This is a genomic window from Halomonas garicola, assembly GCF_031935715.1.
In the GTDB taxonomy this organism is placed as follows: Bacteria; Pseudomonadota; Gammaproteobacteria; order Pseudomonadales; family Halomonadaceae; genus Vreelandella; species Vreelandella garicola.
Map to the genome: position 1 here is coordinate 1 of NZ_JASSZF010000025.1, position 45,496 is coordinate 45,496.

43 protein-coding genes and 1 other RNA gene are annotated in these 45,496 nt (G+C 62.3%); 24 read left to right on the plus strand and 20 right to left on the minus strand.

Annotation, left to right across the window (positions count from 1 at the left end):
* Positions 1–433 precede the first annotated feature (433 nt).
* The gene (gene pyrB / locus RS027_RS09750; protein WP_311956462.1) at positions 434–1,459 is read left to right on the plus strand and encodes an aspartate carbamoyltransferase; all 1,026 of its coding nucleotides are present in this window, start codon (positions 434–436) and stop codon (positions 1,457–1,459) included.
* A gap of 17 nt (positions 1,460–1,476) precedes the next feature.
* On the opposite strand, the gene ruvX is transcribed toward pyrB, so the two are convergent.
* From ruvX to RS027_RS09785, 7 genes are all read right to left on the minus strand, one after another.
* Positions 1,477–1,932 (minus strand): Holliday junction resolvase RuvX, encoded by a 456-nt coding sequence (ruvX, locus tag RS027_RS09755; RefSeq protein ID WP_311956463.1) that lies wholly within the window; start codon positions 1,930–1,932, stop codon positions 1,477–1,479.
* On the minus strand, positions 1,932–2,489 hold the full coding sequence (locus tag RS027_RS09760; protein ID WP_311956464.1) for a YqgE/AlgH family protein: 558 nt from the start codon (positions 2,487–2,489) through the stop codon (positions 1,932–1,934). Before RS027_RS09760 ends, ruvX begins: the two co-directional genes overlap by 1 nt.
* A gap of 63 nt (positions 2,490–2,552) precedes the next feature.
* Positions 2,553–3,518, minus strand: coding sequence for a glutathione synthase (gshB, locus tag RS027_RS09765; RefSeq protein WP_311956465.1), 966 nt, complete (start codon positions 3,516–3,518; stop codon positions 2,553–2,555).
* A gap of 105 nt (positions 3,519–3,623) precedes the next feature.
* Entirely contained in the window at positions 3,624–4,313 is a 690-nt protein-coding gene (locus RS027_RS09770; RefSeq protein WP_311956466.1) for a CvfB family protein, read from the minus strand.
* A gap of 16 nt (positions 4,314–4,329) precedes the next feature.
* Positions 4,330–5,049: a 16S rRNA (uracil(1498)-N(3))-methyltransferase gene (locus tag RS027_RS09775; protein ID WP_311956503.1), complete on the minus strand. Its 720-nt coding sequence runs from the start codon at positions 5,047–5,049 to the stop codon at positions 4,330–4,332.
* Between the two features lie 39 nt (positions 5,050–5,088).
* Entirely contained in the window at positions 5,089–5,583 is a 495-nt protein-coding gene (gene secB, locus RS027_RS09780) for a protein-export chaperone SecB (RefSeq protein WP_311956467.1), read from the minus strand.
* Positions 5,584–5,644: 61 nt separating this feature from the next.
* The gene (locus tag RS027_RS09785) at positions 5,645–6,067 is read right to left on the minus strand and encodes a rhodanese-like domain-containing protein (protein WP_311956504.1); all 423 of its coding nucleotides are present in this window, start codon (positions 6,065–6,067) and stop codon (positions 5,645–5,647) included.
* Between the two features lie 231 nt (positions 6,068–6,298).
* Between RS027_RS09785 and gpmI the strand changes: the two genes are divergently transcribed.
* The 3 genes from gpmI (at position 6,299) to RS027_RS09800 (ending at position 10,401) form a co-directional block, all read left to right on the plus strand.
* Positions 6,299–7,864 carry a 2,3-bisphosphoglycerate-independent phosphoglycerate mutase gene (gene gpmI / locus RS027_RS09790; protein WP_311956468.1) on the plus strand — a complete coding sequence of 522 codons (1,566 nt, stop codon included), beginning with the start codon at positions 6,299–6,301 and terminating at the stop codon, positions 7,862–7,864.
* Positions 7,865–9,019, plus strand: a complete 1,155-nt coding sequence (locus RS027_RS09795; RefSeq protein WP_311956469.1) for a murein hydrolase activator EnvC family protein — start codon at positions 7,865–7,867, stop codon at positions 9,017–9,019.
* A gap of 68 nt (positions 9,020–9,087) precedes the next feature.
* Positions 9,088–10,401 (plus strand): S41 family peptidase, encoded by a 1,314-nt coding sequence (locus tag RS027_RS09800; protein ID WP_311956470.1) that lies wholly within the window; start codon positions 9,088–9,090, stop codon positions 10,399–10,401.
* On the opposite strand, the gene RS027_RS09805 is transcribed toward RS027_RS09800, so the two are convergent.
* The 4 genes from RS027_RS09805 to RS027_RS09820 all read right to left on the minus strand — a co-directional run bounded on the left by RS027_RS09805 (position 10,398) and on the right by RS027_RS09820 (position 15,004).
* Complete coding sequence (locus RS027_RS09805) at positions 10,398–11,657, minus strand: UbiH/UbiF/VisC/COQ6 family ubiquinone biosynthesis hydroxylase (RefSeq protein ID WP_311956471.1); 1,260 nt, start codon at positions 11,655–11,657, stop codon at positions 10,398–10,400. The two genes, RS027_RS09800 and RS027_RS09805, sit on opposite strands and share 4 nt — an antisense overlap.
* A gap of 48 nt (positions 11,658–11,705) precedes the next feature.
* Positions 11,706–12,923, minus strand: a complete 1,218-nt coding sequence (gene ubiH, locus RS027_RS09810; RefSeq protein WP_311956472.1) for a 2-octaprenyl-6-methoxyphenyl hydroxylase — start codon at positions 12,921–12,923, stop codon at positions 11,706–11,708.
* A 117-nt stretch (positions 12,924–13,040) separates the two neighbouring features.
* Positions 13,041–14,381 carry a Xaa-Pro aminopeptidase gene (pepP, locus tag RS027_RS09815; protein WP_311956473.1) on the minus strand — a complete coding sequence of 447 codons (1,341 nt, stop codon included), beginning with the start codon at positions 14,379–14,381 and terminating at the stop codon, positions 13,041–13,043.
* A gap of 44 nt (positions 14,382–14,425) precedes the next feature.
* Positions 14,426–15,004, minus strand: a complete 579-nt coding sequence (locus RS027_RS09820; protein ID WP_311956474.1) for a UPF0149 family protein — start codon at positions 15,002–15,004, stop codon at positions 14,426–14,428.
* Positions 15,005–15,243: 239 nt separating this feature from the next.
* On the opposite strand from RS027_RS09820, the gene RS027_RS09825 reads away from it, so the two are divergent.
* The 5 genes from RS027_RS09825 to RS027_RS09845 all read left to right on the plus strand — a co-directional run bounded on the left by RS027_RS09825 (position 15,244) and on the right by RS027_RS09845 (position 18,418).
* A complete protein-coding gene (locus tag RS027_RS09825) occupies positions 15,244–15,540 on the plus strand; it encodes a cell division protein ZapA (RefSeq protein WP_311956475.1) in 297 nt (98 codons plus the stop codon).
* A gap of 237 nt (positions 15,541–15,777) precedes the next feature.
* A non-coding RNA gene (gene ssrS / locus RS027_RS09830) (6S RNA) lies at positions 15,778–15,961 on the plus strand.
* 70 nt (positions 15,962–16,031) lie between these two features.
* Entirely contained in the window at positions 16,032–16,661 is a 630-nt protein-coding gene (locus RS027_RS09835; RefSeq protein ID WP_311956476.1) for a 5-formyltetrahydrofolate cyclo-ligase, read from the plus strand.
* A 202-nt stretch (positions 16,662–16,863) separates the two neighbouring features.
* Positions 16,864–17,940: a helix-turn-helix domain-containing protein gene (locus RS027_RS09840; RefSeq protein ID WP_311956477.1), complete on the plus strand. Its 1,077-nt coding sequence runs from the start codon at positions 16,864–16,866 to the stop codon at positions 17,938–17,940.
* Positions 17,921–18,418 carry a PIN domain-containing protein gene (locus RS027_RS09845; protein ID WP_311956478.1) on the plus strand — a complete coding sequence of 166 codons (498 nt, stop codon included), beginning with the start codon at positions 17,921–17,923 and terminating at the stop codon, positions 18,416–18,418. Before RS027_RS09840 ends, RS027_RS09845 begins: the two co-directional genes overlap by 20 nt.
* A 413-nt stretch (positions 18,419–18,831) precedes the next feature.
* Here the strand turns inward: RS027_RS09845 and ilvA are convergent, their stop codons facing one another.
* Positions 18,832–20,346, minus strand: a complete 1,515-nt coding sequence (gene ilvA / locus RS027_RS09850) for a threonine ammonia-lyase, biosynthetic (protein ID WP_311956479.1) — start codon at positions 20,344–20,346, stop codon at positions 18,832–18,834.
* 209 nt (positions 20,347–20,555) lie between these two features.
* Between ilvA and RS027_RS09855 the strand changes: the two genes are divergently transcribed.
* The 3 genes from RS027_RS09855 (at position 20,556) to rpiA (ending at position 22,901) form a co-directional block, all read left to right on the plus strand.
* Entirely contained in the window at positions 20,556–21,434 is an 879-nt protein-coding gene (locus RS027_RS09855; protein ID WP_311956480.1) for an AEC family transporter, read from the plus strand.
* A 56-nt stretch (positions 21,435–21,490) separates the two neighbouring features.
* A complete protein-coding gene (locus RS027_RS09860; protein ID WP_311956481.1) occupies positions 21,491–22,150 on the plus strand; it encodes a PQQ-dependent sugar dehydrogenase in 660 nt (219 codons plus the stop codon).
* A 76-nt stretch (positions 22,151–22,226) separates the two neighbouring features.
* Complete coding sequence (gene rpiA / locus RS027_RS09865) at positions 22,227–22,901, plus strand: ribose-5-phosphate isomerase RpiA (protein ID WP_311956482.1); 675 nt, start codon at positions 22,227–22,229, stop codon at positions 22,899–22,901.
* Between the two features lie 4 nt (positions 22,902–22,905).
* On the opposite strand, the gene RS027_RS09870 is transcribed toward rpiA, so the two are convergent.
* From RS027_RS09870 to RS027_RS09885, 4 genes are read right to left on the minus strand one after another with little or no spacing between them, the layout of a single operon-like run.
* Positions 22,906–23,106: a hypothetical protein gene (locus RS027_RS09870; protein WP_311956483.1), complete on the minus strand. Its 201-nt coding sequence runs from the start codon at positions 23,104–23,106 to the stop codon at positions 22,906–22,908.
* A 5-nt stretch (positions 23,107–23,111) separates the two neighbouring features.
* On the minus strand, positions 23,112–24,434 hold the full coding sequence (gene waaA / locus RS027_RS09875) for a lipid IV(A) 3-deoxy-D-manno-octulosonic acid transferase (protein ID WP_311956484.1): 1,323 nt from the start codon (positions 24,432–24,434) through the stop codon (positions 23,112–23,114).
* On the minus strand, positions 24,435–25,865 hold the full coding sequence (hldE, locus tag RS027_RS09880) for a bifunctional D-glycero-beta-D-manno-heptose-7-phosphate kinase/D-glycero-beta-D-manno-heptose 1-phosphate adenylyltransferase HldE (RefSeq protein WP_311956485.1): 1,431 nt from the start codon (positions 25,863–25,865) through the stop codon (positions 24,435–24,437).
* Positions 25,855–26,943, minus strand: coding sequence for a glycosyltransferase family 9 protein (locus RS027_RS09885; protein WP_311956486.1), 1,089 nt, complete (start codon positions 26,941–26,943; stop codon positions 25,855–25,857). The genes hldE and RS027_RS09885 overlap by 11 nt, the downstream gene beginning before the upstream one ends.
* On the opposite strand from RS027_RS09885, the gene RS027_RS09890 reads away from it, so the two are divergent.
* Positions 26,942–27,697 (plus strand): 3-deoxy-D-manno-octulosonic acid kinase, encoded by a 756-nt coding sequence (locus tag RS027_RS09890; protein ID WP_311956487.1) that lies wholly within the window; start codon positions 26,942–26,944, stop codon positions 27,695–27,697. The two genes, RS027_RS09885 and RS027_RS09890, sit on opposite strands and share 2 nt — an antisense overlap.
* Here the strand turns inward: RS027_RS09890 and RS027_RS09895 are convergent.
* From RS027_RS09895 to RS027_RS09910, 4 genes are read right to left on the minus strand one after another with little or no spacing between them, the layout of a single operon-like run.
* The gene (locus RS027_RS09895; RefSeq protein WP_311956488.1) at positions 27,685–28,296 is read right to left on the minus strand and encodes a YrbL family protein; all 612 of its coding nucleotides are present in this window, start codon (positions 28,294–28,296) and stop codon (positions 27,685–27,687) included. The two genes, RS027_RS09890 and RS027_RS09895, sit on opposite strands and share 13 nt — an antisense overlap.
* On the minus strand, positions 28,290–29,411 hold the full coding sequence (locus RS027_RS09900; RefSeq protein WP_311956489.1) for a glycosyltransferase family 4 protein: 1,122 nt from the start codon (positions 29,409–29,411) through the stop codon (positions 28,290–28,292). Before RS027_RS09900 ends, RS027_RS09895 begins: the two co-directional genes overlap by 7 nt.
* Positions 29,408–30,688: an O-antigen ligase family protein gene (locus RS027_RS09905; RefSeq protein ID WP_311956490.1), complete on the minus strand. Its 1,281-nt coding sequence runs from the start codon at positions 30,686–30,688 to the stop codon at positions 29,408–29,410. Before RS027_RS09905 ends, RS027_RS09900 begins: the two co-directional genes overlap by 4 nt.
* A 24-nt stretch (positions 30,689–30,712) precedes the next feature.
* Complete coding sequence (locus tag RS027_RS09910; RefSeq protein ID WP_311956491.1) at positions 30,713–31,462, minus strand: glycosyltransferase family 2 protein; 750 nt, start codon at positions 31,460–31,462, stop codon at positions 30,713–30,715.
* A gap of 60 nt (positions 31,463–31,522) precedes the next feature.
* Here RS027_RS09910 and RS027_RS09915 point away from each other — a divergent pair, with 60 nt between their 5' ends.
* The 11 genes from RS027_RS09915 to RS027_RS09965 all read left to right on the plus strand — a co-directional run bounded on the left by RS027_RS09915 (position 31,523) and on the right by RS027_RS09965 (position 45,313).
* The gene (locus RS027_RS09915; RefSeq protein ID WP_311956492.1) at positions 31,523–32,614 is read left to right on the plus strand and encodes a glycosyltransferase family 4 protein; all 1,092 of its coding nucleotides are present in this window, start codon (positions 31,523–31,525) and stop codon (positions 32,612–32,614) included.
* A gap of 11 nt (positions 32,615–32,625) precedes the next feature.
* Complete coding sequence (locus RS027_RS09920) at positions 32,626–33,630, plus strand: glycosyl transferase family 90 (RefSeq protein ID WP_311956493.1); 1,005 nt, start codon at positions 32,626–32,628, stop codon at positions 33,628–33,630.
* A 946-nt stretch (positions 33,631–34,576) separates the two neighbouring features.
* The gene (locus RS027_RS09925; RefSeq protein WP_311956494.1) at positions 34,577–35,938 is read left to right on the plus strand and encodes an O-antigen ligase family protein; all 1,362 of its coding nucleotides are present in this window, start codon (positions 34,577–34,579) and stop codon (positions 35,936–35,938) included.
* A complete protein-coding gene (locus RS027_RS09930; RefSeq protein WP_311956495.1) occupies positions 35,935–37,068 on the plus strand; it encodes a glycosyltransferase in 1,134 nt (377 codons plus the stop codon). Before RS027_RS09925 ends, RS027_RS09930 begins: the two co-directional genes overlap by 4 nt.
* Positions 37,065–38,258: a glycosyltransferase family 4 protein gene (locus RS027_RS09935; RefSeq protein WP_311956496.1), complete on the plus strand. Its 1,194-nt coding sequence runs from the start codon at positions 37,065–37,067 to the stop codon at positions 38,256–38,258. Before RS027_RS09930 ends, RS027_RS09935 begins: the two co-directional genes overlap by 4 nt.
* Before the next feature lie 70 nt (positions 38,259–38,328).
* Positions 38,329–39,816, plus strand: coding sequence for a murein biosynthesis integral membrane protein MurJ (murJ, locus tag RS027_RS09940; RefSeq protein ID WP_311956497.1), 1,488 nt, complete (start codon positions 38,329–38,331; stop codon positions 39,814–39,816).
* Positions 39,813–40,982 carry a glycosyltransferase gene (locus tag RS027_RS09945; RefSeq protein ID WP_311956498.1) on the plus strand — a complete coding sequence of 390 codons (1,170 nt, stop codon included), beginning with the start codon at positions 39,813–39,815 and terminating at the stop codon, positions 40,980–40,982. Before murJ ends, RS027_RS09945 begins: the two co-directional genes overlap by 4 nt.
* A complete protein-coding gene (locus RS027_RS09950) occupies positions 40,979–42,100 on the plus strand; it encodes a glycosyltransferase family 4 protein (RefSeq protein WP_311956499.1) in 1,122 nt (373 codons plus the stop codon). Before RS027_RS09945 ends, RS027_RS09950 begins: the two co-directional genes overlap by 4 nt.
* 3 nt (positions 42,101–42,103) lie before the next feature.
* Positions 42,104–43,516, plus strand: a complete 1,413-nt coding sequence (locus RS027_RS09955; protein ID WP_311956500.1) for a mannose-1-phosphate guanylyltransferase/mannose-6-phosphate isomerase — start codon at positions 42,104–42,106, stop codon at positions 43,514–43,516.
* 30 nt (positions 43,517–43,546) lie between these two features.
* Positions 43,547–44,941 carry an undecaprenyl-phosphate glucose phosphotransferase gene (locus RS027_RS09960; RefSeq protein WP_311956501.1) on the plus strand — a complete coding sequence of 465 codons (1,395 nt, stop codon included), beginning with the start codon at positions 43,547–43,549 and terminating at the stop codon, positions 44,939–44,941.
* Between the two features lie 159 nt (positions 44,942–45,100).
* Positions 45,101–45,313 carry an adenylyltransferase/cytidyltransferase family protein gene (locus tag RS027_RS09965; protein ID WP_311956502.1) on the plus strand — a complete coding sequence of 71 codons (213 nt, stop codon included), beginning with the start codon at positions 45,101–45,103 and terminating at the stop codon, positions 45,311–45,313.
* Positions 45,314–45,496 lie beyond the last annotated feature (183 nt).

Genomic DNA, 45,496 nt, shown 5'->3' on the forward strand with positions numbered 1-45,496 from the left:
GGTGATTTGTCACCCACCCAGGCAAGCGCCCACATGAATTACCTGATCAACTTGTTAAAGAGCGTCTCGCTAACACCACTCGCCGGCGATGACCTGCCGCGGCGGCTGCGAGGAAGGCGTATTTTACACGCCTTGAAGCGCTTGTCAACGGCTTGAATTAAACCGCGTAACTGACTGACAAACAAGGCCTTTTTTGGGCCCTATCACCGCCGGTGACGCTTGGCGTCGCCGGCAGCGGATGCGTACTGTACGGCCTGAGGAGAGCTTACGCAAGGGGGTGCCAAAAAGAAATCAAAAAGCCGCCATCGGCGAGGCGCGAAAAAGCATATCGGCTTGGGGAGCGCTTGCGAGTAAACTGGGCCCACCGTTATTCATACACTGCGCTAGCTTAACCCAGGCTACCGCTTGCCTGCCTTACTTAGGGAGCCCCTTGATGAACCCGCACCTGCTTTCCATTGACTCGCTGGACCGCGGCCGCGTCGACCATCTGCTGCAGGTGGCCGGCCGCATGGAGCCCATCGCCAGCCGCCGCCAGGTCACCCGGATACTGGAAGGGGCGGTGCTGGGCAACCTCTTTTTCGAGGCCAGCACCCGCACCCGCGTCAGCTTCAACGCCGCGTTCTGCCGCCTGGGCGGCAGCGTCTGCGACACCACCGGCTTTACCTTCTCGTCCATGGCCAAGGGCGAGTCGCTGTACGACACCAGTCGGGTCATGAGCGGCTACTGCGACGCTATCGTGATGCGCCACCCCGAGCAGGGCTCGGTGGCCGAGTTTGCCAACGCCACCAACGTGCCCGTAGTCAACGGCGGCGACGGGCCGGGGGAGCACCCCAGCCAGGCGCTTCTCGATCTTTACACCATCGACAAGGAGTTTACCCGGCGGGGGAAATCGCTTTCGGGCGCGCATATCCTACTCACCGGGGACCTGCTCCACGGCCGCACGGTGCATTCGCTGATCAAGCTTTTGTCGCTGTACCCGCCGATGCGTATCACCCTGGTCGCCCCGCCCGGGCTTGCCATGCCCCCGGCACTAGTGGAACTGGTGGCCTCCCGCGGGCATCAGGTGGAGCAGCGCGACAGCCTGGCCAGCGACTTTGGCGACCTGGACGTGGTGTACACCACGCGCATTCAAAAGGAGCGTTTTACCAGCGAGCTGAGCGAGGCCTTCGACGGCGTGTCCGCCGACTTCGTGGTCAACAAGGGCTTCATGGATCAGCGCTGCACCGCGGATACTATCGTCATGCACCCGCTGCCTCGGGACAGCCGCCCCGATGCCAACGACCTGGACGTGGACCTGAACGGCGACCCCAGGCTTGCCATTTTTCGCCAGACCGACAACGGCATCCCCATGCGCATGGCAATTTTTGCCACGCTGCTGCAGGTAGAAGACTTGATTGAAAAGGACATGCGCCCGGTGCGCTGGTTTGTGCCCGAGCGGCTGGGCACCCGGGACGACTGAACCGCCTGGGGCGAGGGTTAGTCGGACACGCGCCCGCCGGGCAACCCTTCCCGGTGGGCAAACCAGCCTTCCAGAATCAGCACGGCGGCAATGCCATCGACGCTGTCGTGACGATAGTCGCCCTTGTGGCCGGCCTCCCGGGCAATCTGCTTGGCCTCCCGGGTTGAGCCGCGCTCGTCCACCATCCGGCAGGGCTTGCCGTAGCGGCCGTGAAGCCGGTTGCCAAACTTGCGCGCGCGTGCGCTCATCTCGGACTCGCTGCCGTCCATGTGCAGCGGTAGGCCAACCACCAGAAGGTCGGGCTGCCATTCGTCCAGCAGACGGGATACCCGGTTCCAGTCGGGAATCCCGTCCCGGGCGACAAGCGGCTCAAGCTCCCGGGCGCTTTGCAGCATTTCGTTGCCGACCGCTACGCCAATCCGCCGGGCGCCAAAATCAAACGCCAGCACCAGCCGCTGGCCTTCAGCGGCCATCAGGCGTGCCCGGCATCGGGGGTCATCAGGTTAAGATCGACGCCGAGGATGCCGGCGGCGGCGCCCAGGCGTTCGGCCGGCGGCGTTTCGAACAGCACGCTGGACTCCCCCTCGACGATCAGCCAGGCATTATCCTTGATCTCGTCTTCCAGCTGGCCCACGTCCCAGCCGGAGCAGCCCAGGCAGACAATGAAGCGCTCGGGGCCTTCGTTATTGGCCAGCGCCTGCAGCATGTCCATGGAGGTCGTCAGCGCCAGCTCGTCGGTCACCTGAACGCTCGAGTCCCAGTCATCGCTTTTGCCGCGGTGAAGGATGAAACCGCGGTCCTTGTGCATGGGGCCGCCGTAGTACACCGGCGCGCTGCGATGCAGGCTCTGGCCGCCGCCCAGCTCCAGCTGCTCGAACAGCGCGTCGAGGGTGATATCCAGCGGCCGGTTGGCGATGACCCCCATGCTGCCGTTGTCGTCGTGGTCGCAGAGATACACCAGACTGCCGGCGAAGTGGGACTCGTCCATATGCGGCATGGCCAACAGGAAATGATTCTTCAGGCTTTGCATGGATCTCCTAGTGCCGCCGGGGGCGCCGGCGGCTAAACGTTTGTCGATGACCGGGCGGTGGTCTCAGCGCATCGCGTCCAGACGCCGGGCTACCGCATCCAGCAGCTGATCGGCGATGCGGGTGCCGCGCTGATTGTCGATTTCGCGCACGCAGGTGGGGCTGGTGACGTTGATTTCGGTGATGTAGTCGCCGATGACGTCGAGGCCGACAAACAGCAGCCCCAGCTTTTTAATCGCGGGCTTGACCTGATCGACCAGCCAGCGGTCGCGGTCGGTCAGCTCACGGCTTTCGCCGCGCCCGCCGGCGGCCAGGTTGCCCCGGGTTTCCCCCGCCAGAGGCAGGCGCGCCAGGCCGTAGGGCACCGGCTCGCCGTCGATCAATAGAATGCGCGTGTCGCCGTCCTTGATCGCAGACAGGTAACGCTGGGCCATGACCTGGCGCGTGCCGTCCAGGGTCAGCTGCTCGATCACCGAGCCCAGATTACGGCCGTCCGGCGCGATGTGGAAAATCCCGCTGCCGCCCATGCCGTCGAGCGGCTTGAAGATGACGTCGCCGTGCTCGGCGTGAAACGCCCGCAGGACGTTGTCCCGGGCGGAAACCAGCGTCGGCGCGCAGCACTGGGGAAACTGCTGGGCAAACAGCTTCTCGTTGCAGGTCAAAATCGCCTGGGTGGGATTGACGATCAGCACGCCTTCGCGCTCGGCAAAGCCCAGCAAATGCACCGCGTGGGTGAAGTCGGCGTCGACCGGGGGATCCTTGCGCATGAAAATGACGTCGAGCTCGGCCAGCGGCCGGGAATCGGCTTCGCCCAGATCAAACCAGTGGTCGGGGTCGCGATGCACCGTCAGCGGCCGCATCCGCGCGTAGGCCTGCCCGGCGTTGAGAAACAGGTCTTCCTGCTCCATGTAGTGCAGCTGATAACCACGGTCCTGGGCGGCCCACAGAATGGCCATGGTGGTATCTTTCTTGTAGGCAACGTCGATGATGGGATCCATCACCACACCCAGATGCAGGTTTGACTGGCTCATCGCAACAACCATTCGGGATAGAGCGCGCCGGGCCGGCGCGCCCGTGGGTAAATGACAGGCCTGCAGTATGCCTGACGCCGCGCGCGGCACCAAGCGGCGGCCGGATCAGTCCAGCGCGCCGGGCACCAGACGCACGGCATGGGGCTCAAGGGTGATCAGCTGGCGTTTGTACAGCCGCCCGATGGCCTGCTTGTAGGCGCTTTTGCTCACCCCCAGCCGCGCCTTGATGTCCGCCGCGGCGCTTTTATCGCCCAGCGGCAGATAGCCCCCGCTTTCGCGCAGCGCCTTGAGCACCCTGTCGCCGACCACGTCCAGCCGCGCGCTGCCCGGGGGCAGCAGGGAAATATCCACACGGCCGTCGTCCCGGCGCTGCTTGACGAAGCCGGGCAGCGTTTGACCCCGGCGCAGGGGCTGGCTGACGTCGTCGGCGTAGATCAGGCCCCAGTAGCGGTGGTTGACCACCACCTTCATCCCCAGGTCGGTGCGCTCGGCCACCACCAGGGTCACCGCCTCGCCGCTCTGAAGCGCCCAGGCGTCGTCGCTCAGAAAGCGCTCGAGGCGCATGGACGCCACCGGCCGCCCCTGATCATCCTCATACAGCATGACCAGCACGCGCTTGCCCGGGTCAGGGCGGAACAGCTGCTCGCTAAACGGCAGCAGCACGTCCTTGGGCTGCCCCCAGCGCAAAAACGCGCCGACGTGGGTGACCGCCGTCACCGGCAGATACGCCACCTCGCCAATGCGGGCGGCGGTATCCGTCGCGCTATAAGCGGGGCCAGGAGTCTCGTTGGGCATAGCAAAAACGTCCTTCTCAAAGGTCGCCGAAGCGGTACTGCAACAGCGTAAGCGCGGCCACGGGGGCGGTTTCGGTACGCAGAATGCGCGGTCCAAGCGTCAGCGGGGCAAACTTCGCCGCCTCTGCCGCCGCGACGTCCTCGGCCGAAAGCCCGCCCTCGGGGCCGATCAGCAGCGCCGCCGTCGCGGGGGCAACAGCGGCCTCAAGCGCGCTGTCCGTTGCCGGGTGCAGCATCAGCCGCAGCGGCTCGTCGCGCGCCTTAAGCCAGTCGCCCAGGCGCTGGGGCGGGTGTACCGGCGGCAGCGTCGCCCGCCCGCACTGCTCGCAGGCGCTGGCGGCCACGGCCTGCCAGTGGGCGAGCTTTTTGGCTTCGCGCTCGCCCTTCAGGCGCACGTCGCCCCGGGGGGTATAAAGCGGGGTAATCGCCGCGACGCCAAGCTCGACGGCTTTCTGGATCGCGTAGTCCATGCGGTCGCCCTTGGAGATCGCCTGGCCCAGATGCACGGCCAGCGGCGACTCGCCCGCCCCCGGCCACACGGCCTCCACGCGCACCCGGGCCTGCTTGCGCGTAACCTCGATCAGCCGCACGCCGGCTTCCACCCCCGCACCGTCGAACAGCACCAGCGGCGCATCCAGGCCCAGGCGCAGCACCCGGGTCAGATGGCGCGCCGGGCCCTCGGGCAGCGTGACGTCAGCCCCGGGCTCAAGCACCGCCGGCACGTAAAGGCGCGGCATCCGGCCGTTGGCGGCGTACCAGTCGGCAGCCTGCACGGCCTACTCGGCGCTTTGTGCCTGGGCCTCGCGCTGCTTGCGCTGGGCGTACATGGCGTCAAAGTTGACCGGGGCAAGCATCAGCGGAGGGAACCCGCCGCGATTGACGAGGTTGTCCACGCACTCACGAGCATAGGGGAAGAGAAGGTTGGGGCAAAAGGCGCCCAGGGTCTGGTCCAGCTGCTCGCCTTCAATGCCGGCAATGCGGAACAGCCCGGCCTGCTCGATCTCGGCCAGAAACGAGGTGGTGCCGGTTTCGCTGTCGTTGACCTGGGCGGTCACCTTGATGGTGACCTCGTACTGGTCGTCGGCAGTCTGCGCGCTGGTGGTATTCAGGTCCAGATTGACCTTGGGCTTGAACGGCTGCTTGAACACCTCGGGCGAGTTGGGCGCCTCGAAGGAAATGTCCTTGACGTAAATGCGCTGCAGCGAAAACGTAAGCTTCTGCTTGTTGTCGTCCGCCGCGCCGGCCTGTTGGGGGTTGGTGTCTTCCGCCATGTGAAACTCCTGAAAGGGTCGTTCTACGAAGGTCGTGCCGGCCACGCCGGCGCCGATGCGCTTATTTTTTCACTACCGGGAGGCCGTCGGCCTGCCACTGCCCTATGCCGCCGTTGAGCTTCAACGCTCGCTCGAAGCCGGCCTTGGCAAGCTTGGCCTGAGCCACGCCCGAGCTCTGGCCGTGCTTGCAAACGATGATCACCGGCTTGTTCTTGGCCTTGCCCAGTTCGTTCATACGGTCATCCAGCTTGCTCTGGGGAATATGCTGGGCCCCGGCAATATGGCCGGCCTTGAATTCCTTGTCTTCGCGAATATCCAGCACTACGGCATCTTCGCGATTGATCAGCTGCGTGGCCTCGCTGGAGGTCACGCCGTTGCCGGCGGCGCGGCGCGTTTCGTAAAAAACCCAGGCCAGCAACACCAGTAAAAAGGCCCCCACCAGCAGCAAGTGGTTTTGGGAAAACTCCAGTAGCCGTTCGATTATCTCCGACATCGCGCGCTCAATCTCTAGGTCAATAGTGGGTCAACAAACAGTAAAAAAATCACCGCCGGCAGCGACCTTGCTGCCGACAAGCGCCCCAGTATACACACCCCGAAGCAACACGAGCAGGCCCCGCCATGACGACAGCGACCCCCCTGCGTTATGATGCGAACAACTTGCATCCGCCGCGACGTTGAGCCACGCCTGCGCTCGGCCTAATGACGAGAGGTCTTCATGGACACTACCCCCACGCCGCGCCCGGTGGCGCTGATCATCCTCGACGGCTACGGCCACAACCCGGACAGCCGGCACAACGCCATTGCCGGCGCGCACACGCCGAACATGGACCGCCTCTGGGCCGATCGCCCCCGGGCCTTCGTTCACACCGACGGCCACCACGTCGGGCTTCCCGACGGCCAGATGGGCAACTCCGAGGTCGGCCACATGAACCTCGGCGCCGGGCGCATCGTGTTTCAGGATTTTACCCGGATCACCCAGGCCGTGGAAAACGGCGACCTTGACCTCAACACGGCGCTGACCACCCCCATCGACGACGCCGTCGAGCACGGCCGGGCCGTTCACCTCATGGGGCTACTCTCTCCCGGCGGCGTGCACAGCCACGAAGACCACATCATCGCGCTTGCCGAGCTTGCCGCCCGCCGCGGCGCTCAGCGCATTTATCTTCACGCTTTCCTCGACGGCCGCGACATGCCGCCGCAAAGCGCCATGGCCTCGCTCGAGCGGGCCAACGCCCGGCTTTCCGAGCTGGTCGGCCCCGACAACGGCTTTATCGCCTCTGTCATCGGGCGCTTTTACGCGCTTGACCGCGACAACCGCTGGGAGCGCGTGGCCCAGGCCTACGAGCTGCTCACCGAGGGCAAGGCCGACTTTACCGCCATCGGCGCCGAAACCGCCCTGCGCGAGGCCTACGCCCGGGGCGAAACCGACGAGTTCGTCGCCGCCACCAGCATGCGGGTCCACGGCGCTCCGGTAGTGATCGAGGACGGCGACGCGGCGATCTTTGCCAACTTTCGCGCCGACCGCGCCCGGGAGCTCGCGCGAGCCTTTGCCGACCCCGACTTTGACGGCTTTGCGCGCACCTCGCGCCCGGTGCTCGCCGGCGAAGGCCTGGTGATGATGACCGAATACGCCGACGACATCCCCGCCCCGATCGCCTTCCCCCCGGACCACCTGGCCGACACCCTGGGCGAAGTGGTCTCCCGGCGCGGCCTCAGGCAGCTGCGCATCGCCGAGACGGAAAAATACCCCCACGTAACGTTTTTCTTCTCCGGCGGCCGCGAAGAGGAGTTCGACGGCGAAACCCGCATTCTAAAGCCCTCGCCCCAGGACGTGCGCACCTACGACGAAAAGCCGGAAATGAGCGCCTTTGAGGTCACCGACAGCCTGATCGGCGCCATCGACGACGACAGCTATGACCTGATCATCTGCAACTACGCCAACGGCGACATGGTGGGCCACACCGGCGACTACCAGGCCGCCGTCCAGGCCATCGAAACCGTCGACCGCTGCGTGGGTCGCGTGGTCGAGGCCATCGAGCGTGCCGGCGGCGCCTGCCTGGTCACCGCCGACCACGGCAACGCCGAGCAGATGGTGCACCCGGTCACCGGCGCGCCCCAGACCGCCCACACTACCTTCCCCGTGCCGCTGGTGTACGTAGGCAAGCGCCAGGGCGAGCTGGAAGACGGCCGGCTATGCGACCTGGCGCCGACCCTGCTGACCCTGATGAATCAGGAGATTCCCCCGGCGATGACCGGTAAATCGCTGATTCGGCTAAGCTGAGTGCCCTTTCGGCCGACCCGGCGGCGCTACGCCATCGGCGCGCTGGCGCTGCTGTTAGCGCTCGCCCTGCCGGCTCACGGGCGCCCCGACGAAGCCGCCGCCCGGGAAAAGCTCGACGCCCTGGGCGAGGAAATCCAGACGGCATCAAAGCGCCTTGGCGCGACCGGCGAGGCGCGCAGCGACGCCGAAGACAAGCTGCGCGAAGTAGAAGAAGCGCTTGCCGATATCCACGAACGGCTGGATGACGTCCAGGCCAAACGGCGCCGCCTGACCGAGGAAAACCGGGCGCTGAAAAAACGGCGTCAACGCCTGGAAACCACCCGCCAGGCCCAGGTGGAGGCGCTTGGCGAGCAGCTGGCCGCGCTATACCGCCTGGGCGACGCGCCGCAGCTAAAGCTGCTGCTCAACCAGGGCGACCCGGCCAAGGTTGACCGCATGCAGGCCTACCTCAACCGCCTGAGCCAGGCGAGAAAAAAGCGCCTCGCCGACATCGCCCGGCTGGACGAGGCGCTGAGCGAAAACGCCGCCGAGCTTGACCAGCGCCAACGGCGCCTGGAGGCGGTCAACGCCGACCTGAAAGAAGAAAGCGCGACCCTTGCCAAGCGCACCGCCAAACGCCGCGAGCTTCTGGCCGACATCGGCCGGCGCGAAGAAAGCCAGAGCCACCATCTGGCCAAGCTCAAGGGCGACCGCGAAGAGGCCGAAGCGCGCCTGCGCGAGATCCGCGAGCAGATGGCCAGGTTATCGAGCCCCACGCCCAGCACCCAGATGACCGAGACCCGGGGCGATCTCCCCTGGCCCGTTCAGGGCACGCTGCGTACGGGCTTCAAGCGCCGGGACGGCGTGCACCACAACGGCATCATCATCGGCGCGGCAGCCGGCAAGGAGGTCAAGGCCGTCCACGCCGGCCGGGTGGTATTCGCCGACTGGATGCGCGGCTTTGGCAACCTGCTGATCATCGACCACGGCGATCACATCATGACGCTTTACGCCCACCTTCAGCGGTTTGACCGACAGCCCGGCGCCCGGGTGGAAAGCGGCCAGACCATCGGCCGAGTGGGCAATACCGGCGGCCAGCCCCGGGCCGCGCTATACTTTGAAGTCCGCCGCAGCGGCAAGCCCATCGACCCCGGGCGTTGGATTGCACGTCGCTGAGGGGATAAGCTTGCGCCACTGACGTTTTTCCGGCGGCGCCCCGCCGCCTTTCGCCCTGCGGAGCCACCATGACGCCATTTGCCTTCCCGCTACTGCTCACTTCCCGGCGCTTTCTGGCCGCCGTGCTGCCTGCCGCCATGCTGGCCCTGCCGCCGGCAGCCGCCGCCACGCCGGAGGCGGATCCCGGGAGCGATGCGCTGCCGCTGGAAGACATCCAGACCTTTGCCGAAGTGTTCGAGCACATCAAGCGCGCCTACGTCAAAGACATCGACGATCGCACCCTGTTGCGCAACGCCATGCGCGGCATGCTCAACGAGCTGGATCCGCACTCCACCTACCTCGACGAAGAGCAGTACAAAAGCCTGCGCGAAACCACCGAGGGCGAATTTGGCGGTATCGGCATCGAAGTCGGCATGGAGGACGACCGGCTCACGGTGATCACGCCCATCGACGACACCCCGGCCTCCCGGGCGGGGCTTGAGTCCCGGGACGTGATCATGCGCATCGACGGCACCTCTACCGACGGCCTTTCCCTGCACGAGGCGGTTAATCTGATGCGCGGCGAACCCGATACCGAGCTCGAGATTACCGTGCTGCGCGAGGGCGAAGACAGCCCGCGCCAGCTCACCCTGACTCGGGAAAATATCCGCACGGAAAGCGTCAAGCACGAGCTGCTGGCGTCGGGCTACGGCTACCTGCGCATCAGCCAATTCCAAACGCGCACCGCCGAACAGGCGCTCCAGGCCATCGACGACATGCAGGAGCAAAGCGACGGCCGTACCCTGGACGGCCTGGTGCTGGACCTGCGCAACAACCCCGGCGGCGTGCTGCAAAGCGCGGTCGACGTCGCCGACCTGTTTCTCAATCACGGCCGGGTGGTGTACACCGAGGGCCGCCTGGACAATAGCGAGATGTCGTTCTCCGCCAACCCGAGCACGCCCGCCGGCGACGTCTCGCTGGTGGTGCTGATCAACGGCGGCAGCGCCTCGGCCGCGGAAATCGTCGCCGGCGCCCTTCAGGACCAGCGCCGCGGCGTGATCATGGGCACCGAAAGCTTCGGCAAGGGCTCAGTGCAACAGGTCATGCCGCTTGGCGAGAACGAAGGCCTCAAGCTCACCACCGCGCTTTACTACACGCCCAACGGCCGCTCGATCCAGGCCCAGGGCATCGAGCCCGACGTCAAGGTGGTGCGCGGGCGGCTGGAAATCGCCGACAGCACCTTCGAGCTGCGCGAAGCCGATCTCGAAGGCCACCTGGACGCCCCGGGCGGCGCCGGCGGAGCCGACGCCGCCAGCTCGTCGCGCCTGCGCGACGACTACCAGCTGAGCGAGGCGCTCAACCTGCTCAAGGCGCTCAACGTCGTCGACCGCCGGGGGCGCTAACGGCAGCTCGCGGGCAGGCGGCCACGCTCGCCGGTCGCCTGGCGCATGATTGTCCGCTTCAGCGGCACCAGCCGATCAAGGCTGCTCATGCCGACGTTGCGCGCCAGCAGCACGCCGGGGTGGCGCGTGTCGAACAGGGTCTTGAAGCCCTTCATCAGCTTAAGCATCGCGGCGTTATCCGCCCGGCGGCGGCGCTCGAAGCGCTTGAGCAGCCGGGCGTCTCCCCAGGGCGCGCCGCGCTTGAAGGCGGCGACCACCTCTTCGGCGAGCACGGCGGCGTCCATCAGCCCCAGGTTGACCCCCTGCCCCGCCAGCGGGTGGATGCTGTGCGCGGCGTCGCCCACCAGGGCAAAGTTGGGCGCCGTATAGCGCCGGGCATGGCGCTGCACCAGCGGCAGCCGATACGCCCTGTCGCAAACCTCGACCTCGCCCAGGCGATGCTCAAGCGCTGCCCCCAGCGTCTCGCCCAGCGCTTCGGGCGTCATCGCTTCAAGCTCCCGGGCCCGCTCGGGCGCCACCGACCAGACAATCGAGCAGTAGCGCTCGTCGCCCGCCACCGTCAGCGGCAAAAACGCCAGCGGCTGGCCGTTGACGAACGCCTGCCGCGCCGTTGCCCCGTGGGGGCGCTCGCAGCGCACCGTGGTGACCACCGCGTGCTGGTGCATGTCGTCTTCGACGACGTCGATTTCCGCCATGTCGCGCAGCGCCGAGCGCGCGCCGTCGGCGGCAATCACCAGCGGGGCGCCAAGCGTGCGCCCGTCGTCAAGCTTTAGCCAGCGCCCGGTCGCGGAGGTCTGCAGCGCGGCGACGCGCTTGCCGTAAAACGTCGTGACGCCGAGGTGGTCGAGCACCCGGGCGTTCAACGCCGCCGTGGTCAGGTTGTTTTCGACAATGTAGCCAAGCGCGGCCACGCCGGCCTCGTCGGCGCTGAAGGCGATTTCCCCGCTACCGTCGGCGTCCCAGACGCGCATGTGGCGATAGGGCGTCACCCGTCTCTGGGCCATCGCCGGCCAGGCGCCCAAGTGCTCCAGCAGCCGCACGGAGACCGGCGACAGCGCACTGACCCGAGGCGCCGGCGCCTCGCCGAGCGTATCCAGAATCAGAGGCCGGGGCTGCGCCTCGACCAGCCCGACGCGCATGCCGGCGTCCGCCAGCAGCGCACACAGCGCCGTTCCCACCATGCCGTTGCCCACGATCAAAGCATCGAACGTCGTCGCCGGCGGCCCGTTTGCCGTAGTTGTTTCCGTTGTCGTCACTTGCGTTGCCTCGTCATCAGGGCGCCCGCCTCCGGGCGCGGAGGAAAATCAGCGCTCAAGCCCCATGGCCCGGCGGGCCATATCGCGCCGCAGCGGCCCGGCCAGGTTGAGGCCGATGAGCCCTGCCGCCCGGGCCTGGGGCAGCAGCGGAAACCGCGCGCCAAACAGGCGGATCAGCCCGTCGCTGAAGCGCACCACGTCGCGCCGGTCCCGGGCGCGCTTACGATCAAAGGCGCCAAGGGTCGCCATGTCGCCTATCGCGGCCCCCGCCGCCAGGCTGTCGGTCAGGGTTTCCACCAGGTCCACCACCCCCCGCAGCGCCAGGTTGAAGCCCTGGCCGGCCACCGGGTGCAGCGCGTGGGCGGCGTTGCCCAGCACCGCAAGCCCCGGGCGCACGGTTTCTTCCGCGGTCACCAGGGACAGCGGGTAGACATAGCGCTTGCCCACCCGGGTAAAACGCCCGGCGCGGTCGCCGAACGCCCGCTGCAGCGCGGCGAGAAAGTCGCCGTCAGGCAGCGTCATGCGCGCCTTTTCCTCACCGGCCGGGTGCGTCCACACCAGCTCCATGGCGTTGCCCGGCAGCGGCAGCAGCGCCATCGGCCCCTCGGCGGTAAAGCGCTCGTAGGCCACGCCGCGGTGGGGCTCGCTTATCGCCACGTTGGCAATCAAAGCCGTTTGATCATAGTCCGCCGCGCGGCTGGGAATACCCAGCTGCTCCTTCAGCCCCGAGCGCCCGCCGTCGGCCAGCACCGTCAGCCCGGCAGTCAGCGTGCTGCCGTCCGACAGCGCCAGCCGGTGGCCCGCGGACGTCGGCGCTATGTGCTCCACCGTCGCCGGGCAGTGCCAGTCAAGCTCGATCCCGGCAAGCTTGTGATGCAGCACCCGCCCCATCCAGGCGTTGGGGATGACATGGCCCAGCGCCTCGACGCTGACGTCTTCGGCATCGAGTCGCGTCACCCCCAGCCGCCCGCGCTCGCTGATGTGGATACGGCGGATCGGCTCGGCCTCGCGCCGCATGGCCCGCCACACTCCCAGACGATGAAAGCGCTCCGCCGAGCCTTCGGCAATAGCGCTGGCCCGGGCATCGAAGCTGGGCTGCCACTCGGTTGGCTGCGGCGCGGCCGGCAGCGGCGCGGCCTCGATGATCGCCACCCTGAGGCCGTAGCGCTCGATCAGCGGGGCCAGCGCACAACCCAGGCTGGCCCCCACCAGGCCGCCGCCCACGATGACCATATCGTGGGTGAGCGGCTGCGCGGGTGTCTCCATAGCAGACTCCTAAACGGCTGTTTTATCTCTATATTTCCTGCCAAAGCGCACGACGGGAAGAAGGAAATTAGCCGTAACGTAAATTACGTAATTAAAATAACGTCAAAACCAAAACGGTTACTTATTGGCCATTAGCGCCTCAATATCCGCCATCTGCTTGGGCACGCCGGCGGTGAGCACCTCGTGGCCCTCAGCGGTGACCGCGACGTCGTCCTCGATGCGGATGCCCATTCCCCGGTAGGCCTCGGGAATATCCGCGTCGTCGGGAATATAAAGACCGGGCTCCACGGTGAGCACCATGCCGGCTGCAAGCGGCAGCGGCGTGCCGTCGGCCTGGCGGTAGTCGCCCACGTCGTGGACGTCGAGCCCCAGCCAGTGCGAGGTCGAATGCAGGTAAAAGCGCCGGTAGCTATCGTCAGCAATGCGCTCATCGACGCTTCCGTCAAGCAGCCCCAGCTCGATCAGCCCCGCAGTCATGTCGCGCACCACGCCCCGGTGGATGTCGATCAGCGTAGCACCGGGGCGAATCGCCGCCACGGCGTTTTCCTGGGCGGTGAGCACGGCCTGGTAGAGCCTGCGCTGGGCGGCGCTGAAGGTGCCGCTAACGGGAAAGGTGCGGGTAATATCGCCGGCGTAGAGGTCAAACTCGGCGCCGGCGTCGATCAGCACCAGATCGCCGTCATTGAGCGAGGCGCTGTTTTCCACGTAGTGCAAAACGCAGGCGTTGGCGCCGCCGCCGACAATGGTGCTGTAGGCCGGAGCGCTTCCGCCCTGCCAGACGAATTCGTGCTCCAGCTCGGCCTGGAGCTGGTATTCAAAAAGCCCCGGCCGGCTGGCGCGCATGGCGCGGCAGTGGGCCCGGGCGGATATCTCGGCGGCATGACGCATCAGGTCAAGCTCCTGGGCCGTCTTGACCTGGCGCATGGCGTGAATCAGCGGGCTGACGTCGTGAAAGCCGCTCACCGGCGCGACGCCCCGGCGGCGGCCGGCGGCGGCCTCGGCGTAGGCCTGCTCGGCCAGCGCCATGGCCTCGGGGTCCTCAAAGGGCAGGTAAAGCTGCTCGCGGCCGGACAGCAGCGCGTCGAGCTGTTCGTCGCGCTCGGCGTTTTCGAACGCCTCGTCCACCCCGTGCTCGGCGACCATGCCGGCTGCGCCCAGCCGCCGCCCCGTCCAGGCCTCAAGCGTCGGGTCGCGGTCCTGGCAGAACACCACCGCCTCGCCGGCGTCGCGGCCGGGCAGCAACAGCAGCAGCGCGTCGGGCTCGACGATGCCGGTGAGATAGTAAAAGTCGCTGTTCTGGCGAAAGGCGAACTCGCTGTCCCGGGAGCGGGTGACAAGGCCCGCGCCGGGCACCAGCACGGCCGCATTAGCGGGCAGCTCAGCCATCAGCGCGGCGCAGCGCGCGGCGTAGACATCGGGGGAAATCGCCGCCGGGCGCGGCATGGACTCGGGTAGCATGAAGACTCCTGGTTGGTGAGGGGAAGGTGTTCGAGCGAAAGGCGCTAGTGCAGCGTCGCGTCGCTTTGCTCCACCTGGGGCTGGCCGGGATGCTGCTCGGTATACAGCATCATGGCGGCCATCCGCGCGTGTTCGGTGAGCGCGAAAAGGTCGTTTTCGTTTTCCGGGCTGTCGTCGATAGCGGTTTCCATCTGGGTAAGCGCCGGCAGGTCGTCGAGCGCCTCGCGCAGGGCGGCAGACCACTGCTTGCGCAGGGCGTCATCGACGGTTTCATCGAGCGCTTCGATAAAGCCAAGCGTCCATTCCTGCAGGCCCTGGGCCTGCTCGGCCAGGGAAAACAGCTCGTCGGGCAGCAGCGGCTCGTAGTTCATTTCGCTGGCGCCCAGGGCCTCGACGGTCTGTCGGCGCCAGCCCAACAGCCGCTCGGCGCTGGCCGCGTCCCGGGGCTGCTCGATCCCCAGGCTCGAGCACACCTCGTCCAGCCAGGCCTCGGCGCTAACGTCCTTGAGCGCCAGCAGCGCACACAGCCGGCCGTCGAGAAAAGCCGGCGACTGCATGCTGCCATGCAGCAGAAACACGTCGGCAATAGCGGAAAAATCCTGGCGTTCGTCGATCAGGGACATAAAAAAGCGATCCGTTGAAACAGAAGTTGAAACAGAAGTTGAAACAGAGTAAGAAAAGGCGACACGGCAAGCGCGATGGTCAGGGTTGCGCGTTGACCCCGGCGCGCAGGCTCTCTTATAGTTAAGCGGCTTGTAGCGTCCGGCACCGGCTCGCGCCGGCCCGGACCAAGCCTCGCTTTACTTGCCCATACGGGCATGTTAACGCATAGATCCCTCGATGGCCTGCGCTGGAGCAACGGATGAGTGACGCCAAGCGTCCAACCACAGAAATCACCCTGCTGGGGCGGTATTACACCATCGCCTGCGACCCGGGGACAGAAGACAAGCTGGAACGCGCCGCGCGCTATCTGGACCGCGCCATGCACGGCATCCAGTCGCAAAGCGCTGCCCTGAGCAACGACCGGGTCACGGTCATGGCCGCGCTCAACATTACCCACGAGCTGCTTGAAACCCTGGACGAGCAGCGCGACCGCGAGGCCGAGCTTACCCGCCTGGGCGAGCGCCTGGACGAGGCGCTGAAAAAAGACCGGGAATGATCCCCCGGCTCTCCATAGCAAAGCGACATTATGGCTGGATATGCCCACGGGATCCGGGGACAGGTCGTAAAGGGGGTTCTACGCCAGGGATGGCGTAGGTAGCGTCCAGGGATGGATTCACAGCGCCCCCTTGTAGGCCTGTCGCCGGATCCGATTAAAAGCCCCGATCAACGATGATCGCCTGCTCGCTTGAGCCCCGCTCTTTGGCCTGAGGGCGGGCCTCTGGTAAGATGGAGGCGTTCTCTGGGGTGTGCGCCAGTCGTTATAGTCCCTCGAGCCTATGCGTAATACCCAGGGAGGCCAAAAGCTAGCCGAGCCCGTGTGCATGTCCGTGCGACGGAAAGCCTGACGGCTCGGCTGCGGCCACCCACCTGAACCTCAAGGTTCAGGGCCAGAACGACAGCGGCACTCTGGAGAACCCTTTTTAACAAGCCTTTTTTGGCACGCTTTGTTTGAAAAGCCCTTTTCTTCCCGTTAACCACCTTCAGACCATGCCGACAGCGCCGCCTGCCCAGGCGAAAAACACCCTGCGCCGAGAGCTGAGACGCCGCCGCCGGGCCCTCACCGCCCGCGAACAGCGCGCTGCCGCTTCTGCCCTGTGTCGCCGGCTGAAAACCCTGCCCGAACTGCTCCGCGCCCGCCGCGTTAGCCTGTACCTGCCCGTGGGCGGCGAAATCGACCCATTACCCCTGCTCCCCTGGCTATACCGTCGCGGGGTCAACGTCTATCTGCCCGTGCTGCGCCCGTTCTCCGCCAACTCGCTGTGGTTCGTGGCCTACCGGCCGGGCACGCCCATGGTGAAAAACCGCTTCGGCATCCGCGAACCCGCCATCGCCTTTGGCGCCCGCCGCGCCAATCGCCTGCCGGCCTGGGCGCTGGATACCCTGATCGTCCCGCTGGTGGGCTTCGATACCGACGCCAACCGCATGGGCATGGGCGGCGGCTTTTACGACCGCACGCTCGCCTTCATGCGCCACCGGCGCCCGGCGCCGGCGCTGATCGGCGTCGCCCACGCCTGCCAGCAGGCCGAAGCGCTTCCCGTGGAGCCCTGGGACATCCCGCTGACCGCCATCGCCACCGACACCGCCGTGGTGCGACCGCGCAAACGCGTGAGACGGTAACTTGCCCTTCCACAATTTCACAGCGGCTCAGCACCCGATTCCCTCAGCTTATCGGGCCTCTCTTGACCTTCAACAGGCCCTTTTCGACCCCAAATGCCTCGTCAAAAACCCAAATTGAAATTTTTTCTGGAAATCGTTAATGTCCCGCTAGTTTACTTTTGGTGTATTCTTGTGGTGTAAGTAAACCGAAAGAGGGTGCACCATGCTCGGACAACGTATTCGACAGGCCCGCCTTGCCGCTGACCTGACGCTTGAAGCGTTGGGCAACGAGCTGGGTGTGACCAAGGCAGCCATACAAAAATATGAGCGAGGTTCATCGACTCCGGACTCCTCGAAACTGCTCGCCCTTGCCAAGACATGTGGTATTCGCACAGAGTATTTTTTCCGTCAGTCCACGGTAGAGCTATCGGGGATTGAGTTCCGCAAGAACGTTGATTTTGGCAAGCGGCGTTCAGAAGCTGCAAGGATTCGCATTGCGGAGATGGCTGAAAAGCGTGTCGAAATTCTCGACGCGTTTCCTGAATCGCCCATCCCCGACTTCGCAGTGCCTGATGGCATACCCGAGCGCATAGAAGCACTGGAAGACATCGAGGCAATGGCAGAGCGTGTGCGTCGTGCCTGGCATTTGGGGATGAACCCCATTGCTGACCTGACGGCTGAGCTGGAATCCTTCGGCTTGCTAGTCATGGCGATTGACGTCGAACATCCGGGATTTTCGGGTATGACGGCTACCGCACTGGCCGCCGACAAGTCATACCATGTCATTGCTGTGTCATCTCGCTGGCCCGGAGATCGCCAGCGGTTCACGCTGGCCCACGAACTAGCCCATATCGTTTTGGCTGGCCGTCTGGCTAACGGAGTAGATGAGGAAAAGGCCTGCGACCGCTTCGCGGGGGCTTTCCTGGCCCCTAAAGAAGCAGTAATCAAGGAGCTCGGGGCGCAGCGCAAACGCCTTGAGCCGCTTGAGCTATACCGTCTTAAGCATGAATACGGGCTTTCCATGATGGGCTGGCTGATACGGGCTTTTCAGTGTGGTGTGATTGGCGAAGATACACGGCTTCGGACAATGAAGGCTTTTTCCCGGCGCGGATGGCGAACCCGGGAACCCTGGGATGCGTTACCAGCGGAAACACCCCGTCAGTTTGAACAGCTGGTATATCGGGCGTTGGCCGAGGACCACATTACAGAGACAAAAGCAGCGGGGCTACTGGACATCTCACGCATGCGCTTTTACCAGGAGCGTTTTATGGAGCCGGTAGATGCTGCTGCTCATCAGTGACGCCAACGTCATCATTGATCTCGATGCGGGAAATATTCTCCCCACCCTTTTCAGGCTCCCTTACCGTTTCGCCATGCCCGACATCCTTTACTTCGACGAGATTGAGGAGGGGAGTCCGGGTTTGACTGACCTGGGTCTAAAGATACTCACGGTAGAATCGAAATACGTCGAATATGCTAGCGAGCTGGGGATAATGTATGGCGACGAACCCGGGTTCTACGACCGCTTGGCTCTGGCGTTGGCCAAGCAGGAGGCCTGCCCACTGGTCACGGGCGATCTAAGGCTACGAGCCGTAGCCAGCAAGGAGGGAGCCGAGATCAGAGGGACACTTTGGGTGCTAACCGAGATGATTGAGTGTGGTTTTTTGACCAAAGAAGAAACCCGCGGCGCAGTGGAGCGAATGAAAAACAAAAAGCGCCGGCTGCCCTGGGACGATGTAGAAAAGCATATCGATAAAGCGACGTACAGCGCCAAATAAAGCCACTGGCCTTAACCGTTTGCCATTCATGCTGAGTGTCCGCCCGGTTTCATTAACCATCGCCGCTTAGCCGAGCGGAGCTTCTCGGGAACAACTCGATGAGGTTAAAAACCCACCTAGCCCCCGGCTAACGCCTGGGCGTAGCCCGTGACGAGAACGCCCAGGGCAAATACGAGGGTGAGGGCCGTGATCATGTCCGGCTTTTTACGACGCATACCGCTTCTCCCAAAAGACACAAGCGCCCGAGAAACTCCCGCTCGGGCGGTACAGCGTCGGGAACTAAAAACGCCGCATCAGCGTTTTTAGTGACGCTTTTCATTATCAACTCGAGACTATAAGGCGCGACGCCGTCCCTTGACAACAGGGCAGGCGGCCTTCCCCCGCCCCGTTTCCGACAAAAGGAGCAAAGCCGCTCAGGCCATGAACAGCCGGTAAGCCGGATTATCGCTTTCCTCCCAGTAGCGATAGCCGATGGCATCCAGGTGCTCTTCCACGTGGTCGCTGTCGCCGTTGGGCACCTGGATGCCCACCAGCACCCGGCCGTAGGCGGCGCCGTGGTTTCGGTAGTGGAACAGCGAAATGTTCCAGTCGTGGGGCAGCTGGGTCAGGAAGTTCATCAGCGCACCCGGGCGTTCGGGAAACTCAAAGCGATACAGCGCCTCGGCCACGTTGGCGCTGGGGCGCCCGCCGCTCAGATGGCGGATATGCACCTTGGCCAGCTCGTTGTCGGTCAGGTCCTCTACCTGGTAGCCGGCCTCCCGCAGCTTGTCGATCACCGCCTGGCGGTCGCCGCCGCCGGGCTTGACCTGCACGCCGACAAAGATGTGCGCGTTGCTGTCGTCGGCGTAGCGGTAGCTGAACTCGGTCACCATGCGCTTGCCCAGGGTGCGGCAGAACTTCTTGAAGCTGCCGGGCTTTTCGGCAATGGTCACCGCCAGGATGGCCTCGCGCTGCTCGCCAAGAGAAGTGCGCTCGGCGATGTGCTGGAGGCGGTCAAAGTTGGTGTTGGCGCCGGAGTTGATGCACATCAGCGTCTCGCCCTCGGCGCCGGTCTGCTGGATATACTTTTTCAGCCCGGCAAGCGACAGCGCCCCGGAGGTTTCGGAGACTGCCCGGGTATCCTCGAAGATATCCTTCACCGCGGCGCACATTTCATCGGCGGTGACGGTAATCACCTCGTCCACCAGCCCCTGCATCAGCTTGAACGGCACTTCGCCGGTGCACGCCACGGCCACGCCCTCGGCAAATACGCCGACCTGGTCCAGCGTCACCCGCTCGCCGGCGGCGAGCGCCGCCTTGAGGCTGGCGCTGTCTTCGGACTCCACGCCGATCACCTTGATGTCCGGGCGCAGGTACTTGACGTAGGCCGCCACGCCGGCGATCAGCCCGCCGCCGCCCACGGGCACAAAGATCGCGTCCAGCGGCCCGCTGTGCTGGCGCAGCATTTCCACCGCCACGGTGCCCTGGCCGGCGATGACGTCGATGTCGTCGAAGGGGGGAATATAGGTGTAGCCGTGCTCCTCCACCAGCGTCTGGGCGTGCTCCGCTGCTTCGCTGAAGGCGTCGCCCCTGAGCACTACCCTGGCACCCCGGGCGCGCACCGCGGCGACCTTGATTTCCGGGGTGATGCGCGGCATCACAATGGTCGCCTTCACGCCCATTTGCTTCGCCGCCATGGCCAACCCCTGGGCATGGTTACCCGCCGAGGCGGCGATCACGCCCTTGGCCTTCTGCTCGTCGTCAAGCTGCGCCATCTTGTTGTAGGCGCCGCGAATCTTGAAGGAATACACCGGCTGCAGATCTTCCCGCTTAATCAGAATGGTGTTGTTGAAGCGGCGTGAAAGAAACGGGGCGGGGGAAATCGGGGTCTCGCAGGCGGCGTCGTAAACACGGGCCTGGAGGATCTTCTTCACGGTAGCTTCGAGCATTCTGGTATCTCACGGGAAAGGGCCGCACGCCGGCGGATGAAAAGAGGATGACTCGCTTGTCGTACAAAAAGCAGGCAACCCGCTATTGTTAGCAGATCGACACCCGGCGCGTCCAGACATTGGTATAAGCGTGGAGCCACGAGCGCCTTGCCAGGCATTGCGCTAATCCAGGACAATAACGGGTTCTCCTTTTCTCCTGAGGCGCCTGCATGCTTGCCGAACTCTTCGCGGTGATGGCCCCGGTACTCGCCGGGGCGGGTCTGGGCTTTTTCTGGGTGCGCCTGGGGCAGCCCTATCCGGTCGAGTTCGTCACCCGCCTGGTCTTCAATATCGGGACGCCGGCGCTGGTCATCGCCTCGCTTTCCAGCGCCGAGATCGAGGCCGGCAGCTTTGGCCGCACCATGCTCGCCACGGCGCTGGTGATCTGCACCATGGCGGCGATGACCTGGCCGCTGGCACGCCTGCTGCGCCAGGACTGGCGGGTGCTGCTGGCGCCGGCCATGTACCCCAACACCGGCAACATGGGCCTGCCGGTGGTGCTCTATGCCTTCGGCAGCGCCGGCTTCGCCTACGGCATCACGGTGATGGTCACCGTCTCGCTGTTCCAGTTCACCCTGGGCTCGGTGATGGCCAGCAACGGCGGCAACCCGCTGCGCACCCTGGTGCGCACGCCAACCGTCTACGCCATCCTGCTGTCGCTGGTCCTGCTGCTTACCGACACCGCCCTGCCCTTGTGGCTCGCCAATAGCGTCGAGCTGATCTCGGGGTTTACCGTGCCGCTGATGCTGATCACCCTGGGCGTGTCGCTGGCCAGCATTCAGGTCAAAAGCCTGCGATCCGGCATCGGCTTCAGCCTGCTGCGCATCCCGGTGGCTGCGGCGCTGGCCTGGAGCATCGGCGCCCTGCTCGGCTTACCGCCGCTGGCCCACAGCATTGTGGTGCTGCAAATGAGCATGCCGGTGGCGGTGTTCAACTACCTGTTCGCCCAGAAGGCACGCCGCGAGCCGGAGTATGTCGCCAGCCTGGTGTTCTGCTCGACCCTGCTCTCGCTTCTCTATCTGCCGCTGCTGCTGGCCTGGCTGATGTAGGCCCACCCAGCATCTGGAGGAGACACGATATGCCCACCATGCGACGCAGGCTGACTATGCTACGCAGGCTAACCATCACCCTGTTGCTGAGCGGCCTGACCCTCGGCGCTCAGGCCCAGGCAGCCGAGACCCTGATCGAGCGCCTGGAGAGCGATCATCACACCCTGCGTCTGGAACGCATCGCCTCGGGCCTCGAGCACCCCTGGTCGCTGGTCTTTCTGCCCGGCGGCGACCTGCTGGTCAGCGAGCGCCCGGGACACCTGGCACGCATCGACCAGACGGGGCAGATTACCCGCCTGGACGGCGTTCCCGAGGTGAGCACCCGCGGCCAGGATGGCGGCGACAACTATGGCTGGCCGGTGGTCAGCCGCGGCAACGACTACGCCACCAATCAGCCCATCGGTCGTGACAGCGCGCCGGGCATGCGTGATCCGCTGCATGACTTCGACGGGCGCTTCGCCCCCTCGGGGCTGGCCGAGGTCACCGGCGACACCTTCTCCGCCTGGCAGGGTCACTTTCTGGCCGGCGGCCTGGCCAGCGAGCGCCTGGTCCGCTTGGCCCTGGAAGGTGATGACGTGGTGGAACATGAAATGGTGCTGGAGGGCGAGATCGGACGCATCCGGGACGTCCGTCAGGGTCCCGCCGGCGCCATCTATCTGCTTAAGGACGCCGCCGATGGAGCACTCTACCGACTGACGCCGGCGCTTCAGCCATAAGCCCATATCGGCAGCGCGGCATCGCGGCGCTATACTGTGCGCTTCACATCCGATGATTTTTCGACCCAGAGGCTTTATGACCCAGGACGCACTCAAGGCCGCCGTGGCCGACGCCGCCATCAAGGAAATCGAACCCTGGCTGGACAAGAACACCGTGCTTGGCATCGGTACCGGCTCCACCGTCAACCTTTTCATCGACCGGCTCCGGCCGCTGCGCGACAGCTTTCAGGGCGCGGTGGCAAGCTCCGAGGCCAGCGCCGAACGCTTGAAAGCGCTGGGCATCGATGTGCTGGATCTCAACAGCGCCGGCACCCTGCCGTTCTACATCGACGGCGCCGACGAAGTGAACGCTCACCTGCAGATGATCAAGGGCGGCGGCGCGGCCCTTACCCGGGAAAAAATCGTCGCCGCCTGCGCCACGCGCTTTATCTGCATCGCCGACGCGTCCAAGTACGTCGCCCAGCTGGGAGACTTTCCGCTGCCCGTCGAGGTCATCCCCATGGCGCGCTCCCACGTCGGCCGGGAGCTGGTCAAACTGGGCGCCGAGCCGGTCTACCGCCAGGGCGTCACCACGGATAACGGCAACCAGATCATCGACTGCTACGACTTCATGATCGACGACCCAATCGAAATGGAAGCCCGGCTCAACGCCATCGCAGGCGTGGTCACCAACGGCCTCTTCGCCGCCCGGGGCGCCGACGTGCTGCTTCTGGGCAAGGGCACCGGCGTTGAGCGTACGGCGCGGAGTTAAAGGCTCAGGTGGAGCTTTCCAGCTTCCTCAGGTTGGCGATGCGGCTGGCATACAGGCCAACTTTCGGGTGCCCGGGATACTCTTCCTTCAACGCGTCCAGCGCGTCGCTTGCCACTTGCAAGGCGGCGCTGAACTCCGGCCCCGTCCCCGCCTTGGCCGCCACGGCGGCACGCTTGATACGGCCTTCCACCGCCTTGGGCGTCATGGCAACTAACCTCCCCTTTGATGGATGGGAGTCAGCAGCCGGCCAAGGCCGTCGAGCGTGCGCTCCAGCGCCCCGCGCTGCTCGGCTACCACGGCCTTGCCGGCGCGACCTCTTGCCCGGGTCCTGGGCGGGTCATCAAACGCACCAACCAGCGCTTCCGCCAGGGCGTCAGCGTCGGCCACGGTGGCCAGCGCCCCGGCGGCTTTCAGCGGCTCGGCCACGTCATCGAAGTTGTCAAGCGAGGGGCCGGTGAGCACCGGCCGCCCGAGGCTTGCCGGCTCGACCACGTTCTGCCCGCCCAATGGCACCAGGCTGCCGCCGACAAAGGCCAGGTCGCCGGCGGCGTAGAGCGCGCCGAGCTCGCCCAGGGTATCGCCCAGGTACACCGCCGTCTCCCGGGTGACCGATTCGCCCCGGCTGCGCCGAGCTAGCGCAAAGCCGCCGGCGCGGCAGTCGTCGGCCACGGCGTCGAAGCGCTGGGGGTGGCGGGGCACCAGCACCAGCAGCGCGTCGGGGTAGCGCGTGCGCAGGGTTTTGTGCGCTTCCAGCAGCGCGGCTTCCTCGCCGTCCCGGGTGGAGCCGGCCACCCATATCGGCCGCTCGCCGCCATCTTTTTCGAGCTCGGTGCGTAAGCGCTCACCTACCTCAAGAGTCTGTTTCTCAGGGGCTACTTCGAACTTGAGCGAGCCGACGACGTCGGTGCGTTCGGGCGCCATGCCCAGCGCGGCAAAGCGTTCGGCGTCGGCGGCGGACTTGGCCGCCAGCCAAGCGACGTTACCCAGCGCCTGGCGCATCAGCGGTTTGATACGCCGGTAGCGGGCAAAGGCGCGCGGCGAGAGCCGGCCGTTGACCACCGCCACCGGCACGCCGGCGCGGCGGCAGGCGTGCAGCAGGTTGGGCCACAGCTCGGTTTCGAACATCACCGCGAGCACCGGGCGCACCCGGGTCACAAAGCGCCGGGCGCTGCCCGGCCAGTCCAGCGGCACAAAGCGGTGCTCGAGCCGCGCCGCCGGCTCGGCGGCCAGCCGGTTAGCAAGCGCTTGCACCTGCTCGGCGCCGGTGGCCGTCATGGTCGTCACCAGCAGCCGGTGGCCGGGATAGCGCCCGAGCAGGGCCTCGATCAGCGGGCGAGCGGCGCGCACCTCGCCCATTGATGCGCAGTGCAGCCACAGCGCAGGCTCGTGGACTTCGGCACCCAGCCCCAGCCGCTGGCGGCGCGGGCCGGTAGTAACGCAGGTGGGCACTTGCTCGCGCCACACCCGAGCGATGATCAGCGGGGAAAGCGCATAGAGTGCGGCGCAGTAGACGAGGCGCGGCCAGGGTGCCATTTAACGCCCGCGGCCGCGGATGGCGGCAATCATCGCCGAGGTCGACACCCCGTCCTCAAACCCCAGCACCTTGACCTCGCCGCCGTGGGCGCGAACGGCCTCGCCGCCGACGATGTCCTCGGGGCGGTAGTCGCCGCCCTTGACCAGCACGTCGGGAAGCACGGTTTCAATCAGCGCCTGGGGGGTGTCGTCGGCAAAGGGCGCGACCCAGTCCACCGCGCCCAGCCCGGCGAGCACCTGCATGCGCCGCCTGAGCGGGTTGATCGGGCGGTCGTCGCCTTTCAGCCGGGCGATGGAAGCGTCGTCGTTGACCGCGACCACCAGCCGGTCGCCCAGCGTGCGCGCCTGCTCCAGGTAGGCCACGTGGCCGGCGTGGAGAATATCGAAGCAGCCGTTGGTCATCACCACGCGCTCGCCCCGGGCCTGGGCGGCGCGCACGGCGTTGACCAGCGCACTCTGCCCCACCACGCCAAACTCGCCCAGGGCATCGCCGTGCAGCGCGGTGTACAGCTCGCCAAGCGAGAGCGTCGCAGTGCCGGGCTTGGCCACCACCAGGCCGGCGGCCAGGTTGGCCAGGGTCATCGCCTCGGCAAAGCCGTGCCCGGCGGCAAGCGAAAGCCCCATCATGCCGATGACGGTATCGCCGGCGCCGGTGACGTCGAACACCTCCCGGGCGCGGGTGGGCAGGTGCAAAGGCGACTCGCCTTCGCGGATCAGCGTCATGCCCTTTTCGCTGCGGGTAATGAGCAGCGCCTCGAGCTCCAGCTCGGCGCGCAGCGCCTCGCCCCGGGCGGCGAGCTCGGCGTCGGTGTCGCAGCGGCCGACGATGGCCTCGAACTCGCCGAGGTTGGGGGTGATCAGGCTGGCGCCGCGGTATTTGCTGAAATCGGTACCCTTGGGGTCCACCAGCACGCGCTTGCCCGCCCGGCGCGCGATGCCGATCAGCTCGCCCACGCGGTTGAGCGTGCCCTTGCCGTAGTCGGACAGCACCAGCACGTCGTGCCCTTCCAGGGCGGCTTCCACCCGAGCCACCAGCTCGGCGGTATCGACGTTATCCAGGCGCTGCTCAAAGTCCAGGCGCAGCAACTGCTGGTTGCGGCTCATTATCCGCAGCTTGGTGATCGTCGGCACAAAGGCGCTGTGCTGAAAGTGGGTGCTCACTTCGGCAGTCGAAAGCTGGCCGGCGAGCAGCCGGGCGTTGTCGTCGTCGCCTACCACCCCGGCCAGGGCCGCACTGGCGCCCAGCGCGGCTACGTTAAGCGCGACGTTGGCGGCACCGCCGGGGCGGTCGTCGGCGTCTTCCACCCGCACCACGGGCACCGGCGCCTCGGGAGAAATCCGCGAGGTAGCGCCGTGCCAGTAGCGGTCGAGCATGGCGTCGCCGGCGACGAGCACCCGGGCGCGCTCCAGGGCAGAAAGGTCAATGTTCATCGAGGGTTCCTTGAGCAGCGGTGTCTTCGAGCAGCGCGTCGAGCCGGGCGATAACCTCATCGGCCTGGATCAGCCCCATGGCGTCGGCGTGGCGCACCCTTTGGCCCCAGGCCACGTCGTCGACACCCTTGTTCAGGTAGGTGCGCAGCGCCCGGGGGTAGGCGTTCACCACGAATTCACGCCACAGATAGGGCGCCGCCCGGTCCGGATTGGTCGTGGCGTAAAGCCCAAGCGTTGGCGTGCTCAGGGCGTTGGCCATATGCACCGGGCCGGTATCCGGGGCGATGGCCGCACGCGCCCCATCGATCAGCGCCAGCAGGCCCTTGAGCGAGGTGGCGCCCACGGCGTTGATCACGCTGGCCGGCTGGCACAGCGCCTGTATCTGCCCGGCCGTTTCGTTCTCGAGCGCCGAGGGGCCACCGGTCAGCACGCTTTTCAGCCCGTGCTGCACCCAGGCGTGCTCGATGACGCTTGCGTAGCCCTCCACCGACCAGTTGCGAAAATTGCGCAGCCGCACATTGCTGCACGGGTTGATGACCAGATACGGCGCCTCGCCGCTAAGCTGGCGCGCCTCCTCGTAGGCCCCCGGCGGCACCGGCAGGTGCCATTCCGGACGGTCGTCTTCCACGCCCAGCGCCCGGGCAAAGTCCATGAACGACTCGAGCACGTGGGCCCGGGGGTGGGGGGCGAGCTGGTAGCCGGTAAACCAGTGCTGGCAGTCCTTGGCCCGGGCCTTGTCAAAGCCCAGCCGGGCATCCACCTTGAGCCCCAGCGAGAGCACGCTGGCGCGCAGGGCCTGCTGCATGTGCAGCAGCACGTCAAAGCGGGTGTCGGCCAGTTCGCGCCATAGCTTGCGCATGCCGGCAAGGCCGCTGGCCTTGTCGTAAACCACGAACTCGACGCCGGAAAGCCCCGCCAGTAAGCTGTGCTCGCCCTTGCCGATGATCCAGGTAATGCGCGCCTCAGGAAAATGGCGCTGCAGCGCGCGAATCGTCGGCACAAGGTTACAGGCGTCGCCCAGCGCGGAAAGGCGTAGCACGGCAATATGGCGGGGATTGGCAGGCAAAGGGGGCTTCATGCGCTTAGCAACACTCCGGCAGAAAAAGAGTTTGATACTACACGATGCGGACAGTTTATGTGACGCGCCGGGGTTGCGCCAAAAGCAGCGTCAGCCGTCTTCCTCTGCCCCCTTCGCCCCGGACGATTTCTCGCCGGACGTCTGGCGCGCGCGCGGGCTGGTGACCGGCGAGGCCCCGGGCCGCGGCAGCAGCCTGTTCATCAGCCCCGAAGAAGGGAGCAACGAGCAATGGGTACTGCGCCCCTACCGCCGCGGCGGCATGGTCGCCCGGCTGAGCGAGGCCCGCTATCTGTGGACCGGCGCCGAGCGCACCCGGGCCTTTCGCGAAATGCGCCTGACCGCCCGGCTGTTCAATCAGGGCCTGCCGGTCCCCCGCCCGGTGGCTGCCTGCGTCACCCGCCACGGGCTTGCCTACGAGGCCGCGCTGATCACCCGGCGCATCCCCGGCGCCGCTGCCCTGGCCGCACGGCTGGAACACGGCACTGCGGGCCCTGCGCTCCTCCAGGGCGTCGGCGCCATGATCCGCCGCTTTCACGACGCGGGGCTCGACCACGTCGACCTCAACGCGCGCAATATCCTGATCGATCCCGACGACACGCCCTGGCTGATCGACCTTGACCGCTGCCGGCTGCGCGCCCCGGGCAAGTGGCAACACACCAACCTTGCCCGACTTACGCGCTCGCTGGGCAAGTTCGCCGCCCCGGAAGAAGCCCTGCGCGCCGGCGAGCATATTGCCGCCGGCTACGCCGGCTGACGCCCCTGGGTGGCCTCAAAGCGCGGCATGACCGTCTTTCTCATGAACCTGGCCCATTTGCGCCGTATCTTGCGCCGCCCCAGCCAGGGGATGTATTCCGCCAGCGGCACAAGCTCGGACGCCCCCAGCCCGTCGATCAGCATGACCGTGGTGGCGTCCGCCCGCTCGAGCACCAGCAGATTGCTCATCACCAGGTCGCAGGGGATGACGTTATAGGCCAGCAGATAGGCCCTGAGCGCGTCCAGCCCGACCCAGAAACGGCGGATCTGCGCCGGCGTCAGCGGCCCGGCCAGGTACTCCCCGGCGTTGGGCGGCAGCTCGCCCCGATCGTCGAGCACCAGCTCCTGCTCAATGCCGATCATCTCGGCATCCTCCACCGCGCCGAAGAACTCGGGGATCAGCGTAAACGGCACCCCCCGGCGCTTGAGGCGACGAAAGTAGCGCAGCTCGCGTCGAGTCTGCTTGGCCTTCTCCCGCCGGCTGAGCTTGACGCAGCGGCCGGGGTCGTCCGGGTGCTGATAGCAGATCCGCTCGTCGCCCCGGCCGATAACGCGCCATTCGTCCGTGTTCAGCCTTGTTTTCTGCCCCCTGCTCAACATTGCCCCGCCTGCTTTTGCCGGGCCACGTCCAGCAGGCAGCGGTAGTTCTGCGCCATGATTTCCTCGACGTCCAGCGCCAGCGCCAGCGCCCGGCAGCGCTCGCGCAGCGCCGCCTCGCCCTTGCGCCCGGCCCAGTACGCCATGGCCTGGGCCAGCGCCTCGCGGTTGTCGGCCCGGTCGATCACCGTTGCCACCTCGGGGGTAACCACCTCCTTGGCGCCGCAGCTTTGGGTGGTAATCACCGGCGTGCCGCAGGCCAGCGCCTCGAGCACGGTAAAGCCGAACGGCTCGTAGTGCGCCGGCAGCAGGTAGCAGTCGGCCAGGGCGAAATAGCGCTCGGGCGAGGGCTGCTCGCCGAGAAAGCGGCATTTGTCGGCAATGCCCAGCTGCCGGGCGCGGGCCTGGTATTCCGCCTGGCGGGAGTCGCGGCCGACCACCAGCAGGGTGGCGTCAGCGTCGAGCCGGGCGAAGGCCTCAAGCGTCGGCGCGAGGCCCTTGCGCTGGTAGCCGGTGCCCAAAAATAAAAACACCGGCCGATGCGTATCAAGCGCCAGCTCCTGGGCAAGCGCCCGGGCGTCATCGCCCAGCCGGGCGCGGTCAAAGCGGCGGGTATCGACAAAGTTGTGGATCACCGAGCGCCTGCTTTCCGGCACGCCGTAGGCCTCGGCGATTTCCTCGTCGCTTTGCCGGGAGTTCGATACCACATGGCAGTAGGCACCGGGCGCCATGGCCTTCGCCTCGATACGCGCCGCTATCCGGTCCTTGCGCCGCCGCTGGCGTTCGGGCTTCGAGGCCAGGTGGTGGTGAACGGTGCCGCCGCCGATGCGCAGCAGATCGTGGGTCCAGGTTTTGCCCAGCCCGTAGACAAGGTCGTAGTCGGCCGCCCTGACGTGGCGCTCCACGGCCCGGGCAAAGCGCCACATACGCTGCGCCTTGCCCACGCTGAACGGGCGCAGGCGAACAAAGCGGATGGCCGGATGCGACGGTGCCACGTGGGAGCGGCAGACGATGGTGACGTCCTCGCCGCGCTCGGCCAGGTAGCGCGACAGCTCGTTGAGAAAGCGCTCGGTGCCGCCCGAGGCGGCGTGGCGCATGTGGACCAGCGCTATTTTCATTGAGTCGTCTCCCGAGCCGGGGCCGCGTCCTGCCGGCGGCGATAGCCAGACAGAAGCCCCCACCAGACCACCAGCCAGAACGCGTAAACCATGACGCCGCTATTATGGTTGAAGCCCGCCTGGGTCAGGCCGTAATCCACGTGGGCGACGCACAGCAGCGCGCCGGCGGTGGCCAGCGCGCGCACGGTTAAATCGTCATCGCGCAAATAGACGCCGAACAGCCGCAGGGGCAACAGCAGCAGTAGCAGCAGAGCCGCAAAGCCGGGCACCCCCTGTTTGGCCAGGGTATCCAGAAACTGGTTGTGCGCGTGGCCGTAGTTAGCCACTCTCGGGTGAACCACGCCGCGCTTGGCCAGATCAGTCACGCCTTCCCGATAGCCGCGATCCCCCCAGCCCACAAGCGGCTTTTCCGCTATCAGATGGGCGGCGCCCTGCCACATCTCGAAGCGCAGGCCGACCGAGGTATCGCGCTTTTCGCCGCTGACGTACAGGGCAATATCATCCACCGCCTGGCCGACGCGCTGCTGGACCCCGGTCTGCGGCAGGCCGTAAGCCGCAAGCCCCGCGGCCAGCACCAGCACCAGCGCCAGCAGCCGGGTTTTGAGCGGCGTGCCCCGGCCGTAGGCGCGGTACAGCACCCAGAACACCAGCGGCAGGCCGACCCAGCCGCCCCGGCTGCCGGATAAAAGCGAGGCCAGAATACCGCTCGCCGCCCCCAGCCCCAGCAGCGCAAGCCAGGCGCGGCGGCGTGGCTGTTGCCATGCCCAGCCCAGCCCCGCCAGGCAAAATATCCCCAGCAGCAGGCTGATGTTGCCAAACTGAATAGGGTGCATATAGCCGTACGCCCGGGAGGCGCCCTGGCCGTGCTGGTAAAGGGCAAACCCGGCCGCCCCCATGGCGCCGAGCGCCAGCCCCGACCAGACCGCACCAAGCCTTGGCGGGTAGGCCATGACCCAGAACAGCACCGGCAGCGCCAGCCAGAAGCGCAGCGGCCGGTCCACGCTGCTCAGGCCCTGGCCGTGCCACAGCGCCCCCGCCATCACCACGGCGGTATAGGCGCAAAGCGCCAGCATCAGCCAATAGTCGTCGCGCTGCAGCCCAAGGCTCGGGCGCCGCACCGCAAGCGTTGCGCTTGCCAACAGCAGGATCAGGGGGCCCAGCGAGTAGCCCGTGGGGACCACCAGGGAGAGCGCGGCGAAGAGGAAAACGGCGGCGCCGGTCAGCATGCGCCGCGACGCGTCAGCGGAGGCAGAGAACGGTAAAGCGGCGTGAGTCATCGGTGTGGGGTTTCCAGAGCGCGGTTAGAGATCGCGGACGCGACGTTTCATGTATTTCCAGAATACACCGTTGGCGTTGGCCACGGCGATCACCAGCCCGCGCCAGCCATCGAGAAACCCACGCCGCAGCAGGTAGGTCCGCAGGAAGGCAAACGCCGCCTTGAGTACGATCACCGCCACGGGATACACCCGTAGCGCATCCGAGCCCGCGCGAATTCCCGAATAGCGGTTGATCTTGTCCAGAAACTGGCCAAGCTCGGTAACGGCCAGATGCTCGAGGCAGCCGTCCAGACGCACCACCTGCGCGGTAGCGGGCACCACCACCGACTCGTGCACCATGGCGTCGTTGAAGTTGTGCCGGTCGCGGTGAAACACGCGCACCAGCCAATCGTTGCCCCAGCCGGCATGGCGCACGGGCCGGCCCAGCAGCCAGTTTTCCCGGTGGACTTCCACCACCTGCTGCGCCTCGGCCCCGGGCAGCCACTCGGCGAGCGCGTTAAGCCAGGTAGCACTCGGCGCCTCGTCGGCGTCCAGAGATACCACCCAGTCGTGGCGGGCCAGCGACACCGCGTGGCGCTTGGTCGGGCCAAAGCCGAGAAACTCCCCCTGATGGAGCGAGACGTTGGCGTAGCGCCGAGCGATATCGAGGGTGGCGTCGGTGGAGCCGTTGTCGTACACCACCACCTCGTCAACGCCGTCGAGCGCGTCCAGCGTGCGCGCCAGGGTCGCCGCCGCGTTGCGCGTAATGATCACGGCGCTTAGCTTGGCCAGCATGTCGGACCGTCCTGTCAGGATAGAAAGCGGATGCTACTATAGCCGCCGTGACTCCCACAAATGCTCCCATTAACCTTCAGCGAGGCGGCCTTGCACATCATCCACGCCAACCTGGCCCGCGGGTTTCGCGGCGGCGAGCGGCAAACGGTGCTGCTGATCCAGGCGCTCGCCGGCAAGGACGCCGTCGCGTCCCAGACGCTGGTGTGCCGGCCGGACTCCCCCCTGCGCGCGGAGCTTGCCGCCACCCCGGGCGTGCGCTTTGTCGGCGCCCGCCACCAGCTGGCCGGCCACCGCCGGGCCGGGCGCGCCACCCTGGTCCACGCCCACGACGCCAAGGCGGTGCACTGGGCCTGGCTCCATCGCCGGCGCTACAAAACGCCCTACCTGATTACCCGACGGGTGGACACCCCGATCAAACGCAAGCGCAGTAACCTGGCCTTTTACCGGGGCGCTTACCGCTGCGTGGCGCTGTCTCGGGTCATCGCCGCCGAGGTAGCGCCGCTAAGCCCGCACCCGGTGGTGAAAATTCCCAGCGCCTATACCCCGTTGGCGCCGGACCCCGACGTCGCCCGGGCCTTTCGCGCGCGCTACCCCGGGCAGTTTCTCGTCGGCCACGCCGGCGCCCTGGTGGACCGCCACAAGGGGCAGCGCGTGCTCCTCGACGCCGCTCGTCGGCTGCAGCGCACCCAGCCGGACATGCGCTTCGTGTTTTTCGGCCGCGGGGAAGACGAGGCCGCGCTGAAGCAGGAAAGCGCCGGGCTGGAGAACGTCGTCTGGGCCGGTTTCAAGGCCAACATCGGCGACTACCTGCCGGCGCTGGATGTCTTTGCCTTCCCGTCGCGCAACGAGGGGCTGGGCTCGGTGCTGCTCGACGCCATGCACGCCGGCGTTCCCGTGGTGGCAAGCGAGGTCGGCGGCATTCCGGATATCGTCCGCGACGGCGAAACGGGGCTGCTGTTTCCTCCCGGCGACGACGAAGCCCTGGCCGACCGCCTGGCCCGGCTGCAGGACCCGGCGCTGCGCCAGACGCTGGCCAACCGGGCCACCCAACGCCTGGCCGACTATTCGCCCGACGCCATGGCCAACGCTTACCTGGCGCTATACGCTCCTCTTTCCCCGCCGCGTACGGCCCGGGGCCCGTCAGAAACGTAGGTGCTTCGTCCATGATGAGCGGAAAAAGCGCCTACCAGGCGCACAAGCTGAAGTTTTACCTCGCCGGCCTGCTGGGCGCCCTGCCCCCTCGGCGTTTTTTTCGTCACCGGCGCCGGGCGCTTCTGGCCGCCTTCGACGCCCTCCCCGCCGCCGAGCAGGAAGCCATCATGGCGCGGGTAACGCACTACCACCGGCTTGATGCGCCCGTCACCCTGTCCAGCGAGGCCGTCCAGAACCGCGACTTTGCCCTCCGCGCGAGAAAGTCGTCGTATCACCTGGATTTTTACCAGATTGCGAAATACTTCCCCCCGGGCGCGGCCTATCACTACCGCTTTGGCGACAAGACCTTCGTGCCCGACGAGCCTACTTTCGTCAAAAGCCGCCCCATTCACGGCGATAACCGCAACTCCGTACTGCTCAAGCTCGACAGCGTGCGCCATTACTACACGGTGAAAGACACCCGGCCCTACGATGACAAGAAGGACGCGCTGGTATGGCGGGGGGCAGCCCACCAGCCGCACCGGCAGCGCTTTCTGGCCCAGTGCCACGACCTGCCCCGCTGCGACGTCGGCGCCACCGACGACAAGCCGGAAACGGCCGCCTACCGCAAGTCGTTCATGGCCATCGAGCAGCAGCTCGAGCACAAATTCATCTTCAGCATCGAAGGCAACGACGTCGCCACCAACCTGAAGTGGATCATGGCCTCCAACTCGCTGTGCTTCATGAAGCGCCCGATTTTTGAGACCTGGTTCATGGAGGGCACGCTGATCCCGGGCTACCACTACGTCGAAGTGAAAGACGACTTCTCCGATTTGGGCGAAAAAATCGCCTACTACCTGGCCCACCCCGACGAAGCAAAAGCCATCGTCGACAACGCCAACCGCTACATCGCCGAGTTTTTCCACCCCCAGCGGGAAAGGCTCATCGCCATGCTGGTGTTCGAGCGCTACCTGGCGCATACCCAATGCCCACCCACGAGATCGCCACGTCGCTTACGCTCCTCGCGACGACAGTAGCGCTGTGTCATGGCGAGCGAAGCGCGGCTATCTCGGGCTTTGCCAGTGCGGCCACCGCACCCTCTACGTCATAGCGAGCGAAGCGCGGCTATCTCGGGGTTTGCCAGTGCGGCCACTGAACCCTCTACGTCATAGCGAGCGGCCTCTTGTGTCATAGCGAGCAAAGCACTACACCCACTACGTCATTGCGAACGCAGTGAAGCAATCTCGGGGTTGGGCGGCCTCGGCACCGCACAAGATCGCCTCGTCGCTTACGCTCCTCGCGAAGACGATAGTGGGCAGTGAGCGCCATACCTGCCATGGAAAGCGGCCTCTTGTGTCGTGGCGAGCGAAGCACTACACCCACTACGTCATTGCGAACGCAGTGAAGCAATCTCGGGGTTGGGTGGCCTCGGTACCGCACAAGATCGCCTCGTCGCTTACGCTCCTCGCGAAGACGATAGTGGGCAGTGAGCGCCATACTTGCCATGGAAAGCGGCCTCTTGTGTCGTGGCGAGCGAAGCGCGGCTATCTCGGGCTTTGCCAGTGCGGCCACCGCACCCTCTACGTCATAGCGAGCGAAGCGCGGCTATCTCGGGGTTTACCAACAGCGCCCCCGCAACCATGCCCCGCAAGGGCGGGCGCCATTGTGAGGCACCGCCCGGCACGGTATCCTTGCCTGCTTCGATAGACTGGCTGCCAAAACGCCTTTGCTGCGCGTGGGCAGCCCCAAAAACGATCCCAGGAAGCATGGCTTAGCCACATGCAGCTCCCAGGGTCTGCACCGCTATTGGTTTCTGGGTAAGGGAATACGCCCAATGTAATCCCGGGCGGTAGCGTGCCTGGACGTTATAGATGAAAAGTAAGCAGTACCTAGCAGATATTTCTGCTGTATATTTATAATATATTCTCATGCCTTTTGTAAAAAGCTATTGAAAAGCATAACCCTAACTTAGAGGAATCGACATTGCTCCTTGCCGTGCTGCCTGCTGTCATTTTTATTATTTCAGCTTTTTTTATTGAGCTGCAATGGCGTCTTTTTTTAGCCATCCCTATATCGGTATTTCAGATATACATCCCAGGCTTGGGGGGAGATGGCTATATGCCGCCTTTGGCATTGCTAGGTGGCCTTGCCTTGTGGCCAGAATTTTTGCATGGCGTGCGCTCTCTTTACCGCTGGCCACCTGTTTTAATGCTGCTAGGTGTTTTAATGGCTTATGGTTTAAGCCTATTGTGGTCCACGGATCTACGCTTGGGAGTGCGTTCGATAGTCTATCTTTGGGTATTTTTGGCAATTTTTTCTGCTGTTGTGCTACAGTTGGAAAAGGATGAGCGTGTGGCATGGCAGCTATTGAGCTTAACTGTGCTTTTCGCGGCAATTGAAGCCGGAGTGGTGATCGCGTTTCGTATTAGTCCGGAACTGGAAGCGACTTTTCTGGACTCCAATTTTGCACAGCTTTTTATCAACCCAAATACTTTGGAAGCTCTATACACAACAGGAAGAAATAACGTTTTAGATCCCGAAAAATCCGGAGGTTTTTTTACCAATGGAAATGTGGCTGGCGCCTATTTGTGGATCATGGCAATGGCGAGTTCAATGCTTGCTGTCTGCAAAAGAAAACGCAGCATGTATGTGTTGTCTTCTTTCTTTATAGTGGCTGCCTATTTCTCGGGATCAAAGGCAGTAGTGCTGCTGTTTCCTGTATTAGCGACAATCGTCTTGATCACGATAGCCTGGCATTTGTCTTCCCGCCCCCCCTTCCTTATAAAAGGGTTTTTGATGGTCGGGATAGTTATAGTTCTCGGCTTGATAGGTCCTCAATTAATTACACACAATACCGCTGAGCAGACGGAGCAGACGGAGCAGGAAGACTTTTTACAACAGTCTGAATCAACGCTAGGCATCCGTTTGCTGGTTTGGCGCTACGGTGCTGAGGCTTTCCTCGAAAAACCATTTTTAGGACAAGGCTTCGGTGGCTGGCAGCAAGGATATTCAAGCTATGCAGAGTCAGTTGGTATAAAAGATAGCTTTCCGCCTCATAACACGCTTATTTATCTGTGGTCGCAGGGTGGTATTTTGGCGCTTCTTTTTGGCTTTGCCTTCATGTTATTTGTAACAATCTCAGGACTTCAGCAAATACTTAAAGGACAACCCCAAAGCTCTGGCATTGCAGTGATAATGCTTGGTGCTTTTGCGTGGACCTTTATCCATGGAATGGGCACAAACTTTGGCCTGGTTGGTGATATACATATGATACCGATATTGGCAACACTCCTTGCTTTTTCCTGCAGCATGAGCAATAAAAATTTAGTTAGGAAAATCGCATGAGAGAAGTGGCAATATTTCGTCATCAAATGTTCAAAGTATCTGAGCCATTTATTACTCAGCAGGCAGAACAGTTTCGTCAGTTTTCTCCGGTATACTTGGGAAGAAAGCGATTTGGTGAAGCGCCAGTTGGTTCCAAATCGCTTGCGTTGACAGACATGCCGGAGCAACGCCGGATCTCACGGCGCTTGTGGCAAGTCGTGACACGCGATCCACGCCCCTATCTTCGACTACTCGACCAGCGTCGCCCAGCACTCATTCATGCGCATTTTGGTGTGGAAGGCGTGTATGCGCTGCCGCTGGCACGAAGGTTAGATATCCCTTTAGTTACCACCTTCCACGGGTTTGACGCAACACTATCTACAAAGTCCCTGCTGGCTTCGCGGTCACCATCGTGGATGAACTATGCGGTTAGACGGCACCAACTGGCACGTCACGGCGATATTTTTCTCTGCGTCTCTGAATTCATTCGGCAGCGTGTACTTGAGCTTGGTTTTCCCGAGGATCAGACGCATGTGCATCATATCGGAATCGATACGCAATCGGTCCAACCACGCGACCCGGAAGGCGAAAAACCGATCGTATTGCATGTTGCACGCCTTGTTGAGAAAAAAGGGACAGAATATCTTATTCGGGCATTTGTTAAGATATCAGATGATTTCCCTGATGTGGAACTGGTTATTATCGGGGATGGGCCGTTACGTGAATCGCTGGAAAAACTTGTTGAATCCTTTGGGCTGAAAAGCCAAGTTCACTTTATGGGCGCGCGCCCACACGCGGAGGTGTTGTCTTCGATGCTCAAGGCGGCCCTACTAGCAATCCCAAGTGTTACTGCACTAAGCGGTGATACAGAAGGTTTGCCTATGGCAATACTGGAAGCAGCATCCTTGGGCATACCAGTCGTTGGAACTTGGCACAGCGGCATTCCCGAAGCCATTGTTGATGGCAAGACAGGTTTCCTTGTGGCTGAGCGGGATACTGAAGCACTAGCCGAGCGACTCCATGTCTTGCTGGCGGATCAAGGTCGGCGTAGGGCCATGGGGTTAGAGGCTCGAGCCTTTTGTGAATCTCGGTTTGATATTCGTCATCAAACTTCAAAACTTGAAGCTATTTATGATCGGGTGGTCGGGTGAAGCAAGAAATCGTTATTCTAGCACGCTCCCTGCCCCATCATGGGCTTGGTGGGATGGAGGTTGTGGCTTGGGATCTTGCCGTTGAGTTTGCACGCCTGGAATATCCTGTACGTGTCATCACGACATCACTACCTGATCGACGGGGGGAGTTTGAGCAGGATGGCGTTTACGTAGTCCCTTTGGCCAAGGCTTCATCGGGACGTTACTCGCGTGCCTGGTGGCGAGAATCACGCCATTATTTTTCTGCTCACTGCATGGATACTACACTGGCTGTCTTGAGCGTAAGCGCCGCGGCTTTCGGTATTTTGCCGCTTAAAAAGCATATGCCTGACGTGCCTTTTATTATGCAAGCTCATGGTACGTCATGGGGCGAGGTAATATCAAAATGGAGAAGCAAGCGTTTACGTAGCTTGCTGGGCTCGGCCAAAAATATCGCATGGCTGCCTAAAGATATGCATGCGTATCGTAAGTTCGATGCAGTGATAGCTGTTGGTGAGCGTGTTTTCAAAGATTTGAGAAGAGTGCCAGTAAATTGGGCATTACCTGAAAATCATGTTCACTTGATGAAAAATGGAATTGATACCGCAATCTTCCATCCTTCAATGGAGAATAGAGTCAAAGTACGTGAGTACTTAGGGATATCAGGCTCTACGTCGGTAATAATCTCTGCGAGCCGGCTGCATGCTCAGAAAGGAATAGTTCAAGGACTAAAATCCTTTGCAAAAATACTTGGAAAATTTCCTGATGCCGTTTATCTAATTGCTGGCGACGGTCCCGAACGGGAACGCCTAGAAACGCTAGCAAATGATCTGGATATTATACATAGTGTGCGTTTTTTAGGAGCGATCAAACGAAACGAGTTAGCGCAATTTTTACAAGCTTCCGATGTGTTTCTCTTCCTTACAGAACGCATTGAGGTTGGAGTGACTTTAAATGTTATGGAAGCATTGTCTACCGGGCTGCCATGTGTGGTTTCTGACCATTTGAGCTTACCGGTAAGCAGCTATATTTATAAAGTAAGGCCATCAGTATCAAGTGCTGTTGAGGAGGCTGTATTTTTTCAATTGAGCAGGAATGATTGGCGCTTTTCAGAAAGCAATTTGCCCAGCCAATATGCTCTTAGATATGTTGCTGAAAATTATTTGAAGGTGATGGCGATAAATCGTGAAGTGCCACCATCCACCCTTTGATCGTATTGTTCTTAGAGTCTGAATCCGCCAACTACTCCATTTCATGCGTAAATAATATTCAGGATGTCGAGTGCGAAAATCCGTAATTCAGCTTTTCGGTGGCAACCTTTTCTCCAAGTTTTTAGGGCTGGGGAGGGAGGTGTTGACAGCAGCCTTATTCGGCACTGGGCAGGCTATCGGTTCTTATCGCGTTGCTCAGGTCGGGACATTGGTGCCAGTCAATTTTTTCACAAGCGATAGCCTGAATTCAGCGTTTGTTCCTCAATATAAGTTGTTGAAGGCAGTATCCCAAGAAAGTGCACAAACTCTATTCTGGTCGCTGGCTATCCTATTTGGTTCTCTAAGTGCCTTACTAAGTGTGGGCCTTTGGCTATTGGCTGAGCCATGGGTAGGTTTACTAGCGCCGGGGTTGGATGCAGGTACGTCCGGCCTAGCTACGGATATGCTGCGAATAATGAGTTTCGGTGTGCCTTTCTATATAATTTCGGCGCTGTTAATTTTTCTTGGTATGGCCAATGACGATTTTGTGCCGATGGCAGCACGCCCTTCGATACAGAATATCGGACTGATCGCTGGCGCTATCCTGGCTTTCTCTCTCAAAAATGCTGTTTTCCTCGCTTGGGGGTTCACATCTTCCTATGTGGCATTTAGCGCCTGGGTGGTTGTGAGAGAGTGGAGGTCTGGGCTGTTATGCTGGCCGGAAAAATGGGTCTGGCCACGAGTCAAAGAAGTGCTTTCTTCTTTTTGGCGGACGCTTCTCCCATTATTGTTTCTTCCTGTTATGTTGCAAGGGAACATTGCCGTTGAGCGTTCAGTAGCATCTTTGCTAGGTTTGGCGGCTGTTTCAAGCATAGATTACGCTAAGTTCGTGAGTGAAACGCTCATTTTATTAGTTTCAGTTCCATTAGCATTTGTTGGTCTTGGGAGTTGGAGTGAGTTGTCTCATGACGAGATGAATGAGCAGTTAAGTAAGCTGTCTTTTCCTGTGTTGCTTATTTCAATACCTGTATCATCTTTTCTAATTGTTAATTCATATACCGTGGTTGAGGCTGCTTACTCACGTGGTGCATTTGATATGGCTTCGGTGAATGTGACGGCAAATATTTTGCTTGGGATCGCTATTGGATTATGGGCACAGGTGCTTGGCTATGTGTTGATCAAGGCACTGAATGCTCAGCGTCGCAATGGGGCAGTATTACGAATCATGGCCGTTGCATTGTTAGCGAATGCTGCATGCAATCTAGTTTTGTATCCTCACCTTGGTGCGATAACGCTTGGCCTTGGAAATGCCGCCTATGGGTTAGTTTTACTAGGTGGTACCTTGACGGCGTTAGGACTTTGGCGAGATGTGCTTGAGCGCGGTTGGATATTGGCAGTGGCTGCTATCGGTTATTTGCTACTCAATTACGTGTTGCCCCGGCCCGAATCTGTTTGGCGGGAATTAAGCATGGCTATCGCTGTCGCTATGATCTATTGGACGCTGTGGGTGGTTTTAGTCCCTCACATAAGGAAAGCCGTTGTTGATGTGGTTGCACCTAAATTGAGGAAAACCGCGTGAGTTCGAATAATATCGTTTTATTGTCCACCGCTGATTGGGATAACCCTTTCTGGACTAACAAGCAACATGTGGCAGTCGAGCTGGCAGGAATGGGGTATCGAGTGCTATATATTGATTCGCTTGGGCTACGCCGCCCCAGTGCTAGTGCCCGTGACTTTAAGCGTATCGTCAGACGATTGTTCAAGGCCGCACGTGCACCGCGAAAAGTTAAAGAGAATTTATGGGTCTGGTCACCCATTGTCTTGCCGTGGCATAAACACCCTGTTGTGCGACGGTTAAATCGGGCATTGCTATCAGCAGGGTTATGGGTTTGGTCGTTAGCCCTGAAGTTTAAACAGCCTTGGTTGTGGACGTACAATCCTCTAACGACAGAATTCTTTGACTTGGCTAAATTTTCTTATCGAGTGTATCACTGTGTCGATGAAATTAAGGCTCAACCGGGTATGCCAGTGGAATTGCTGGAGGCGGCCGAAAAAGAGCTCGTTCAACAATCTGATATTGTTTTTACGACTTCCCCCAAGTTGACGGAGACCAGAAAATACTGGAATGAAAACACACATTTTTTTCCTAATGTGGCGGATTACCATCATTTCAATGATGCCCTAGATTCTGACACCGTCATCCCTGCCGACTTGGAGGCGTTACCGCATCCACGCATAGGTTTTATAGGCGCACTTAGTGGCTATAAAGTTGATTTTAAATTGATTCGCCAGGTTGCAGAGGCGCATCCTGATTGGTCTGTTGTGCTTATTGGAGAAGTGGGAGAAGGAGATCCCTGGACTGACAGCACTCTACTTGATGATTTGGATAATCTGCATTTATTTGGTCCAAGGAAATATAGAAGTCTTCCTTCATACTTGAAGGGGGTTGATGTGGCGATTTTACCAAATCACATTAATGAATATACTGACGCTATGTTTCCAATGAAGTTCCCTGAGTACCTGGCGGCAGGTTGCCCCGTGGTAAGTGTAGACCTTAAATCACTTCGTGATTTTTCACATGTAGTAGAAACTGCAAAAACTCCTGAGGATTTCATTGCTGCCATCGAAAAGACGCTATCTGGCGATATCCCCCCCTTGGAAGAACGGCTGAATGTAGCGCGTGAGCATACTTATCAGATAAGGACACAGCATATGCTGGGGTTGATTGAGGGAGAGCCGTCATGATGAAAGTGGCTGTTGTCCATGACTGGCTGATTACCTACGCAGGCGCTGAGCGCGTTGTTGAACAAATCTTGGCCATCTACCCCTCTGCCGATATATTTTCGGTTGTCGACTTCCTGCCCGACGATCAGCGGAGCTTCATTCAAGGCAGAAAGGCTCATACCACCTTCATCCAGAAGCTGCCTTTTGCCCAGAAGAAGCATCGGGGTTATCTGCCCTTGATGCCGTTGGCCATCGAGCAGCTGGACGTGTCGGGCTATGACCTGGTGATCTCCAGCTCGCATGCAGTGGCCAAGGGGGTGATTACCGGGCCCAATCAGCTGCATATCTGTTATTGTCACTCGCCCATTCGCTATGCTTGGGACCTGCAGCATCAGTACCTTCGAGAGGCGGGGCTTACCAAGGGGCTCAAGAGCTGGCTGGCACGTTGGTCTCTGCACAAGATGCGGCTTTGGGACCTGCGCACCACCAACGGGGTAGATTATTTCGTTTCAAATAGCGATTACATCGGCCGGCGCATCAAAAAGGTCTATGGTCGAGAGGCTAAGACTATCTACCCTAACGTGGCGGTGGAAGACTTCGACGTCGTCGATACCAAGGAGAACTTCTTCGTCACGGCCTCACGCCTGGTGCCCTACAAGAAGGTGGACCTGATCGTCCGCGCCTTCGCCGGGATGCCCGACAAGCAACTAGTAGTGATCGGTGATGGGCCGCAAATGGAGAAGGTAAAGGCCGCGGCTACCCCCAATATCCAGGTGCTCGGCTATCAGCCCTTCGATGTGCTTAAGGACCATATGGCACGTGCCAGGGCGTTTGTGTTCGCTGCCGAAGAAGATTTCGGCATCATCCCCGTGGAGGCTCAGGCCTGCGGCACGCCGGTGATCGCGTACGGCAGGGGCGGGGCCCGTGAGACCGTAGTGGCAGGTGAGACGGGTGTATTCTTCGACGAGCAGAACGAAGCCTCGCTGCAGGCTGCGGTCGGTCGGTTCGAGAGTGATTTCACTTTCGAGCCTTGGCGAATACGTCAAAACGCCGAGCGCTTTTCGACGGCAGTGTTTCAGGAGCGCTTCAAGGCCTTCGTCGAGTCGGATTGCCAGGAATTTTTTGGTGCTTTGGAGTAACTCATGTCACAACCGCTTTGTCCGGTGATCATGGCCGGTGGTACGGGGTCACGCTTGTGGCCGCTTTCGCGTCAGCTCAATCCCAAGCAGTTTCTGCCACTGACCGGCAATCGGTCGATGTTGCAGGCTACCATGGAGCGCCTCGACGGCATCCCGCATGCCGACCCGATCCTGATTTGCAACGAGGAGCATCGCTTCCTTGCGGCTGAGCAATTGCGTCAACTGGGCAAGGCCCCGTCCATCTTGCTGGAACCGGTGGGGCGTAACACGGCGCCGGCCATTGCCCTGGCCGCGCTGCATGCCCTGGAGCGGGAAGAGGACCCAGTGCTGCTGGTGCTGGCGGCGGATCACCTGATCCAGCGGGTAGAAGCGTTTCACGAGGCAATCAATGCGGCGCTGCCCTTGGCGGAAGCGGGTCGGCTAGTGACCTTTGGCATCGTGCCGACCCAGGCTGAGACTGGGTACGGTTACATCCAGCGGGGTGCCAACCTGAGCGGGAAGGGCTTCGAGGTATCGCGCTTCGTCGAGAAGCCCGACCACGAAACGGCCGAAGACTACTTGGCCAGTAGGGAGTTTTTCTGGAACAGCGGCATGTTCCTGTTCCGGGCCAGTCGCTACCTGGAAGAACTACAGCGCCATACCCCGGAGATACTGACGGCTTGTCGGCAGGCATTGGAGGAAGGAAAGCGAGATCTAGATTTCCTGCGGGTAGGTAAGGACGCCTTTGCGGCCTGCCCTGAAGACTCCATCGACTATGCTGTGATGGAGAAAACCGAGAGTGCCGCCATGGTCAGCCTGGATGCCGGCTGGAGTGATATCGGCTCCTGGTCAGCACTCTGGGAGGTGAGCGACAAGGATGCCAACGACAACGTGCTGCGCGGTGATGTGCTCGCTGAGGCCACGTCCCATACCCTGGTACAGGCTGAACATCGCCTGGTGGCAACATTAGGGGTCGAGGACCTAGTGGTGGTCGAAACCAAGGATGCCGTGCTGGTGGCGCACAAGGGTAAGGTGCAGGACGTCAAGCAAGTTGTCGCCAGGCTGAAGAAGGCGGAGCGCAGTGAGTACCACAATCATCGTGAGGTCTATCGTCCCTGGGGAGTCTACGACTCGGTGGATCAGGGGCACCGTTATCAGGTTAAGCGTATCACCGTGAAGCCGGGCGCCAAGCTTTCCGTGCAGATGCATCATCACCGCGCCGAACATTGGATCGTTGTCAGCGGTACCGCCAAGGTGACTAATGGCGACAAGAGCTATCTGGTGACGGAAAACCAATCGACCTATATCCCTATCGGGAAAACGCACTCCTTGGAGAATCCCGGGGTAATTCCTCTGGAACTCATTGAGGTTCAATCGGGTTCTTATTTGGGCGAAGATGACATCGTGCGGTTCGAGGACTGGTATGGTCGACAATAGTCAGCGGTTCATCGGGTAAAGGGTTTTTCGATGTCAAGCATATCAACCAGGACGCGCCAGATCAGCGGCTTCCAAGGCTATACTCATATCCTGACGCGCAGTGCCGACCTGCTTATTGTCGTACTAGCCGCTATGTTGGCGCATATCATGCGCTTTGGCACCTTGGGAATGTCCGAGCGCTATGTGTGGGCAGTGACGATCGGTGTGGTATTGGCGTCGGTTATCCTGCCCAGCTTTCGTCTCTATCAGTCTTGGCGAGGTAGGCTGCGTGCCGAGCTGATGGTGCGCTTGGCTGTTGCTTACCTAGTCATCGGTGCGGGGCTTACTGTTGTCGCCTTCTTTAGTGGCAGAAGCCTCGACTTTTCACGGTTGTGGGTATTTGGCTGGATGCTCAATGGTGCTTTGCTGTCTATCCTGGTACGCGCCATCGCCTATCCGGTGCTGAATAATCTGCGCGCGCGCGGCAAGAACCGGCGTCGCGTTCTGTTAGTCGGTGATGCGCACTCCTGCGCTACTGCCTATACCCACCTGACGCGCGTACCGTCGGCCGGCTTCGACGTGAATCGCATTCTACTGGTCGGGGATGATGATCAAGATGAACTCCAAGGCCGAGACCCTCAGCAATACTTTCCTGGAATTCCCATCGAGCACGAAGAAGAAGAGGTCTGGATCTGCCTTCCCGTATCGGAAGGAAAGGCGGTTCGTGAGATTCAGAATAATCTGAGCCTCTCTACCAGTAATGTGCGCTACATGCCGGATATGCATGATTTTCGCCTGATCAACCATAGTGTCTCGAACGTGGCCGATCTCTACCTGCTGGACTTGAGCTGCAGTCCCATGACGGGATGGAGTCGCTTTCTCAAAGCCGGTGAGGATCGGCTGATCGCGGCTATCATCCTGCTGTTGATCAGCCCGATTCTGGCGGTGGTGTCCATAGGAGTTAAGTTGTCTTCTCGGGGCCCCGTTTTCTACCGGCAAGAACGCGTCGGCTGGAACGGTCGGTCCTTCGAGATGCTCAAGTTCCGCTCCATGCCGGTGGATGTCGAGAAGCATGGCGTGCAGTGGGGCGGTGCGCAGAAGAAAAACACCACCAGGTTCGGCGCCTTCATCCGTCGCACCAGTCTGGACGAACTGCCTCAGTTCATCAATGTGCTCAAGGGGGATATGTCGATTGTCGGTCCGCGGCCGGAACGCACGGTCTTCGTCGATCAATTCAAACATGAGATACCCGGTTACATGCAAAAACATATGGTCAAGGCTGGTATTACGGGCTGGGCACAAATCAATGGTTGGCGAGGTGATACCGATCTTGCCAAGCGTATCGAGTGTGACCTGTGGTATATCGACAACTGGTCCCTGTGGCTGGACTTGCGTATCATCTTCTTGACGGTCTTCAAAGGCTTTAATAATAAAAATGCTTATTAGTGCAGAATCTTCAATGATAAAACTGCCTATAGCGGCCCTCCTTTGCTAACCACTGGGAAACTTCTTGATCTATTCATCAAAGGCCCGAATACTGCATTTCTAACACGCTAAAACAGCATCACACTGACACTATCTTCAACGACTCCCAAAAAAGAGACCATGACCAAAACAATCATCACCTACGGCACCTTCGACATGTTCCACGTGGGGCATCTTCAACTATTGCGCCGCCTGAGCGAGATGGCCGACCGCGTCGTCGTCGCCGTTTCCACGGACGAGTTTAACCTCAATAAAGGGAAGAAAACGCTAATTCCCTACGAGCAGCGCGCCCAGATCGTCGGAGTCTGTCAACATAGTTGCCATATAAAATGACTTCGGCTCTTTAAAATCCTGCGGCCTGTGGTACTGGGTCCCGTTCGGGATTCAGGTGCACTAAGTGCCTAGGCAAATATTTTCATGCATAATGTCGGTATAATATCAGCTTAGGACGGCAGCATGGTAAGGCGCTTCATCTCTCCTCTGACAGAAACCGACCGACAGGCGTTGACCCATGTC

Bases quoted from the DNA above. Each gene is read 5' to 3' on its own strand.
- pyrB (WP_311956462.1), top strand. From the start codon at position 434: ATGAACCCGCACCTGCTTTCCATTGACTCGCTGGACCGCGGCCGCGTC.
- ruvX (WP_311956463.1), bottom strand. From the start codon at position 1,932: ATGGCCGCTGAAGGCCAGCGGCTGGTGCTGGCGTTTGATTTTGGCGCC.
- RS027_RS09760 (WP_311956464.1), bottom strand. From the start codon at position 2,489: ATGCAAAGCCTGAAGAATCATTTCCTGTTGGCCATGCCGCATATGGAC.
- gshB (WP_311956465.1), bottom strand. From the start codon at position 3,518: ATGAGCCAGTCAAACCTGCATCTGGGTGTGGTGATGGATCCCATCATC.
- RS027_RS09770 (WP_311956466.1), bottom strand. From the start codon at position 4,313: ATGCCCAACGAGACTCCTGGCCCCGCTTATAGCGCGACGGATACCGCC.
- RS027_RS09775 (WP_311956503.1), bottom strand. From the start codon at position 5,049: ATGCCGCGCCTTTACGTGCCGGCGGTGCTTGAGCCCGGGGCTGACGTC.
- secB (WP_311956467.1), bottom strand. From the start codon at position 5,583: ATGGCGGAAGACACCAACCCCCAACAGGCCGGCGCGGCGGACGACAAC.
- gpmI (WP_311956468.1), top strand. From the start codon at position 6,299: ATGGACACTACCCCCACGCCGCGCCCGGTGGCGCTGATCATCCTCGAC.
- RS027_RS09800 (WP_311956470.1), top strand. From the start codon at position 9,088: ATGACGCCATTTGCCTTCCCGCTACTGCTCACTTCCCGGCGCTTTCTG.
- ubiH (WP_311956472.1), bottom strand. From the start codon at position 12,923: ATGGAGACACCCGCGCAGCCGCTCACCCACGATATGGTCATCGTGGGC.
- pepP (WP_311956473.1), bottom strand. From the start codon at position 14,381: ATGCTACCCGAGTCCATGCCGCGCCCGGCGGCGATTTCCCCCGATGTC.
- RS027_RS09820 (WP_311956474.1), bottom strand. From the start codon at position 15,004: ATGTCCCTGATCGACGAACGCCAGGATTTTTCCGCTATTGCCGACGTG.
- RS027_RS09825 (WP_311956475.1), top strand. From the start codon at position 15,244: ATGAGTGACGCCAAGCGTCCAACCACAGAAATCACCCTGCTGGGGCGG.
- RS027_RS09835 (WP_311956476.1), top strand. From the start codon at position 16,032: ATGCCGACAGCGCCGCCTGCCCAGGCGAAAAACACCCTGCGCCGAGAG.
- RS027_RS09840 (WP_311956477.1), top strand. From the start codon at position 16,864: ATGCTCGGACAACGTATTCGACAGGCCCGCCTTGCCGCTGACCTGACG.
- RS027_RS09845 (WP_311956478.1), top strand. From the start codon at position 17,921: ATGCTGCTGCTCATCAGTGACGCCAACGTCATCATTGATCTCGATGCG.
- ilvA (WP_311956479.1), bottom strand. From the start codon at position 20,346: ATGCTCGAAGCTACCGTGAAGAAGATCCTCCAGGCCCGTGTTTACGAC.
- RS027_RS09855 (WP_311956480.1), top strand. From the start codon at position 20,556: ATGCTTGCCGAACTCTTCGCGGTGATGGCCCCGGTACTCGCCGGGGCG.
- RS027_RS09860 (WP_311956481.1), top strand. From the start codon at position 21,491: ATGCTACGCAGGCTAACCATCACCCTGTTGCTGAGCGGCCTGACCCTC.
- rpiA (WP_311956482.1), top strand. From the start codon at position 22,227: ATGACCCAGGACGCACTCAAGGCCGCCGTGGCCGACGCCGCCATCAAG.
- RS027_RS09870 (WP_311956483.1), bottom strand. From the start codon at position 23,106: ATGACGCCCAAGGCGGTGGAAGGCCGTATCAAGCGTGCCGCCGTGGCG.
- waaA (WP_311956484.1), bottom strand. From the start codon at position 24,434: ATGGCACCCTGGCCGCGCCTCGTCTACTGCGCCGCACTCTATGCGCTT.
- hldE (WP_311956485.1), bottom strand. From the start codon at position 25,865: ATGAACATTGACCTTTCTGCCCTGGAGCGCGCCCGGGTGCTCGTCGCC.
- RS027_RS09890 (WP_311956487.1), top strand. From the start codon at position 26,942: ATGCGCTTAGCAACACTCCGGCAGAAAAAGAGTTTGATACTACACGAT.
- RS027_RS09885 (WP_311956486.1), bottom strand. From the start codon at position 26,943: ATGAAGCCCCCTTTGCCTGCCAATCCCCGCCATATTGCCGTGCTACGC.
- RS027_RS09895 (WP_311956488.1), bottom strand. From the start codon at position 28,296: ATGTTGAGCAGGGGGCAGAAAACAAGGCTGAACACGGACGAATGGCGC.
- RS027_RS09900 (WP_311956489.1), bottom strand. From the start codon at position 29,411: ATGAAAATAGCGCTGGTCCACATGCGCCACGCCGCCTCGGGCGGCACC.
- RS027_RS09905 (WP_311956490.1), bottom strand. From the start codon at position 30,688: ATGACTCACGCCGCTTTACCGTTCTCTGCCTCCGCTGACGCGTCGCGG.
- RS027_RS09910 (WP_311956491.1), bottom strand. From the start codon at position 31,462: ATGCTGGCCAAGCTAAGCGCCGTGATCATTACGCGCAACGCGGCGGCG.
- RS027_RS09915 (WP_311956492.1), top strand. From the start codon at position 31,523: ATGCTCCCATTAACCTTCAGCGAGGCGGCCTTGCACATCATCCACGCC.
- RS027_RS09920 (WP_311956493.1), top strand. From the start codon at position 32,626: ATGATGAGCGGAAAAAGCGCCTACCAGGCGCACAAGCTGAAGTTTTAC.
- RS027_RS09930 (WP_311956495.1), top strand. From the start codon at position 35,935: ATGAGAGAAGTGGCAATATTTCGTCATCAAATGTTCAAAGTATCTGAG.
- RS027_RS09950 (WP_311956499.1), top strand. From the start codon at position 40,979: ATGATGAAAGTGGCTGTTGTCCATGACTGGCTGATTACCTACGCAGGC.
- RS027_RS09955 (WP_311956500.1), top strand. From the start codon at position 42,104: ATGTCACAACCGCTTTGTCCGGTGATCATGGCCGGTGGTACGGGGTCA.
- RS027_RS09960 (WP_311956501.1), top strand. From the start codon at position 43,547: ATGTCAAGCATATCAACCAGGACGCGCCAGATCAGCGGCTTCCAAGGC.
- RS027_RS09965 (WP_311956502.1), top strand. From the start codon at position 45,101: ATGACCAAAACAATCATCACCTACGGCACCTTCGACATGTTCCACGTG.